General features: G+C 70.9%; 48 protein-coding genes and 1 pseudogene (2 of these 49 running past the window's edge). 25 read left to right on the top strand and 24 right to left on the bottom strand.

What is annotated here, in order from left to right:
• Together lpdA and N8I87_RS02715 are read right to left on the bottom strand one after the other, a co-directional pair.
• A protein-coding gene (gene lpdA, locus N8I87_RS02720; protein ID WP_263205100.1) for a dihydrolipoyl dehydrogenase crosses the window boundary here: on the bottom strand, nt 1-719 show its 5' portion. It extends 679 nt beyond the left edge of the window; the window shows 719 of its 1398 coding nt (coding positions 1-719); the start codon lies at nt 717-719; the stop codon falls past the left edge of the window.
• Between the two features lie 151 nt (nt 720-870).
• Nucleotides 871-2100, bottom strand: a complete 1230-nt coding sequence (locus N8I87_RS02715) for a hypothetical protein (RefSeq protein WP_411577185.1) — start codon at nt 2098-2100, stop codon at nt 871-873.
• 186 nt (nt 2101-2286) lie between these two features.
• Here N8I87_RS02715 and N8I87_RS02710 point away from each other — a divergent pair, with 186 nt between their 5' ends.
• A complete protein-coding gene (locus N8I87_RS02710; RefSeq protein ID WP_263205099.1) occupies nt 2287-3228 on the top strand; it encodes an SMI1/KNR4 family protein in 942 nt (313 codons plus the stop codon).
• A gap of 269 nt (nt 3229-3497) precedes the next feature.
• Nucleotides 3498-3839: a hypothetical protein gene (locus tag N8I87_RS02705; RefSeq protein ID WP_263205097.1), complete on the top strand. Its 342-nt coding sequence runs from the start codon at nt 3498-3500 to the stop codon at nt 3837-3839.
• A 13-nt stretch (nt 3840-3852) separates the two neighbouring features.
• Here N8I87_RS02705 and N8I87_RS02700 read toward each other — a convergent pair whose 3' ends face one another.
• Complete coding sequence (locus tag N8I87_RS02700; protein WP_263205096.1) at nt 3853-5271, bottom strand: FAD-binding oxidoreductase; 1419 nt, start codon at nt 5269-5271, stop codon at nt 3853-3855.
• Nucleotides 5272-5377: 106 nt separating this feature from the next.
• On the bottom strand, nt 5378-8605 hold the full coding sequence (locus N8I87_RS02695; protein WP_263205095.1) for an ATP-binding protein: 3228 nt from the start codon (nt 8603-8605) through the stop codon (nt 5378-5380).
• Between the two features lie 220 nt (nt 8606-8825).
• Between N8I87_RS02695 and N8I87_RS02690 the strand changes: the two genes are divergently transcribed.
• Both N8I87_RS02690 and N8I87_RS02685 read left to right on the top strand, forming a co-directional pair.
• Complete coding sequence (locus N8I87_RS02690) at nt 8826-9380, top strand: DoxX family protein (protein WP_411577184.1); 555 nt, start codon at nt 8826-8828, stop codon at nt 9378-9380.
• 93 nt (nt 9381-9473) lie between these two features.
• Nucleotides 9474-10202 carry a class I SAM-dependent DNA methyltransferase gene (locus N8I87_RS02685; RefSeq protein ID WP_411577183.1) on the top strand — a complete coding sequence of 243 codons (729 nt, stop codon included), beginning with the start codon at nt 9474-9476 and terminating at the stop codon, nt 10200-10202.
• Here N8I87_RS02685 and N8I87_RS02680 read toward each other — a convergent pair.
• A complete protein-coding gene (locus N8I87_RS02680; protein ID WP_317633443.1) occupies nt 10156-10587 on the bottom strand; it encodes an SDR family oxidoreductase in 432 nt (143 codons plus the stop codon). The two genes, N8I87_RS02685 and N8I87_RS02680, sit on opposite strands and share 47 nt — an antisense overlap.
• Here N8I87_RS02680 and N8I87_RS02675 point away from each other — a divergent pair.
• Entirely contained in the window at nt 10574-10897 is a 324-nt protein-coding gene (locus N8I87_RS02675; protein WP_317633442.1) for an FAD-dependent oxidoreductase, read from the top strand. The genes N8I87_RS02680 and N8I87_RS02675 overlap by 14 nt on opposite strands.
• Nucleotides 10898-10951: 54 nt before the next feature.
• Here the strand turns inward: N8I87_RS02675 and N8I87_RS02670 are convergent, their stop codons facing one another.
• On the bottom strand, nt 10952-11908 hold the full coding sequence (locus N8I87_RS02670; protein ID WP_263205093.1) for a hypothetical protein: 957 nt from the start codon (nt 11906-11908) through the stop codon (nt 10952-10954).
• Between the two features lie 183 nt (nt 11909-12091).
• Entirely contained in the window at nt 12092-12871 is a 780-nt protein-coding gene (locus N8I87_RS02665) for an SDR family NAD(P)-dependent oxidoreductase (protein ID WP_263205092.1), read from the bottom strand.
• 348 nt (nt 12872-13219) lie between these two features.
• Between N8I87_RS02665 and N8I87_RS02660 the strand changes: the two genes are divergently transcribed.
• The 5 genes from N8I87_RS02660 to N8I87_RS02640 all read left to right on the top strand — a co-directional run bounded on the left by N8I87_RS02660 (nt 13220) and on the right by N8I87_RS02640 (nt 20126).
• Complete coding sequence (locus N8I87_RS02660; protein ID WP_263205091.1) at nt 13220-13396, top strand: hypothetical protein; 177 nt, start codon at nt 13220-13222, stop codon at nt 13394-13396.
• A gap of 264 nt (nt 13397-13660) precedes the next feature.
• Nucleotides 13661-16690 carry a SpoIIE family protein phosphatase gene (locus tag N8I87_RS02655; protein ID WP_263205090.1) on the top strand — a complete coding sequence of 1010 codons (3030 nt, stop codon included), beginning with the start codon at nt 13661-13663 and terminating at the stop codon, nt 16688-16690.
• A 27-nt stretch (nt 16691-16717) separates the two neighbouring features.
• The gene (locus N8I87_RS02650; RefSeq protein ID WP_263205089.1) at nt 16718-17623 is read left to right on the top strand and encodes a LysR family transcriptional regulator; all 906 of its coding nucleotides are present in this window, start codon (nt 16718-16720) and stop codon (nt 17621-17623) included.
• A gap of 140 nt (nt 17624-17763) precedes the next feature.
• Nucleotides 17764-18945 (top strand): CaiB/BaiF CoA transferase family protein, encoded by a 1182-nt coding sequence (locus N8I87_RS02645; RefSeq protein ID WP_263205088.1) that lies wholly within the window; start codon nt 17764-17766, stop codon nt 18943-18945.
• Between the two features lie 2 nt (nt 18946-18947).
• A complete protein-coding gene (locus tag N8I87_RS02640; RefSeq protein ID WP_263205087.1) occupies nt 18948-20126 on the top strand; it encodes an acyl-CoA dehydrogenase family protein in 1179 nt (392 codons plus the stop codon).
• A 38-nt stretch (nt 20127-20164) separates the two neighbouring features.
• Here the strand turns inward: N8I87_RS02640 and N8I87_RS02635 are convergent, their stop codons facing one another.
• Both N8I87_RS02635 and N8I87_RS02630 read right to left on the bottom strand, forming a co-directional pair.
• Nucleotides 20165-21928 (bottom strand): MOSC and FAD-binding oxidoreductase domain-containing protein, encoded by a 1764-nt coding sequence (locus tag N8I87_RS02635; RefSeq protein ID WP_263205086.1) that lies wholly within the window; start codon nt 21926-21928, stop codon nt 20165-20167.
• A gap of 107 nt (nt 21929-22035) precedes the next feature.
• Nucleotides 22036-22560 (bottom strand): CGNR zinc finger domain-containing protein, encoded by a 525-nt coding sequence (locus tag N8I87_RS02630; protein ID WP_263205085.1) that lies wholly within the window; start codon nt 22558-22560, stop codon nt 22036-22038.
• 128 nt (nt 22561-22688) lie between these two features.
• Between N8I87_RS02630 and N8I87_RS02625 the strand changes: the two genes are divergently transcribed.
• A complete protein-coding gene (locus N8I87_RS02625; protein WP_263205084.1) occupies nt 22689-23603 on the top strand; it encodes an alpha/beta fold hydrolase in 915 nt (304 codons plus the stop codon).
• A 116-nt stretch (nt 23604-23719) separates the two neighbouring features.
• Here N8I87_RS02625 and N8I87_RS43955 read toward each other — a convergent pair whose 3' ends face one another.
• Nucleotides 23720-24067 (bottom strand): hypothetical protein, encoded by a 348-nt coding sequence (locus N8I87_RS43955; RefSeq protein WP_317633441.1) that lies wholly within the window; start codon nt 24065-24067, stop codon nt 23720-23722.
• A 238-nt stretch (nt 24068-24305) separates the two neighbouring features.
• Here N8I87_RS43955 and N8I87_RS02615 point away from each other — a divergent pair, with 238 nt between their 5' ends.
• On the top strand, nt 24306-24791 hold the full coding sequence (locus tag N8I87_RS02615; RefSeq protein WP_263205083.1) for a cupredoxin domain-containing protein: 486 nt from the start codon (nt 24306-24308) through the stop codon (nt 24789-24791).
• A gap of 27 nt (nt 24792-24818) precedes the next feature.
• Here the strand turns inward: N8I87_RS02615 and N8I87_RS02610 are convergent, their stop codons facing one another.
• On the bottom strand, nt 24819-25886 hold the full coding sequence (locus tag N8I87_RS02610; RefSeq protein WP_263205082.1) for a PP2C family protein-serine/threonine phosphatase: 1068 nt from the start codon (nt 25884-25886) through the stop codon (nt 24819-24821).
• 303 nt (nt 25887-26189) lie between these two features.
• On the opposite strand from N8I87_RS02610, the gene N8I87_RS02605 reads away from it, so the two are divergent.
• A complete protein-coding gene (locus tag N8I87_RS02605) occupies nt 26190-28574 on the top strand; it encodes an excinuclease ABC subunit UvrA (RefSeq protein ID WP_263205080.1) in 2385 nt (794 codons plus the stop codon).
• Nucleotides 28575-28627: 53 nt separating this feature from the next.
• On the opposite strand, the gene N8I87_RS02600 is transcribed toward N8I87_RS02605, so the two are convergent.
• The 3 genes from N8I87_RS02600 to N8I87_RS02590 all read right to left on the bottom strand — a co-directional run bounded on the left by N8I87_RS02600 (nt 28628) and on the right by N8I87_RS02590 (nt 30594).
• The gene (locus tag N8I87_RS02600) at nt 28628-28978 is read right to left on the bottom strand and encodes a cupin domain-containing protein (protein ID WP_263205079.1); all 351 of its coding nucleotides are present in this window, start codon (nt 28976-28978) and stop codon (nt 28628-28630) included.
• A 14-nt stretch (nt 28979-28992) separates the two neighbouring features.
• Complete coding sequence (locus tag N8I87_RS02595) at nt 28993-29874, bottom strand: class I SAM-dependent methyltransferase (RefSeq protein ID WP_263205078.1); 882 nt, start codon at nt 29872-29874, stop codon at nt 28993-28995.
• A gap of 114 nt (nt 29875-29988) precedes the next feature.
• Complete coding sequence (locus N8I87_RS02590) at nt 29989-30594, bottom strand: vitamin K epoxide reductase family protein (protein WP_263205077.1); 606 nt, start codon at nt 30592-30594, stop codon at nt 29989-29991.
• Nucleotides 30595-31383: 789 nt separating this feature from the next.
• Here N8I87_RS02590 and N8I87_RS02585 point away from each other — a divergent pair.
• The gene (locus tag N8I87_RS02585) at nt 31384-32124 is read left to right on the top strand and encodes a DUF2249 domain-containing protein (protein WP_263205076.1); all 741 of its coding nucleotides are present in this window, start codon (nt 31384-31386) and stop codon (nt 32122-32124) included.
• 51 nt (nt 32125-32175) lie between these two features.
• Here the strand turns inward: N8I87_RS02585 and N8I87_RS02580 are convergent, their stop codons facing one another.
• The 3 genes from N8I87_RS02580 to epsC all read right to left on the bottom strand — a co-directional run bounded on the left by N8I87_RS02580 (nt 32176) and on the right by epsC (nt 34304).
• Nucleotides 32176-32709 carry a hypothetical protein gene (locus N8I87_RS02580; protein ID WP_263205075.1) on the bottom strand — a complete coding sequence of 178 codons (534 nt, stop codon included), beginning with the start codon at nt 32707-32709 and terminating at the stop codon, nt 32176-32178.
• A gap of 61 nt (nt 32710-32770) precedes the next feature.
• Nucleotides 32771-33697 carry a cysteine synthase A gene (gene cysK / locus N8I87_RS02575; protein WP_263205074.1) on the bottom strand — a complete coding sequence of 309 codons (927 nt, stop codon included), beginning with the start codon at nt 33695-33697 and terminating at the stop codon, nt 32771-32773.
• A complete protein-coding gene (gene epsC, locus N8I87_RS02570) occupies nt 33624-34304 on the bottom strand; it encodes a serine O-acetyltransferase EpsC (protein WP_263205073.1) in 681 nt (226 codons plus the stop codon). Before epsC ends, cysK begins: the two co-directional genes overlap by 74 nt.
• Nucleotides 34305-35066: 762 nt before the next feature.
• Between epsC and N8I87_RS02565 the strand changes: the two genes are divergently transcribed.
• The 4 genes from N8I87_RS02565 to N8I87_RS02550 all read left to right on the top strand — a co-directional run bounded on the left by N8I87_RS02565 (nt 35067) and on the right by N8I87_RS02550 (nt 38945).
• A complete protein-coding gene (locus tag N8I87_RS02565) occupies nt 35067-35945 on the top strand; it encodes a DUF2249 domain-containing protein (RefSeq protein ID WP_263205072.1) in 879 nt (292 codons plus the stop codon).
• A 151-nt stretch (nt 35946-36096) separates the two neighbouring features.
• Nucleotides 36097-36405: a FeoA family protein gene (locus N8I87_RS02560; protein ID WP_263205071.1), complete on the top strand. Its 309-nt coding sequence runs from the start codon at nt 36097-36099 to the stop codon at nt 36403-36405.
• Nucleotides 36375-38351: a ferrous iron transporter B gene (gene feoB, locus N8I87_RS02555; protein WP_263205070.1), complete on the top strand. Its 1977-nt coding sequence runs from the start codon at nt 36375-36377 to the stop codon at nt 38349-38351. Before N8I87_RS02560 ends, feoB begins: the two co-directional genes overlap by 31 nt.
• A gap of 6 nt (nt 38352-38357) precedes the next feature.
• Entirely contained in the window at nt 38358-38945 is a 588-nt protein-coding gene (locus N8I87_RS02550) for a NifU family protein (protein ID WP_263205069.1), read from the top strand.
• Nucleotides 38946-39060: 115 nt separating this feature from the next.
• Here N8I87_RS02550 and N8I87_RS02545 read toward each other — a convergent pair whose 3' ends face one another.
• The 6 genes and pseudogenes from N8I87_RS02545 to N8I87_RS02520 all read right to left on the bottom strand — a co-directional run bounded on the left by N8I87_RS02545 (nt 39061) and on the right by N8I87_RS02520 (nt 47418).
• The gene (locus N8I87_RS02545) at nt 39061-40335 is read right to left on the bottom strand and encodes a molybdopterin molybdotransferase MoeA (RefSeq protein WP_263205068.1); all 1275 of its coding nucleotides are present in this window, start codon (nt 40333-40335) and stop codon (nt 39061-39063) included.
• 5 nt (nt 40336-40340) lie between these two features.
• Nucleotides 40341-40607 (bottom strand): annotated as a pseudogene (locus N8I87_RS02540) (DUF6457 domain-containing protein); the annotation flags it as partial.
• A gap of 41 nt (nt 40608-40648) precedes the next feature.
• On the bottom strand, nt 40649-41407 hold the full coding sequence (gene narI / locus N8I87_RS02535) for a respiratory nitrate reductase subunit gamma (RefSeq protein ID WP_263205066.1): 759 nt from the start codon (nt 41405-41407) through the stop codon (nt 40649-40651).
• Nucleotides 41404-42180 carry a nitrate reductase molybdenum cofactor assembly chaperone gene (narJ, locus tag N8I87_RS02530; protein WP_263205065.1) on the bottom strand — a complete coding sequence of 259 codons (777 nt, stop codon included), beginning with the start codon at nt 42178-42180 and terminating at the stop codon, nt 41404-41406. The genes narI and narJ overlap by 4 nt, the downstream gene beginning before the upstream one ends.
• Nucleotides 42177-43721, bottom strand: coding sequence for a nitrate reductase subunit beta (gene narH, locus N8I87_RS02525; protein WP_263205064.1), 1545 nt, complete (start codon nt 43719-43721; stop codon nt 42177-42179). Before narH ends, narJ begins: the two co-directional genes overlap by 4 nt.
• A gap of 1 nt (nt 43722) precedes the next feature.
• Nucleotides 43723-47418, bottom strand: coding sequence for a nitrate reductase subunit alpha (locus tag N8I87_RS02520; protein ID WP_263205063.1), 3696 nt, complete (start codon nt 47416-47418; stop codon nt 43723-43725).
• Between the two features lie 392 nt (nt 47419-47810).
• Here N8I87_RS02520 and N8I87_RS02515 point away from each other — a divergent pair, with 392 nt between their 5' ends.
• The 5 genes from N8I87_RS02515 to N8I87_RS02495 all read left to right on the top strand — a co-directional run bounded on the left by N8I87_RS02515 (nt 47811) and on the right by N8I87_RS02495 (nt 54282).
• The gene (locus N8I87_RS02515; protein ID WP_263205062.1) at nt 47811-49019 is read left to right on the top strand and encodes a TIGR04053 family radical SAM/SPASM domain-containing protein; all 1209 of its coding nucleotides are present in this window, start codon (nt 47811-47813) and stop codon (nt 49017-49019) included.
• The gene (locus N8I87_RS02510; RefSeq protein WP_263205061.1) at nt 49016-51703 is read left to right on the top strand and encodes a multicopper oxidase domain-containing protein; all 2688 of its coding nucleotides are present in this window, start codon (nt 49016-49018) and stop codon (nt 51701-51703) included. Before N8I87_RS02515 ends, N8I87_RS02510 begins: the two co-directional genes overlap by 4 nt.
• Nucleotides 51703-52149 (top strand): hypothetical protein, encoded by a 447-nt coding sequence (locus tag N8I87_RS02505; RefSeq protein WP_263205060.1) that lies wholly within the window; start codon nt 51703-51705, stop codon nt 52147-52149. Before N8I87_RS02510 ends, N8I87_RS02505 begins: the two co-directional genes overlap by 1 nt.
• Before the next feature lie 326 nt (nt 52150-52475).
• On the top strand, nt 52476-53708 hold the full coding sequence (locus N8I87_RS02500) for an MFS transporter (RefSeq protein WP_263205059.1): 1233 nt from the start codon (nt 52476-52478) through the stop codon (nt 53706-53708).
• Between the two features lie 100 nt (nt 53709-53808).
• Nucleotides 53809-54282 carry a hemerythrin domain-containing protein gene (locus N8I87_RS02495; RefSeq protein WP_263205057.1) on the top strand — a complete coding sequence of 158 codons (474 nt, stop codon included), beginning with the start codon at nt 53809-53811 and terminating at the stop codon, nt 54280-54282.
• 105 nt (nt 54283-54387) lie between these two features.
• Here N8I87_RS02495 and N8I87_RS02490 read toward each other — a convergent pair whose 3' ends face one another.
• A complete protein-coding gene (locus tag N8I87_RS02490) occupies nt 54388-54834 on the bottom strand; it encodes a pyridoxamine 5'-phosphate oxidase family protein (protein WP_263205056.1) in 447 nt (148 codons plus the stop codon).
• Nucleotides 54835-55163: 329 nt separating this feature from the next.
• Between N8I87_RS02490 and N8I87_RS02485 the strand changes: the two genes are divergently transcribed.
• A complete protein-coding gene (locus N8I87_RS02485) occupies nt 55164-56888 on the top strand; it encodes a sensor histidine kinase (RefSeq protein WP_263205055.1) in 1725 nt (574 codons plus the stop codon).
• A gap of 289 nt (nt 56889-57177) precedes the next feature.
• Nucleotides 57178-57217, top strand: the start of a protein-coding gene (locus N8I87_RS02480) for an Acg family FMN-binding oxidoreductase (protein WP_263205054.1). 944 nt of this gene lie beyond the right edge of the window; the window shows 40 of its 984 coding nt (coding positions 1-40); the start codon lies at nt 57178-57180; its stop codon lies beyond the right edge, outside the window.

Genomic DNA, 57217 nt, shown 5'->3' with positions numbered 1-57217 from the left:
ATGGACTGGACGCGCGCGGAGGTCAGTATGTTGATCCCGAGTCGTCTGAAGCGCTTGGTGAGCTCCGCCGAGACCTCCTCGTCCTCCAGGGGTGCGATGCGGTCCAGGAACTCGACCAACGTCACCTCGACGCCGTAGCACCGCAACAGATAGGCGAACTCGACTCCGATGGCGCCCGCGCCCGCGATGATCAGGCTTGTGGGGAGGTGGTCGGCGAGGATCTGTTCCTCGTAGGTCACGACCCGCTTGCCGAGCCTGGTGCCGGGAAGCAGCTTCACGGTCGCACCGGTGGCGATGACGCAGGACCGGAAGGACAGTGTTTCCTCGCGGTCGCTCATCCGCACCTGCAGAGTGTGGGGGTCGAGGAAGGTGCCCTGGCCCTCGAACTGCGTGATCTTGTTCTTGCGCATCAGATAGGAGACGCCCTTCGAGCGCCCCTCGGCAACCACACGGCTTCGCTCGTACGCGGTCCGGTAGTCCAGCGTGACATCCCCGCTGATCTCGACCCCGAACTTCTCCGCGTCATGCAGGAACAACTGCGCGACCTCGGCATTGCGCAGCAGGGCCTTGGCCGGGATGCACCCGATGTTGAGGCAGACACCGCCCCAGAACCGGCCCTCCACGATGGCCGTACGAAGTCCCAACTGGGCGCAGCGGATGGCCGCCACATATCCGCCCGGGCCGGCGCCCAGGACCACGACGTCGAAGTCCGTGCTCATCGCTCCACCTCACCGAGGTCGGTGGTGTTCACGGCCGCATGACATCCCGGGCACCCAGGTAGTTTACCGCCGGCTCGTGCCGCGCGGCTTGTTGTCGACCTCGCCGTGCAGCGGCTGTTCTCCGAGCGGGAGTTCGAGGAGAACCAGGACCTCACCGTGCGTGCCCGGGGAGGCAGTCATGGGTGACCGCCGCTGGGATCGTCGGCGGATCCTGTGACCGCCTGCCGCCCCGCTTGCCCCGGGGTCTGCGCTGGGGCCACCACAGGACGTACGCGGCGGAGCCCACCGCGAAGGCGAGACGGATGAGGCCGCGGGTGGGGGCGGAGGGGATCAGCAGGGCGCTGCCGTACAGCGAGATGAGGGCGATCCAGCTGACCCAGGGGACCAGCCGGCGTTGGCCGATCGAGTCCCAGATCAGGGTGCCCAGGAGGACCGAGGCGTTGTAGTACGTGTACACGCTGGGGTCCAGGACGATGCGGGCGTCGGCGGCGAGCAGGACGACCGCCGGCCAGCGGTCCCGGCGCACGGCCAGCGCGCCCAGGGTCAGGCCGAGGGCCATCTGGGCGGGACGGTCCCACCAGGGGGTGGCGGTGTCGTACACACCGAACCAGCGCAGGGACGACGCGGGCTGGTTGGGGATGGTGAAGCGGGCCGCGGCCAGGGTCTCCATGTGGCTGAGGTAGAAGGGGAGCCAGGCCACGGCCACCAGGCCGAGGGCCCATGCGGTGGCGCGCAGCCGCGTGGGGCGCGGCAGCGCCAGAAGGAGGGGCAGGAAGCCGACCGCCCAGGGCTTGGAGTCGACCGCCAGCGCCAGGAACACGCCCACGGCGGTGGCCTTGCCGCGGACCAGCGCGCGCACGGCGAGCGCGGTGAAGAACAGCGCGAGGACGTCGTCGAGGTGGGCGAATCGCACCGAGACCTCCACCCACATGGGGATGAAGGCCGCGCCGGCGATCAGCACGCGCTGCTGGAGGCGCTTGTGGTTGAGTCCGGTGCCGCGGTAGTGGTCGGCGGCGGCTCGCCCGACCATCACCAGCAGGTACAGGCCGAGGCCCGACATGAAGGCGTCGGCGAGTTTCTCGCCCATGTCGGCGGGGAACGGTGCGAACAGCCCGGCGACCAGGAAGCTGACCGGGCCGATCTGCAGTTCGGGGTGGTTGGCGTAGAGCGCGAGGCCGCCGCCGGGCACCTGGTTGAACAGCAGTTGCTGGCCGGTTCTCAGATAGTGCCAGGACACGCCTCCATGGCGTTCGGCCACGACGAACCACACGGCCGTCCAGACGGTCAGCAGCACGTTGTGCCACCGCACCGGATAGCGCCCGATCCGGCCGATCCGCGCCCCGTCCCTGGGCACGGCCTCCGCCGTCTCCCGGTTCCGCACGATCCGTCCTTCCTGTCCACCCGCCTTCGGCGTCGGGACGGCCGAGGACGCGGGCGCTGCGCAGCGTCACTTCTGCAGAGGGGCTCCGTATGCGGCGGGTTCCGGAAGACGCCGTTTCTTTAGGTGCTCGTGGGCAGCCGAGGGCTCGGGCTTCGGTGTCGGTGCTGTGTGCTTCACTGCCTGGCCATGGACGAACAGGAGTTGCTCGCGGCCGTTCACCTGCTGGTGGCGCGGGGCGGACAGGACCTGGTGTGCGACCAGGTCGGTCATGCGACGGGGCACATGTGCCTGACGGCGGACGAGGACATCGACCCGGCCGCCTTCGGCGAGATACTCAGCGGCCGTTACGCGCGGTCACGCACCTTGGCAGCGGACGGACATGTGGATCCCACGTCGAGCGAACGAGCCGGAGCATCCCTACTGGCCCCCTTCGGGGACCGACTCGTCTCGATGCGCGTGTGGACATACGCCGACCGCTGGATCGGCTGCGGGACGGTCCGGGCCGGCGTGGATGTGCGGCCTGTCGTGCTGGTCGCCGGGCGGGTCATCGCGCTGCCGGACGGGCTGCCGGAGCTGCCGGAGGATGCTTCCTGGGTGGACCGTGTCGTGGCCGTCACCGGATGGTCTCCGGAACGGATCGACCCGGTCGACTGGTCCACGGCCGAGACACGGCTGGGAACCGTGCTGCCAGGAGACTACAAAGAGTTGGTGGAGCGGTTCGGGGGCGGTGCCTTCGACGGCTACCTCAGTCTCCTGCTGCCCGGCGGGGTCCCGGGGGGCCTCGACATCGCCGAGTTCAACGAGTTCTGGGCTCGGGCCGCCGACTCCGACGGATACGGCCCGTGGGATCCGTACCGCGTGTATCCGGCCTCCGGTGGATTGCTGCAGTGGGCGAGAACCGAGCAGAGGACGTCGTTCTACTGGGTCACCGAGGGCGCCGACCCCGACTGCTGGCCCATCCTGGTCGCCGATGACGCCCACTGCGAGTGGGACCGCTTCGACGGCTCCACCGCCGAGTTCGTCCACCGCCTGCTCACCGACCCGTCGCACCCCTGCTCGACCGCTCGCTACTTCGACAGCCACTGGTTCATGACCTACGAGAGGCCGGACCGGGGAAGCGGTGAATGACCTTGTCTGACAGCCACCTTGGTTCTTCTGACGCCGTGTTCTTCTGATCCGCGAGATGCTGCGCGACATGCTGGACGATACGATGGGAGCCGTATCGGACCTCACAAAATGCCTCGGGAAGCGAACGGCATGCGTCGTCCATGTGGGGTGATACGCGCACGGCGTGATGGAGCGAGGATTCCGCCCTCGGTGTTCTCTGCGACCGCTGCCGCGGGTGACGGAGCCGTCACGTCCCACCGGTCGCGTCGACAGCACCCAAAGCAGGTTGAATGATGAACCGGACTCGTCTCGCAGCACTCGCCTTCCTCGTCGCCCCCGCGCTCGCGGTGGGCCCCGCGGCCGCCGTACACGCCTCCACCGGTGTCGCGCCCGGCGCCACGTCCCGCGCGGCATGTCATGTGGAAAAGGAGTCGAACGGCAAGTATCACGTCTGGGGCGTGGGATTCCCCGGTGGCACCAAGGTTACCTACTCGGGTTCCTCCTCGGGCACCGTCTCCACGAGCAAGATGGGGCGGTTCGACCTCGGCGGCCTCAGTGGGAGCAAGTGGGTCGTCAAGACTCCCAACGGGAAGACCACGGTCACCTGTACCATGATGATGATGGGACAGTGACGGGGCGTGACATTCAGCTCCGACTGCCCACCGAGGGGCGGATGTTCTGGTTCAGGCGGAACAGGTTCGTGGGATCGTAGGTGTCCTTGACCCGCACGAGCCGTTCGTGGACCGCGTCCGGATACGAGGCGCGCACCTTGTCCTCGGCGCCGTCGCCGGTGAAGTTGACGTACATCGTTCCGCGTCCGTGGCGTGCGATCTCCTCGCGGGTATTGCGGGCCCATGTGACATGCGAGTCGAAGTCCGTCGCGTCGGGGGAACGTGCGACCACGTTGCACAGCATGCTCGGGTCCCGCTGGCTGAACGCCGTGGACTCGGCGGGCACCCGGGCGAAAGCACCGCCCAGTTGGTGCAGATGCACTTCGCTGGCGGGCGTGGGCGTCGTCAGATGGCGGCGCAGTACGGCGTCGAGCGCGGCGTCGGAGGGCTCGATGAACGCCGACGTGAAGTAGTTGTGGGCACCTGCCGTCCACAGCGGGTCGAGCAGTGTCTGCATGGCCGTGTACGGCATGGGGCCCATGACGTCGGCGATGGGTGTCCCCAGCCTCCGCAGCGGAGCGACGGCCGCCTCACCGGCCGCGGGGTCGCCCGCGTACATCCCGGCCAGCACCGCGATGCGGGTGCCGTGGACCTCCGGGGGCAGGAAGGGCAGCGGGGGTGCCGTGGTCAGGTTGATCAGCGTCGTCAGGTCGTCGGGCATGCTTGCGGTCAGCTCGCGCCAGCCCGTGACGACCTGCCGGGCCTGATCGAGGGGATAGAAGATCAGGCCTGCCAGGACCTGGGGTCCGACCGGGTGCAGTCGGTACTCGAGCGAGGTCACGACGCCGAAGTTGCCGCCGCCGCCCCGCAGGGCCCAGAAGAGCTCGGGGTGCTCCCGCTCGTCCGCGCGCACCACGCTGCCGTCCGCGGTGACGACCTCGGCCGCCGTCAGATTGTCGGAGGTCAGTCCGTGGCGGCGCAGGAGCCAGCCCACGCCGCCGCCGAGCGTGAAGCCGGAGATACCGGTCGTGGAGATCAGGCCGCCGGTGACGGCCAGGCCGAAGGCCTGCGTCTCATGGTCGAGGTCGCCCCAGGTCAGGCCTGCCTGGGCGAGCACCCGGCGGCGTACGGGATCGACGATGGCGCCCTTCATCGGCGACACGTCGATGACGATGCCGTCCTCGCAGGTCGAGAACCCGGCGATGCTGTGGGAGCCGCCGCGCACGGCGACCAGCAGGTCCTGGCTGCGGGCGAATTCGACGGCGCGCATCACGTCCGCGGTCCCCGCGCAGCGCACGATCAGTGCCGGGTGTTTGTCGTGGGCCGCGTTCCAGACGGCGCGGGCCCGGTCGTAGTCGTCGTCGCCGGGGCGGACGACGCTGCCGCGCAGGCATGCTTCCAGTTCGGCGACGGTGGCGTCCCCCAGGACGCCCTTTGCCGTGTCGATCGACATGGTCGGCTCCTTGGTACGAGTGCGAGTGGTTGTGCGTGTGAGTAGGTGTGAGCGTGAGTGCTTGAACCTGTACTCAGGACCGTAGGCAGCGGCTCTTAGCATCCACTCAGCAGCCGCTTTGCCCGGTGGGCGCCGGTGACAGCGTGCGCCGCTGGATGGCCGGGCCTCGGGTGTCGCCGAGGCGTGTGAACAGGTCGGCGGCCCGGACGGCGGCCGTCTCGGCGGCGTCGTGGTCGCCCGTCTGCCGAAGGAGTTGCGCCAGCATGAGGTGGACCCAGGCGCTGGCGGAGGTCGAACCGGCGACGTGTTCCAGGTCCTGGGCGCGGGTCAGCAGGGTGCGGGCCCGTGTCGTGTCACCGGCGCTCCGGGCCACGTGCGCGAGATGGAGCAGGCTGTTGGTGGTGCCGGGGATGTCGTCGGTCTCCTCGAAGCCCGCGAGGACATGCGCGATGGTCGCCCGCGCGCCTTCGGTGTCCCCGTCGGCGAGCTGGAGCAGCCCGAGGCAGCCGAGGGTGATGCCTTCCTCCCGGCGGTCGCCGAGCCGGCGTCTGATCGCGAGTGCCGCGTCGAGGAACTTCCTTGCCGCGTCGTAATCGCCCCGGCTTCGGTGGATGTTGCCCAGAGCGTTGAGGGCCAGGGATTCCCCGTGCGGGTCGGCGAGCGTACGGAAGCAGTCGGCACTGCGCTCGGCGGCAGCGATGGACGCGCCGGTGTCGCCCTCCAGCCGGTTCGCCCAGGCGAGATTCGCCAGGAGGTAGCCGCGGGCCCGGGACGGGCCGACCACGCGGCCGGCCAGGACCGTTTCCTCGAAGAGCACCGTGACCTGTCCCGCCGCGTCGTCCGTGACCGCGTATCCGGGGGTCATGACCGGGAAGAACCGACCGGCCCTCGCTTCGACGTCGTCCAGCAGCCGCAGACCCTCCCCGCAGGCCTCGCGGGCCACCGTGCCCGCACCACGGCAGACGGCCCAGACGCCCTCCAGATGCGCGGCGACGGCGAGGACGGAGGGGGCGCCCGCCTCGCGGGCGAGCGTGCCGGCCCGGTCGAGGGCAATGCGGGCGCCGTCCCACGCGCCGCACATCCAGAGCAGGATCGCCTGCTGGCAGTGAGCGCGTGCGAGCGCCGCCGGGTCCGGCCACCGCTGCTGGATCTCGACGATCTGCTCGGCGATGTCCTCCAGGCAGGAGGCGTCCCCGAGGCGGATCGCCAGCACGGCCCGCCCCATCAGGGCCCGGGCCCGCTGCGGGGTGGGCTCCGGCGCGGCGGCCAGGGTGTCCTCCAGCCAACGGCGGCCCTCGGCGAGGCGCCCGCGCTCTGGCCAGAACATGCGCAGGGCGACGGCCATGCGCAGCGCGCTGTCCGGTTCGTGGCGCAGGAAGGAGCGCAGGGCGGCGCGGAGATTGTCGTAGTCGGCCTCCAGCTCCAGCGCCGTGGCCCCCGTGACTCCGGTGGGCGGCTCGCGGTCCTGCGCCTCGGCGAGTGCCAGGTAGAAGCGCCGGTGCCGGGCCTCGGTCGCCATCAGTTCCCCGGCGGCCCGCAGGCGCCCTGTGGCGTACTGCCGGATCGTCTCCAGCAGCCGGTAGCGGACCTCGTCCTGCCGGGGCTCCACCCACACCAGGGACTTGTCGGCCAGCCTGCCGAGGAGGTCCAGCACCGGCATGTCGTGGGCGCCGTCGGCGCACACCTCCTCCGCCGCGGCCAGGGAGAACCCGCCCGCGAAGACCGCCAGCCGGCGGAACAGGCACTGTTCCTCGTCGTCGAGCAGCCGGTGGCTCCACTCCAGGGTGGCCAGCAGGGTCTCCTGCCGGGTCGCGCCGCGCCTGCTGCCCCGGCCGAGCAGGGCCAGGGCGTCGTCGAGCCGTTCCGCGATCTGGCGTGGGGCCAGCACATGCACCCGAGCCGCCGCGAGCTCCAGGGCCAGGGGCATCCCGTCGAGCCGGAAACAGATCTGCGCGACGGCCTCCGCGTTCTGCGGGGTCAGCCGGAATCCGGGGACCGCGTCGGCAGCCCGCTCCACGAACAGCCGTACCGACGCGAAACGGCCCAGTTCCTCCACGGGCGGCACCTGGTGCGGATCCGGCAGCCCCAGCGAGGGCACCCTGAAGGTACGTTCCCCGTAGCTGCGCAGCGGCTCACGACTGGTCGCGAGTACGAAGACGCCCGGACAGTGGGCCATGATCTCCGAGGCCAGCGTCGCGCATGCGTCGATCAGGTGCTCGCAGTTGTCCAGCACCAGCAGCATCTCCCGGCCGCCCAGCTGTGCGAGCAGCGCGTCGCGGCCCACGCCGGACGGCGGAAGTTGCAGGCCCAGGGCCGCGGCGACCGCCTCGGGGACGAGATGCGTCTCCGTCAGCCCGGCGAGGTCCACGAACCAGGCACCGTCCCGGAAGCCGGCGCCCCGGCGGGCCGCCACAGCGAGGGCGAGCCGGGTCTTGCCGCAGCCCCCGGCCCCCGTGAGGGTGAGCAGCCGGCTCCGTCCGAGCAACTGCTCCACCTCGGCCATCTCGCGCTCCCGGCCGATGAGGGCGGTCGCCGGAGCCGGCAGATGGAGCCGTGGAGGCTCCGGCGGCCGGTGTTCCCGGGCCTCGACGGAGTCGGCCAGCAGCCCACGGAAAAGGCCGCGCGTCTGCGGGTCGGGATCGGCGCCCGTGTCATGCTGGAGCGCGTCCCGCAGACACTCGTAGTCGGCCAGTGCCTCCCGGCGGCGCCCGGCATCGGCCAGGACCCGCATCAGTGCCCGGTGGCCGGGCTCGTGCAGAGGCTCCTCGGCGACCAGGGCCCGCAGTACGTCGATCGCCTCGGCCGTGCGGTGATCGCGCTCGAGCGCCTCGCCCAGTCCCAGCCTGAGGGCGGTCCGCCGGGCCTCCAGTGCCTCGGCCGCCTCGCCCGCCCAGGGCTCGTAACGGTCCTCGGGCAGCAGCCCGGGCTCGGCCAGGGCGAGCGCGGCACGATAGTCCGCGGCGGCGCCGCCGGACGAGGCCCGCCGGGCCGCCTCGTCGCATTCGTCGAGGTCGATCCGTACACCGCCGTCGGGGGCCAGGACCACCATGTCGTCGCGGAGCACGACGACATCGCCCGGCGCCCCCGCGGAGGCCAGCGCGCGCCGCACGGCGTACAGCACCTGGTGCAGATTGTTCGACGCGGCCGTCCCGTCGAGATCCGGCCACAGCAGGTCGTAGAGCCGCTCCCGGTGCATCCGGTGGCCCGGTGACAGACACAGCAGCTTCAGCAGGCTCCGGGCCTTGCGCAGCCGCCACGCCCCGGCGGCGACCGGGCGGCCCCCGACCGCCACAGCGAAGCCGCCGAGGAGCCGGATGCGTACCTCATCGGCCATGGCTGCCCTCACGAGCAGGCTACCGCCGGACCGGATCCGGGACTCGTGGAACGGCATGCCCCCACACCCGCCCAGATGCATGATCATGGCCGGTGCGGAAGGATCGGCAGGGGTGGTCCGCGCCCCGCGGTGCCGCGCGGGGCTCACCGCCGACCGGTGCCTCGGCGTCCGTCCGAGCTGGGGGTAACGCCCTTTCCGGCGTTGTTACCGGAGCATCGCCATGCATGTGAAGCACATCTTGCGTCGTCCTTCGAGCCCCACGGAGGACGAAGACGTGACCGCCGCAGCGACGTCGTCCGCTGCCGACTGGGGCCTTTTGCTCATCAGAATGACTATTGGACTGCTGATGGCCGCGCACGGCGCGCAGAAACTGTTCGGGATCTTCGGAGGACATGGTCTTACGGCCGTCGGTCAGGCGTTCGCCGGCCTCGGCTACCGCCCGGGAAAGTTCTTCGCCCTGATGGCCGGCCTGTCCGAACTCCTCGGTGGCCTCGGCCTGGCGCTCGGACTGCTCACTCCACTGGCGTCCGCGGCGCTGATAGGCGTGATGATCAACGCCATGGTGACCGTCACCGGCGCCCACGGTCTGTGGGAGACGGACGGCGGCGTGGAGTACAACGTCTGCATCACCGTGGTCGCCCTGGCCGTCGCGGCCATCGGACCGGGCCGGCTCGCCGTCGACCGGTTCCTGCCGTGGGGCACGGGCGGTTGGGGCGAGGCCGCGTTCGCCCTCGGCCTGGGAGGTGTTGCCGCTGCCATCACGTTGAGCCTGTGAGGCCGGTGCGCCGGGCGACTTGGGCGGTGGAGACGTCATTCGTACACGTAATTCGTTGGCGGTGCACCCGTCGGCGTGTCAGCGTGTTGCGTCATGGAACAGGACGTGTGGACCGAGCAAGTGGCCCGGACGTACGACACTTCGTCGGCGTACATGTTCTTGCCGGAGGTGCTGGGGCCGACGGTCGAATTCCTCGCCCGGCGTGCCGAGGGCGGTCCGGCGCTGGAGTTCGCGATCGGGACGGGCCGGGTCGCGCTGCCGCTGCGGGAGCGGGGCGTGTCCGTCACCGGGATCGAGCTGTCCGAGCCCATGGTGCGGGAGTTGCGCCGCAAGCCCGGCGGGGACGGCATCCCGGTGACGCCGGGGGACATGGCCGACGTGCGGGTGCCGGGCGAGTTCAGCCTCGTCTACCTCGTCTACAACACCATCGGGAATCTGCTCACGCAGGACGAACAGGTCGCCTGCTTCCGCAACGCCGCTCGCCATCTGCGCCCCGGTGGCCGCTTCGTGATCGAGGTGGGTGTGCCGGATCTGCAGCGGCTGCCGCCGGGGGAGACCGCCCGGCCGTTCCACGTCGGTGAGCACCATGTCGGCTTCGACACCTACGACTTGGTGAACCAGCGCCTGGTCTCCCACCACTATCGGATCAGCGACGGCCGGGCCGAGATCTTTCACTCCCACCACCGGTTCGTCTGGCCCTCCGAGCTGGACCTGATGGCCCGGCTCGCGGGACTCGAACTGACCGAGCGGTTCGCGGACTGGACGGCGGCGCCGTTCACGGCGGACAGCAGAGCACATGTCTCTGTGTGGCAGAAGCCGTAGCCGAACGGCGTCCGTCGCCATGTGTGCCGAGGGGAGCTCGCCGAGGGAGCAGCTGCTGTCCGCCGTCGATGCCGTACGTCGCGCCGGTGAGCGCGCCGTTGCACATGATGTGTACGCCCAGGGCGGCGACGTCCGCCGGCCCGACGACCCGACGGATGGGCAACGTGGCGCGCAACTCCGCGCGCCGGGCCTCGAGTTCATCGCCCAGGAGTGAGGCCGACAGGGGCGTGTCGACGAAGCCGGCGGCGATGAGGTTGACCCTGGTCGGCGCCGGCTCCAGCGTCAGGTTGGCGATGAGGGCGGGCAGAGCGGCGGTGGCGGCGGACACGACGGCCCTGCCGACACCGGGGCGCCGGCCTCCGGTGCCGCCGATGAACAGCGGCAACAACAACCGTCTCGACTGGCGCCGCGTGGTCGCCGTGGCGATGGCGAGCCGGCACTGTCTGGGCCGCTGGTTCGACGACCCCGACGACCTGGTGAGCCTGATTCGCGATCCGTGGGTCGGCGGTCGGCCCTTCCTCCCGGACGGCCTCCCGCTCATCGACCGTCTCCCGGGCCACGACAACACCTTCGCGGCCACCGGCCACGGGATGCTCGGCGTCACCCTGGGACCCGCCACCGGGCTCGCCTCGCCGAGTACATCCGCACGGGCCGACGCCCCGAGATCCTCACACCGTTCCGCTTCGACCGGCTGAGGCTGATGCCGATGCCGCGGAGACCTGGCGTCGAGACGGGCCGACAGGTTTTGGTCACATGCCCGCCGTGGACCTGTTCCGGGCCTTCTCGAACTCGGAGACGGGGTCGCCGCCGACGCGCCAGGGCCAGGCGGCGACCGCGCCGCTGATCGCCTCGAAGACCGGACGGGCCTGGACGCGCCGCTCGGCGGCCATCAGCGCGTACGCGAGCAGGTTCAGGTCGGCAACGGCGGCGGCGTGCTGGAAGAACCCCGGCTGGGCCCACGTCCGGGCCGCACGGTCGAGGGACTCGGCGGCCGGTGCGTGGTCCCAGTGCTTGCGTGCCATCAGCGCCTCCACCCCGCCCAGGGTGAGGACGGACTGGTACTGCATGACCAGGGCGGTGAGTTCCGTCGCCGCGCAGGGCGCGTTCTCGGGTGTGCGGGCGCGGACGGCGTCGACGAAGTCCAGCACCTGGATGCGCGACCCCATTTCCTCGGGTCCCAGGTAGGCCAGCATGTTCAGGTACGCCTCGCGATTCCAGCGGTCACGCGTCAGCACCTCGTTCCACAGACCGAACACCTCTGACTGATTGAGGCGCTGCAGCCGTGCCAGCCCCAGGAGGACCACCCAGGGGGTGGGGTCCGCCGGGGCGAGTTCCGCGGCCCGCAGACAGCAGTCGGCGACGGCGGTGGCGTCCTCCAGGTTCCCCTGCGAGCGTCCGCGTATGAGCTGCGCCCATGCGTGCAGCACCAGCGCGCTCACATTGCGCGGCTCACGCGTGGCCCAGGCCCGGGGCACATGTGATTCCGACAGGCGGTACGCCAGGACGGACATCCGGTGCGTGCGGCGGTCCCAGTCCTCCGCGCCTGTGTCCAGGAGGCGGGAGATCTGGGCGGTGCAGAGATCCGTCGTCGCGATCGTGCCCGTGCTCATGGTCGCCTGGAGGGACTTGAGCAGCTTGCTGAGGGCAGCGTCATCGAGCTCGGGGGCGAGGCGTGCCCTTCTGCGACGACTTGAGAGGAATGCCATGCACGGAGGCTAGATGGGAGGAGCGGTTCCGCAAGGTGTGCACCGAGATCGTTATCCGTTTCACGTGTCAGCGCGTATTACTCGCTCGTACGGCGAGACGGGTGTCCGTGCCATGCATCAGCCCGCGCTCGCACAGCTCGCGCAACGTCCGGCCGTTGTGTTCACGCAGACGCCCGGTCGGGCTCAGTGAACGGAGAATCCGCCGTCGACGAAGACCGCCTGCCCGGTGACGTAGGAGGAGGCGCGGCTCGCCAGGAACACCGCCGCGCCCGCGAAGTCCTCGGCCAGGCCGTTGCGCCCGATCATCGTGCGTGCGGCGAGCGCCGTGACCCTCTCGGGGTCGGACGACAGCCGTGCGTTGAGCGGAGTCATGACGAAGCCCGGTACCAGCGTGTTGCAGGTGACGCCGTACGGCGACCACGCCTCGGCCTGCGAGCGGGCGAGCGACTCGAGTGCGCCCTTGGAGACGCCGTAGGCTCCGCTCTGGACGAACGCCCGATGGGCCTGCTGGGAGGTGATGTGGATGATGCGTCCGAAGCCACGCTCGGCCATGCCGGGCCCGAACCGCTGTCCCAGCAGGTACGGCGCCTCCAGGTTCACCGCCATGGTGGTGTTCCACACCTCTTCGCCCAGTTCTCCCATGGGAGGGCGCAGATTGACCCCGGCGGAATTGACGAGGATGTCGGGCTCCCCGAACACCCCGGCTGCCTCCTCGGCCGCCGCACGCACACCGTCTCGCGTGCTCAGGTCGGCGCCCACCCAGCCCGCTCGGCATCCGTGGGCCGCCAACTCGCCCACTGTCGCGGCCAGTTCCGCCTCCTTGCGGGCCACGACCACGACGCTCGCGCCCGCACGCGCGAGGGCTCGCGCGATGGCTCGGCCGATGCCGGAGCTGCCGCCGGTCACCACGGCGATCCGGTCGTCCAGCGAGAACAGTTCGGAGAGGTACGCCTGCGACGTCATGCCCGCACCCTACGGTCCTCCGGGTCGTGTGCGTGGCCCGTGGTGTGGCCGCAGCCGTCCGGCGAGGTCCGGTCTGCGGGCAGGTCAAGGACCCTCGCCCGTCCAGGTCGCGGTCATGTCCTCGGCGACGTCCCGAAAGAGAGTCAGAAAGACGTCCGACGGTGCGTCGATGGCTGAGCGTCGTCACCGGTGTCGTACTGCTGATTCTCGGTACGGCGGTGGCCGGCGGCGTCTGACGGACGCCCGGAGTTGCCGACGGTGCCGATGCACGGATGCGTCATGGGCCGACCTGGCGCTGCCGCGGTCCGGGGAGGACCATGGAACATGAGCGACCGAGGGAGGCCCGCCATGAAGACCGGAGCCTCGGATTACGACGCCTGGCTGTACTCCCACACCCCCTCCCAGGCCGAAGGGGAGCGCGAGGAGCCGACAGAGCGGGCGGCCATGGAGCAGCACCCGGACGTCCCCAGGACCGAGCCGTCCCAGGCGGAGGGTGAGCGGACGGACGACATGCCTATGGCGTGACCGCTGTCGGGCCGCCGCGGCACCCCCAGGATCGGCAGTCGCAGTCCACCCCCACCACGACTACGTCGACGACGCTGCACAGCGACGAAGAGTGAGCTGACGCTACATACGGTGACCGGATGAACGGTTCCGTATGCAAATGAAATCGCCTAGGTTATTCCGATTAGGATGGATTGGACGGATGTAGATCGTTGCGGGTCCACATCCGATTGCATGCGTCCCGGCGGGTACCCAGGCGGTGAGCGGAGGCGAGGGTCGGCAGTGGTGAGTACCAGAGGCGGCGATGCGGACCACGGCGGCCCGTCCATACCCCACGTCCCCCAGTTGCTGCACCAGCCGCAGGGCCTGGGCACCCTTCAGAGCGATCGGCCCGTGGAGCGGCATCGCATGCGGATGCTGCTGCTGGACGCCGTGGACGAGGACCGGCGCGATGTCGACGTACTGCTGACCGCGCTCCAGCAGGCGGTGGCCGAGGTGCACGGCCTGGGCGGGATGGTGCATCTGCCGGGCGGCGGCATGAGCGGCATCCTCTACCTGGTCGCCGACAGCGGCCTGCCGGAGACGATGACCCGGCCCTGGGTGATCATCCCGGTACGGGGCACGGCGCCGCCCAGCAGGGCCGCCCGCAACGACACCACCAGCTGGCAGCCCGACCTGGCCCCGCCCGACCCGGTGCCGGGCCGGGATCCCGCCGCCCTGTGGCCTTCCGGGCTCCCCGCCGGCATCGGACACCTGGCCGTTCCCATTCAGAGCGGCGGCTGGCGGCGCGGCGCGCTCTCCGTCCTCTTCGCCCCGGGCGCCGAGCCCGGCGCGGCGGAGCGTGAGTTCCTGACCGAGGTGGCGGCTTGGATGTCCGGGAGGCTCAGGGCGTCCGGAATCCTCAATCCGTCGCCCACCCTGCTGCGCGCGCTGGAGAACGGGCCAGGACCACGGGAGGCCGCCGCCCCGTGGGACGCGGAACGGATGCCCTCCATCACGTACACCTGGGACCTGCGCACCGGCGCACTGACCGCCGACCTGCCCGTCGAGGAGGTGCTGGCCGGCATCGATCCGGAGGTGATGAACGGCGGCATCGAGGCATGGGCGGAGCTGATCCACCCGGACGACCTGCCAGGAGTGGTGGCCGGCTTCGACACGGGCATCCAGATGCGCGGCGGCTTCCAGAACGAGTACCGGATCCGGCGCCAGGACGGCACCTACCTCTGGATCGAGGCCTGTGCCCGGACGATCACGGACGAGGAGGGGGCGCCGGTCAAGGTGATCGGCACCCTGAGGGACAGCAGTGAAACGCATGCCGCCGCCGAATCGGTGGGGCGGGCGCTGCGGCACATGAGCGACGGCTTCGTCTCCCTGGACACGGACTGGCGCATCGGATTCCTCAACCAGGCCGCCGAACAACTCCTCGGCGCCGCGGGAGACGTGGCCGGATCCCTGCTCTGGGACATTCCCGTCGTAAGCGCCGTGCCGGGGCTGGAACAACGGTGCCGGGCCACAGTGGCCGAGGGCCAGCCGGCCGGATTCGACGTACCGGGGTCGGACGGCAGGTCCTGGTACCACCTGCGGCTGGTACCGGTGCCCGAAGGCCTCACCCTCTACATCACCGACACCACCGAGCGGCATCTGCGGGAGGCCGAACGGGCCGCCGCGGAGCGGGCCGGCGCGGAGCGCGCGGCCCTGGTGCAGCGGATCACACGGGAGCTGGCCGAGGCTGTCACGGCCCAGGACGTGATGGCGGCGGTGGCCGACGGCGTGATGACCCCCCTCGGGGCGACCGGACTCGTCATGGTCGGCGTGGTCGGCGACCGGCTGACGGTGGTCGGCTCCCGGGGACATTCGGAGCGCTTCACCCGACTGCTGGACGGGCAGTGGGCAGTGCGGGAAACGAATCCGGTGGGGGACGCCCTGCGTACCCGTGCCCCCCTCTACATCTCGTCCCCCGAGGAGTTCCTGAGGCGTTACCCGGAGACCGACATCCTGATCAGGGAGGGCGGCACGCAGGCGTGGGCCTTTCTGCCGCTGGCGGTGTCGGGGCGCGGGATCGGCGCGGCGGTGATCTGCTTCGGCCGGCCTCGGGTGCTGGACGACGACGAACGAACGCTGCTGACCGCGCTCAGCGGACTGATCGCGCAGGCCCTGGAGCGTGCCGGGCTCTACGACGAGGCGACGACCCGGGCCCGTACCCTCCAGCGCAGCCTGCTGCCGCAGGAACTGCCCGAGCTGCCCGAGGTGACGGCGGCGGCGCGCTACCAGCCGGCCAAGCACGGAGCCGACGTCGGCGGTGACTGGTACGACGTGATCCCGCTCTCCGCGGCCCGGGTCGCGTTCGTGATCGGCGACGTCATGGGCCACGGCATGGCCGAGGCCGCCACCATGGGCGGGCTCCGCACGGCCGTCCGCACCCTCTCCGAGCTGGAGCTGCCACCCGACGAAATCCTCGGCCACCTCAACGACATCGTCGGCGAACAGGGCACCGATGCCTTCGTGACCTGCCTGTACGGCATCTACGACCCAGTGACCCGGCTTCTGTCGTACGCCAGCGCCGGTCAGCCGCCCCCGGCGGTGGCCCACCCCGACGGCACGGTCACCTTCCTGCCCATGACCCCGGACCCGCCACTGGGGGTGGCCGCCCCGCCCTTCGAGACCCACGAGACCCTGCTGCCCGCCGACAGCCTGCTCGCCCTCTACAGCGACGGCCTGGTCGAGAGCAAGGACAGGGACGTCACCACCGGCATGAACCGCCTGGCCGAGCTGCTCTTCGAGTCCGTGAACGCCATGGAGGCCCTGCCGGCGGACGCGTCCGACCTGGACGCCCTCTGCGCCACCCTCACCTCCGCCCTCCTGCCCGCCCACGGCGAGCTGATAGACGACGCCGCCCTGCTGCTGGTGCGCACCCACCCGCTGGACGCGGAGAACGTCGCCGAGTGGCCGTTGCCCGAGGACCCGGTGGCGGCGGGCCAGGCCCGCGACCTGGCGCGCGCCCAGCTCGACGACTGGGACCTGACCGACGAGGACCTGGTCATGACCACCGAACTCCTGGTCAGCGAGCTGGTCGGAAACGTCGTCCGGCACGCCTGCGGCCCCATCCGGCTGCGTATGCTCCGCAGCCGCGCACTGATCTGCGAGGTATCCGACGCCAGCCTGACCACACCGCACATCCGCCACACCTCCGCCACCGACGAGGGCGGCCGCGGCCTGCAGCTCATCTCCGCACTCTGTCAGCGCTGGGGCACCCGCCACACCCGCACCGGCAAATCCATCTGGACCGAACAACCCCTCCCCACCGCCTCGGTTTGATCTCCGGCGCCTGGCATTGTCTGTGGGGTGGAGCTACGTCACCTTTCCGGATTCGTCGCCGTCGCCGAGGAACTGCACTTCGGGCGGGCCGCCGAGCGGCTGCACATCGCCCAGTCGCCGCTGAGCCAGCAGATCCGGCTGCTCGAACGGGATCTCGGAGTGAAGCTCTTCGATCGCACCACCCGTTCCGTACGGCTCACCGCCGCCGGGCAGGCGCTGCTGGAGCCGGCCAGACATCTGCTGGCCGAGGCGTCAGCGGTCCGCCGCACGGTGCAGGCCGCCCACCTGGGCGAGGTCGGCCGGGTCACGATCGGATTCGCGGGCGCCAGCAGCTATTCGGCGCTGCCCCTGCTCACCCGGGCCGTCACCTCCGAGCTGCCCGGCATCGAGCTGGTCCTGGAGGGCCAGGCGTACACCGGTGAGGCCCTCGGCCGGATCGCGGACGGCTCGCTGGACGTGGGCTTCGTGGCCCTGCCGGCGCGCCGTGGGATCAGCACCCGAGTGGTCAAGATGGAGCGGCTGATGCTCGCCCTGCCGGACAGTCATCCGCTCGCGCGGCGCGCGGAGGTCACGTTCGCCGACCTGGCGCACGAGCCCTTCGTGACCTTCCCCGTCTCGCGCGGGTCCGCGGTGCGCGAAGCCACGGTGCAGGCCTGTCACGAGGCCGGGTTCGCGCCACGGATCGTCCAGGAGGCTCCCGACTCGTACAACCTGCTGGCCCTCGTGGGCGCGGACGTGGGTCTCGCGGTCATGGTCGAGTCGGCGCGCGCCATCCGGCTGGAGCATGTGGTGTTCCGGCCGCTGGCCGGGGACGACGTGCCGGTGCTGCCGATCGCCCTCGGGTGGCGGACGGGCAATCCCTCGGCCGCGCTCAAGGCGGTGCTTCAGGTCGCGGAGCGGGTGCTGCCCACACCGCGCGATTATGATGGATGACATCTCAGCGGTGAGGCTTTTTGGTCTTGGACATGTCCTAATTCCGGGGTGCACAGTGGCCTGGATCAAGAACGATCCGCCGTTACGAGAGGATGCTCGTGCCCCCAAGGAGGTCGCAGCTGCCTGCGCCGCTGGCCGGCATGCGCGTGGTCGATCTGTCGAAGATCCTCGCCGGACCGTACGTCACGATGTCCCTCGCCGACCTCGGCGCCGACGTCATCAAGGTCGAACACCCCGACGGCGGTGACCCGACCCGCGGTTGGGGCCCGCCCTTCCAGGGCCCCGACGCCACGTACTTCCTGGCAGCCAACCGCAACAAGCGCTCCGTCACCCTCGACCTCAAGTCCCCCGAAGGCCAGGAGGCCGCGCACCGGCTGATCGCCACCGCGGACGTCGTCGTCGAGAACTTCCGCCCCGGCAGCTCGCTGGCCCGCGGCTTCGACTACCGCGAACTCAGCGCACGCCACCCACGCCTGGTCGTGCTGCACATCTCCGCCTTCGGCGAGAGCGGACCACTGCGCGACGAACCCGGCTACGACATGGTGGCGCAGGCCGCAGCCGGCCTGATGTCCCTGACCGGCGAGCCCGACGGACCGCCCGTGCGCGCCGGATACGCGATGGGCGACCTCGGCGCCGCGCTCTTCGGGACCATCGGTGTCACCTCGGCGCTCGTGGAGCGCGAACGGACGGGACGCGGACAGTACGTCACGACCTCGCTGTACGAGTCGCTGCTCGCCCTGCACGTCAACTGGGCCACCGGATACTTCGCCACCGGTGAGCGGCCTACCCGCCTCGGCTCCGGGCATCCGAGCCTCGTGCCGTACCAGGCGTATCCCGCCTCCGACGGGCACTTCGTGATCGCGATCGGCAACGACGCCCAGTTCCGCAAGCTGGCCGAGGTCCTCGGCCACCGCGAATGGGCCGACGACCCGCGGTTCGCCACCAACCGCGACCGTGTCGACCACCGCGGCACCCTCAACACCGAGCTCGACGCGGTCCTGACCGGCGCCACCGTCGCCCACTGGTGCGGCCTGCTCAAGGACGCCGGCGTGCCCGTCACCCCCATCCGCGCCCTCGACGAGGTCTACGACTGCCCGCAGACCGAGGCGCTCGGCATCGTCCGGACGACGGACCACCCCGACGCCGGCCCGCTCCGACAGGTCGCCTTCCCGGTGAACTTCCGCGGCGAGCGCCCGCCCGTACGGTCCGCACCACCCACGCTGGGCCGGCACAGCCACGACGTACTGGCCGAACTCGGCTACGACGAGGCCCAGATCTCCCGACTGCTCGACCACGCTCCGCACCGGACCCAAAAGGACTGACCATGCCCTTCCCACCCCTGGACCCCGCCGACCCGCTCGGTCTGGAAGCCCTCCTCGGCGACGAGGAGCGGGCCGTACGCGACACCGTCCGCCAGTACTGCGCCGACCGCATCGAACCGCACATCGCCGACTGGTTCGAGCGCGGCGAACTGCCCGACCTGCCGGAACTGGCCCGGGGGTTCGGCAAGCTCGGACTGCTCGGCATGCATCTGGAGGGATACGGCTGCGCGGGCATGTCCGCCCTCGCGTACGGCATCGCCTGCCGCGAACTGGAGGCCTGCGACTCGGGGCTGCGGTCGTTCGTCTCCGTACAGGGGTCCCTCGCGATGTTCGCCATCCACCGCTTCGGGAGCGAGGAACAGAAGCGGGAGTGGCTGCCGCGGATGGCGGCGGGCGAGGCCATCGGCTGCTTCGGTCTGACCGAGCCCGACCACGGCTCGGACCCGTCGTCCCTGCGCACCCGGGCCCGCCGCGACGGCGGCGACTGGATCCTCGACGGCCGCAAGATGTGGATCACCAACGGGTCGGTGGCCGAGGTCGCGATCGTATGGGCGCGCACCGACGACGGCATCCGCGGCTTCGTCGTCCCCACCGCCACGCCCGGCTTCTCCGCCCCCGAGATCAAGCACAAGATGTCACTGCGGGCGAGCGTCACCAGTGAACTGGTGCTGGACGGTGTGCGGTTGCCCGCGAGCGCGCTGCTGCCCGAGGCGCGTGGCGTGTCCGCGCCGCTGACCTGTCTGAACGAGGCGCGCTACGGCATCGTGTGGGGCGTCACGGGCGCGGCACGCTCGGCGTGGCAGGCGGCAGCTCACTACGCCGCTCAGCGCGAGCAGTTCGGAAAGCCGCTCGCCGCCTTCCAGCTCACCCAGCAGAAGCTCGTGGACATGGCCCTGGAACTGCACAAGGCCACGCTCACGGCCCTGCACCTGGCGCATCTCAAGGACGGGCCGGGAGTCCAGCCCGCGCAGATCAGCTTCGGCAAGCTCAACAACGCACGCGAGGCCATCGAGATCTGCCGCACCGCCCGCACGATCCTCGGAGCCAACGGCATCTCGCTGGAGTACCCGGTGATCCGGCACATGAACAACCTGGAGTCCGTCCTCACCTACGAGGGCACCACCGAGATGCACACACTCGCCCTCGGCCAGGCCCTGACGGGACATCCGGCCTTCCGCTGACGGCCCGTCGGCCGGTGCCGCCGCCGGCCGGGCAGGTCCTAGAGGTCGAGGACGACTTCGGTGGCCGGCTCGCCGCAGCAGACGAGGACGGTGCCGGCCTCGGGGAGTTCCAGGGGTGGGGTGGTGTAGGTGACGTCGCCCGACAGGAGGCGGGTGACACAGGTGTGGCAGACACCGGTGCGGCAGGACCAGCGGGTGGGGATGTCACAGGCTTCGGCCAGCTCGAGGAGCGAGGCGTGAGCCGGTGACCACGGCGTCGTGATGCCGCTGCGGGCGAAGGTGACGACGGGTCCGGTGCCCGGTGGACCGGGGGGCCGGTGCGGCCGCACGGCGGCCGTGGGCGCAACGCCGGGATTGATGGCGGGCAGGGCGCTGAACTGTTCCGTATGGATCCGCTCGGGGCCCAGGCCGTGAGCGCGCAGAAAGCCCCCCAGGTCGTCCATGAAGGCGGGCGGTCCGCACAGGTAGGCATCGGCATCGGCGGGAAGGCCCAGGGCCGCGAGTGACCGGGCGCTCGGCCGCCCCCGGGTGATGTGGGGCTCGTCGAGACCGGCGGCCGCTTCGGCGCTGTAGTAGATGTGCTCATGGGCGTGGGGGAGTCGGGCCAGCAGCGCGTGGGTCTCCTCCGCGAAGGCGTGGTGGGCGCGGTCGTGCGCGGTGTGGATCCACCAGAGGGGGCGTGGGTCCCGGGTGGCGGCGAGCCGGTGGAGCATGGCCAGTACGGGAGTGGCACCGATCCCCGCGGAGACGAGGACGACCGGACGGGTGCCGTCCTCCAGTACGAACGTTCCGCGGGGGCTGGCGATGTCCACGAGGTCCCCGGGGCGGAGCGTGGCATGGATGTACGCGCTGACCTGCCCGTGCGGCTCGTGCTTGACGCTGATGCGATAGCTGTCGGCCGTGGGCGCCGACGACAGGGAGTAGCTGCGCACGGTGGGGACGTCATCGCCGATGGCGAGGCGGACGGAGAGGTACTGACCCGGGCGGGCCTCGGGCAGCGGTGTGCCGTCGGCGGTGTCGAGGTAGATCGACGACACGGTCGGGGTCTCGGGGACGATGCGGGCGACACGCATGGGCTTGAATCCCGGCCAGCCCGGCTCTTCTTTCGGCTGCTGGGTGCCGGCGCGTTCGGCCGGCCGTCCCGGTTCCTGGGCGGGCGGCTGCGCGGCGGCGAGTTCACGGAAGGACTGCTGCCAACCGGGGCTGAGGGCCGGGATGTTCAGGGCTCTGCGCAGCTTGGCGGGGTCGCGGTCGGGGAGGTAGAGCAGCGCGTCGGTGTCGGCGACGCTGAGTCGTTCCGGGCCCTTGCGGGTCAGGGTGATCTCGTCGCCGGCCTGGACGCGTCCCTCGGCCAGGACGCGCAGATAGAAGCCGGGGCGGTGGTGGGCGACCAGCAGGGCGGCCATGGTGGGTTCGCCCAGGCGCAGGCCGACGCGGTAGCAGGTCACGCGCGGCTGGGTGACTTCGAATTCGGCTTCGCCGATGCGGTACCGGTCGCCGATGCACACCTCGTCGTCGGGCAGGCCGTCGACGGTGAAGTTCTCTCCGAACATCCCGAAGGCCAGGTCGTCGCGCCCGAGTTGCTTCTGCCAGTACTGGTAGGACTGCGCCTGGTAGACGAGCACGGCACGGATCTCGCCGCCGTGTCCGGCCAGGTCTCCCTGACCGTCTCCGTCGATGTTCAGCCGCCGCGCCATCCGGGGGCCGTCCACGGGTGACTTCCAGGCTCCGGTGCGGACGGTCCTTCCCTGCCACGTGACGTCCTTGGGCGTTCCTACGTTGACGGACAGCAGCGTCGCCATCGCGGACCTCCTGTGCGGTGTCCGGCCGGGTCAGCCCCCCATGGCGCGGTGAACCGTGCACTCGGGCCGATCCTAGTTCGTGTGCCGGTGGCGCCGCGATTCCGTGATCACGAGTCGTCGGCGGCCGCAGCGTCGCGGGTGCGCCGGTAGTGGCGCCTGGCCTTCATCCTGTTGCCGCAGACGGCCATGGAGCACCAGCGGGCCTGGTTCGCCTTGCCGCGGTCGAGGAGGAACCGTCGGCACTCCGCGTTGGCGCACGGCCGCAGCCGGCCGGGCATGGTCTGCTGCAGCGCGCTCCATGCCATGACGGCCTCCACCGCCAGCCGGCGCTCGGCAGGGGCGTCCAGCTCCCAGGCCACCCCGTCAGGGCCGACGTGAGGGCGGGAGACTACGCCGTCCAGCAACCCGGCCAGCGACGCGGCCGGCCGGCTGCCGCGCACCACACCCTGTAGGGCGTCGCGCGCGTCGAGCAGGTGTCGGCGCTCCTCCGCGCTGCCGTCGCCGCCGTGGGCCCGCTGCCAGTTCCCGGCCGCGTCCGGGTCCGCGAGCCGGTCCAGGACCGCCCCGTCGACGACCGGCGTGCTGTTGAGGAGCTCCAGCAGCGCGTCCTGCGGCTCTCGACCGACCGACATCGCCGCCTCCTCTCCGGATTGCCTCGGCGTCCGACTGAAGTGTAACCGATGAAAGTGTCTTGACAGGTTAGGTGGAGAGTGCTCGACTGGAGATATAACCGGTAAAGCCAGGAAGAGGGGTTAGAGAGATGGCTCGCGCAGTTCACCACCGCACCGCCACCGTCAACGGTCTCGAGGTCTTCTACCGGGAGGCCGGTGATCCGAACGCACCCGCCGTGGTCCTGCTCCACGGCTTCCCGACCAGCTCGCACATGTTCCGCCACCTGATCCCGGCGCTCGCCGACCGCTACCACGTGATCGCCCCCGATCACATCGGGTTCGGCCAGTCCGCCATGCCCGCCCTGCGGGACTTCCCGTACACCTTCGACGCCCTCACCGAGGTCACCTCCGGCCTGCTCGAGCACCTGGGCGTCGACCGGTTCGCGATGTACGTGCAGGACTACGGCGCCCCCATCGGCTGGCGGCTCGCGCTCCAGGCCCCGGACCGAGTCACCGCGATCATCACGCAGAACGGCAACGCCTACGAGGAGGGCTTCGTGAAGCCGTTCTGGGACGAGGTCTTCGCCTACACCACGTCCCCGGGGCCGGACACCGAAGCGCCCATGCGCGGTGCCCTGACCCTTGAGGTCACCCGCTGGCAGTACCTGAACGGCGTCGCCGATCCGAGTCTGGTCTCCCCCGACAACTGGGTCCACGACCAGGCGCTGCTGGACCGGCCCGGCAACGACGAGATCCAGCTCAGGCTCTTCCGTGACTACCCCACCAACGTGGACCTCTACCCCCAGGTCCACCAGTACTTCCGTGACTCCCGCGTTCCGCTGCTGGCGGTCTGGGGAGCCAACGACGCGATCTTCGGCCCCGACGGCGCCAGGGCGTTCGGCCAGGACCTGCCCGATGCCGAGATCCACCTGATCGACTCAGGACACTTCGCCCTGGAGAGCCACCTGGAGATCATCACCGAGCACATCCGCGACTTCCTCGCCCGCGTTCTCGTCCGGGCAGCCCCCAGCGGGGCGCGTCCCCGTTCGGACGTACGGGCATGACGGACAGGTCGGGCCGGTCGCCCCTGGCCGTGATCAGCGCCGACTCGCCCTTGCGCAGGGTGACTTGAAGAGTGGCGGCGCCTACGTCGGCGTACCGCAGCGGACGGCCGTGCCCGTCACGTACGTCGACGCGTCCCGCGATCCCATGCCGTACGACGCAGGGCGCGCCGGCCTCGCTGGACAGCCGCACCCAGCGGGTGGCGCCGCCCTGTCGGACCGCGCACGGCGTAGATCCCGGAGCCGAGGAAGCCGTTGCCGAGGAACGGGCCCTCGTGCCAGGTGGCCGACATCCGCTGCCAGCCCAGGTCGGCGTCGTCGAGAACGGTGCGCCAGGGGTCGGAGGGGTTCGCCGCGGGCGCGGCGCGCTCCGCGGCCGTCGCCCGCGCGGGCAGGCCCGTGGACAGCAGGGTGCCGCCCAGGGCGGATCCGGTGGCGAGGACGGTTCGTCTGGACGGGCGGGGCACGTTGCCTCCAAGTGGCTCAGCGATTCATCGGAGCTATCCCGTGTCACACCGAGAGAGAGGTCGTACTCGCGTCAATATGGCCGAGATAGATCCGATGTGTGAGACCTGGAGTGGCTGCGTGCCGCAAGCGGAATGCCCTTGCCCCGCCACCGCGCAATCCATCACGGGCGCTGCCCCGTATCTGTCCATGAGGGATGTCGGGATACGGGCCGTACGGAATACGGGAGGAGGGCCGACCGTGGCTGGAAGGTCGAAGTCGAACCGGAGCGGAGTGATGGCGGGGGCGTGCGCGGTGGCGCTGGCCGCCGCGCTCGCGGCGTGTGGGAACTCGGGGTCGGGCAGTGCGGGAGCGGGGGCCACGTCCAGCCCGGCGCAGAGCGCCAAGGCTGGATCCACGACGGTGACGGTGCAGTTGACCGAGTACCACCTGGCCCTGTCGTCGAAGACGTTCAAGGCCGGTGACTACACGTTTGTCGCCAAGAACGCCGGACACATCGTGCACTCCCTGGAGATCGAGGGCCAGGGCAGCGAGATGCGGCTGCCGCACGGCCTTCAGCCGGGCCAGTCGGCCCAGCTGAAGATCATGCTGAAGAAGGGCTCCTATGAGCTGTACTGCCCGGTGGACGGGCACAAGGACATGGGCATGAAGACGGAGATCACCGTCGGTGGCGGCAGCGGGGGTGGCGGTGGCGGTGGGAGTTCCACCCCGGGCAGCGGCTACTGAGCACCGCCACGGCTTGATCGGCTTCCGCTACACCTGCGGCGGGTGGTGGTGCGTCCCAGGGCAGCCGGAGCGTACGGCGAGGGCCGCGATGTCGTCCTCGAGCCTTCCGCCGCTGTAGCGGACCAGGTCCTCGTGCAGCCGGCGCAGCAGGTCGCGGGGCGGCGTCGGGCCGAGCCCGCGCATCCAGTCCGCCAGTGGGAAGAACTTCCCGGTGCGGTCGCGGGCCTCCGACACGCCGTCGGTGTAGAGCAGCATCTGGTCGCCCGAGGTGAAGGCGACGGTTTCGACGCTGTAATGGTCGCCGAGAAGATTGGCCAGGTTGAGGGGCGGCGAGGGGGTGGTGGGCTCAATGACGCGGATCTCCCCGCGCCGCACCAGTAGTGGTGGTGGGTGCCCGCAGTTGAGAATTCTGACCTGGCCGCCGTCGTAAGGGATCTCGGCGAGCAGAGCGGTGGCGAAGTGCTCCGACTGCTCCGCGGAGCGGGTCGCGACGCTGTAGCGGGTCATGCTGATTTCCAGGCGATGGATGATCGCCTTCAGGTCGGGCTGGTCGTACGCGTTCTCGCGGAAGCAGTTGATCACCGCCGAGGCCGCCCCCACCGCCTGGAGCCCCTTGCCGCGTACGTCACCGATGAGCAGCCGGACCCCGTACATGGTGTCGGCCGCCTCGTAGAAGTCGCCGCCGATCCGGGCGTGCTCCGCGGCCGCCAGGTACAGCGACTCGATCTCGACGTCCTGGATGCGGGACGGCAGGGGGCGCAGCAGCACCTTCTGGGCGGCGTCGGCGACGAGGCGCACCTGGAAGAGCATCTCCTCCCGCTGGAGACGGAGATGGCTCGCATACGCGGCCGCCAGGGTCACGGCAATGATCGCGGCAGCCGTGTACTGCGTTCCGAGGTCGGAGTAGAACATGCTGAGCACGATCATGGCCACCAGGCAGAACACTCCCAGGAGGACCGTGGGCAGGACGGTCCACATCGCGGCGGCGAGGGCGGGTGCCGCCGGAAGCAGGCGGCTGAACGCGATCTGCCTCGGGGTGGCGAAGGCAAGGCCGGTGATGAGGGCGGTGAGCAGCAACGGTGACAGCAGTACCATTTCGCGTCGGCCACCGTAGGGAGGGCGGCGGTGCCGCGGCCGTCCTGACCTGATCACAAAACGTATCTTATCGGGGCGAAGGGAACACCGCGCCGCGATGGGGTGGACCTGCGCCCTCCTGTGCGGCCGAGCAGGTGACCGGGCCGATCAGGAATGAAGAAGCGCGAGCCATGGCTCCGCGGCTAGCGTGACATGCCGGCACAGGGGAACAGGACCGACCGCTCGTGGCTGGTCGCGTCGAGCAGGGGGACGCCGACGGAGACCGTGAACGCGGCCCGCGCAACAGATGGAGAGACGAAAAGCATGGACAAGACGACGGACACGCGGTCGCCTGCGCTGCACGTTGCCGACAGCCACGATCTGATCCGCGTGCACGGCGCACGCGAGAACAACCTCAAGGACGTCAGCATCGAGATCCCGAAGCGCAGGCTGACCGTGTTCACCGGCGTCTCCGGCTCGGGCAAGAGCTCACTGGTGTTCGACACCATCGCCGCGGAGTCGCAGCGGCTGATCAACGAGACGTACAGCGCCTTCGTCCAGGGCTTCATGCCCACGCTGGCCCGGCCCGAGGTGGACGTCCTCGACGGGCTCACGACCGCGATCATCGTCGACCAGCAGCGGATGGGCACCGACCCCCGGTCCACCGTCGGCACCGCCACCGACGCCAACGCCATGCTGCGCATCCTCTTCAGCAGGCTGGCGAAGCCGCACATCGGCTCGCCCAAGGCCTACTCCTTCAATGTCGCCTCGATCAGCGGAGCGGGGGCGGTCACGGTCGAACGCGGCGGGAAGACCGTGAAGGAGCGGCGCAGCTTCAGTATCACCGGCGGTATGTGTCCGCGCTGCGAGGGTCGGGGCACGGTCACCGACATCGACCTGACCCAGCTGTACGACGACAGCAAGTCGCTGAGCGAGGGCGCGCTCACCGTCCCCGGCTACAGCATGGACGGCTGGTACGGCCGCATCTTCAAGGGCAGTGGCTTCTTCGACCCGGACAAGCCGATCCGCAAGTACACCAAGAAGGAGTTGCACGACCTCCTCCACAAGGAGCCGACCAAGATCAAGGTCGAGGGCATCAACCTGACGTACGAAGGTCTGATCCCGAAGATCCAGAAGTCGATGCTGTCGAAGGACGTCGACGCGCTGCAGCCGCACATCCGCGCGTTCGTCGAGCGGGCGATGACGTTCACCGTCTGCCCGGACTGCGACGGCACCCGGCTCGGTGAGGCGGCCCGGTCGTCGAAGATCGACGGCATAAGCATCGCCGACGCGTGCGCGATGCAGATCAGCGACCTTGCCGCATGGGTCCGCGGGCTCGACGAGCCGTCGGTCGGGCCGCTGCTGTCGGCGCTGGGGGAGACCCTCGACTCGTTCGTGGAGATCGGTCTCGGCTACCTCTCGCTGGACCGGCCCTCGGGCACGCTGTCCGGTGGCGAGGCCCAGCGCACCAAGATGATCCGCCACCTCGGCTCCTCGCTCACCGACACCACCTATGTCTTCGACGAGCCCACGATCGGCCTGCACCCGCATGACATCCAGCGGATGAACACCCTGCTGCTGCGGCTGCGCGACAAGGGCAACACGGTGCTCGTCGTGGAGCACAAGCCCGAGATGATCGCGATCGCCGACCATGTCGTCGACCTCGGCCCCGGCGCCGGTACGGCGGGCGGCACCGTGTGTTTCGAGGGCACGATCGAGGGGCTGCGGGCCGCCGGCACCATCACCGGCCGTCATCTCGACGACCGGGCCGCCGTCAAGGGGGCGGTGCGCAAGCCGACCGGCACGCTGGAGATCCGCGGCGCAGCGACGAACAACCTGCGTGACGTCGATGTGGACATCCCGCTCGGCGTGCTGACCGTCATCACCGGCGTCGCCGGCTCCGGCAAGAGCTCGCTGGTGCACGGCTCCATCCCCGCCGACGAGGGTGTGGTGTCGGTCGACCAGGCCGCCATTCGCGGCTCACGGCGCAGCAATCCGGCGACCTACACCGGGCTGCTCGACCCGATCCGCAAGGCGTTCGCCAAGGCCAACGGGGTGAAGCCGGCGCTGTTCAGCGCCAACTCCGAGGGCGCCTGCCCCACCTGCAACGGCGCCGGCGTCATCTACACCGACCTGGCGATGATGGCCGGTGTCGCCACCACCTGCGAGGAGTGCGAGGGGAAGCGGTTCGAGGCATCGGTACTGGAGTACCACCTCGGCGGCCGCGACATCAGCGAGGTGCTCGCGATGTCGGTGAGCGAGGCAGAGGAGTTCTTCGGCGCCGGGGAGGCACGCACCCCCGCCGCGCACAAGATCCTCGAACGGCTCGCCGACGTCGGCCTGGGCTACCTCACCCTCGGCCAGCCGCTCACCACGCTGTCCGGCGGCGAGCGGCAGCGGCTCAAGCTGGCCACCCACATGGCCGACAAGGGCGGCGTCTACATCCTCGACGAGCCGACCACCGGCCTCCACCTCGCCGACGTCGAGCAGTTGCTCGGTCTGCTCGACCGGCTCGTCGACGCCGGCAAGTCCGTCATCGTCATCGAGCACCACCAGGCGGTCATGGCGCACGCCGACTGGATCATCGACCTCGGTCCGGGTGCCGGCCACGACGGCGGCAAGATCGTCTTCGAGGGCACTCCCGCCGATCTCATCGCCGCCCGCTCCACCCTGACGGGTGAGCACCTCGCGGCCTACGTCGGCAGCTGACCGAGGCAGGGGGTTCCCCTGCACACCGGTGGTCGGTTCCGCCCGCTGACGGGTCAGAGTGCGGCGGAACCGTCCGGGTTCGTGGGATCCGGGGTGGGGAGCATGGTCAGCAGCATGACGGAGGGCTCGGTGGCTCGTACGGTGTGCGGAAGCCGGGCCGGCACATGGATCCAACTGCCGGGCGTGGCCTCGGTCTTCTCATCACCGAGGAAGAGTTCGAGCCGTCCCTGGATGACCTGGATGACGACGGGCAGGGACGAGGTGTGCTCCGTGAGTTCCTGGTCGGCGGCGAACGCGAAGCCGACCACACGCAGCCGGTCGTCGCGGAACAGGACGCGGCTGAGGGTGCCGTCCTCGGGCACGGCCAGCCCGTCGACGAGGTCGGTGATCACGGTGGCGGGCATGGGGGCCTCCCTGTTCAGTGGGCGTCGTGTTCAGTGGGCGTCGTGGGCTGCTCAGTGGGCATCGTGGGCCGGGCGATCAGGCTGATGGCGCCCAGATGGGCCCGGTGGCGGCGGAGCACACGGCGCATCTCCTGGACTCGGCGACGGCCCGCGGGGTCCCGCAGAGTGCGGCGGGCGATGCCCAGGGCAGAGACCAGTCCCTCGTCGGCGACCATACGGCGGGGTTCGAGCAGCGCCATGGGCGTCGTCTTCCGGGCGGTGACCGTGAGGCCTTCGTCGGTGAGGAGTTCCTGCCAGGCGGCCGACGTCAGGGGGCGGGGGCCGACGTGGATGGAGTCGGCGAGGTCCCTGGCGATCCGGTCGGCCAGGGCCGGGTCGATACCGTCCGGCAGCAGGCACATTTCGTGGATGGCACAGCGGCCGCCCGCGTCGGTGAGCAGCCGGCGTGCCTCCCGTACGATGCGCCGCTTGGCGGGCAGGGGCTGCATCGTCAGCATCGCCTCGGCGTACACGACGGTCGCCGAGCCGTCCGGCAGACCGGTGTCGGAGGCGTCCGCCCGTACGGCGCGGATGTGGGTACTGCCGGGGACGGTGAGGGTGCTCAGCGCGGCCACCGCGGCGGGATCGCGGTCGACGGCCGTGTAGGCGGCCGGTGAGCGCCGCAGCGTCAGTGCCGCTGTGGCGCCCAGACCGCCCGCGAGTTCCACCACCCGGTCGTCGGGTCCGATGCCCAGGGAGTCGAGCATCCATCGGGTGAGCTCCACGCCGCCCGGGCGCAGAACCCGCTTGCCGAGGCGGGCCAGCAGCCAGTGGCCCGGCATGCGGGAGGTGTCCAGTCCCGCACCGGGCGCGGTCGGATCCTTCTGGAGCGGCTGGTCATGGTCCGTGGTCACCATTGGTGCCTCGCTCTCCACCTGCGCTTTCCCGAGAGTCGATAGGGCGACGCTAACTCCGGGCGGTGGGATGCGTGTGGGCCGAACGTCCCGAATCGGGCGGACCGAACGGCCCAGTCACAGCAGGCTGCTCCAGTACGACCAGAAGCGGGTGAGGACCAGCATGATGATCACGCCGTACCAGGCCACCAACAGGAGCCAGTGGCTCTCCAGCACCAGATTCAGCACGCCACGGCCACGCGCCGGCACCGGGATGATGCCGTGCCTGAGGTTGTGCAGCGTGACGTACCAGAACAGCGCGATGGTGATGATCCAGATGACGCCGCAGTAGGGGCACAGCCGGTTCAGCTCGTACAGCGACTGGAAGATCAGCCAGTGAGCGAACGCGATGCCGACGAGCGCTCCCGCGTTCAGGGCGAGCCACAGCACACGGTGCAGGCGCGCTCCGGCGAGCACCGCGATGCCGAGCGCGGCGACGGCGGCGAAGGCGCCCAGGCCGAGCAGCATGTTGGGGAAGCCGAAGAGGTTGCCCTGCCAGCTCGCCATGGTGTTGCTGCAGCCGACGACCGGACTGATGTTGCAGGTCGGCTGGTAGCTGGGGTCCTTGAGAACGAGCCAGTCGTCGATGGCCAGGCGCAGCGAGGCGAGCCACCCGACGACTCCGGTCAGCGCCATCAGCCAGCCGATGCGCCTGTCGGCCCCGGCGATGTGCGGCGGCGTCATGCGGCGCGGGTGCGCGGCAGGGGCGCGGGGGCTGCGGGGCGACGCACCGGGCGGCCCCTGTCGGGGGTCCGTTCCTGGGCGCGGGCCTTCGAACGGGTGAGCAGCATGAGGGCGGCCGGCGCCGGTCGGCCCTCGGTCACGCGCGACCGTCCCCGTCGAGCGTTGTGATCGATCTCCATGGCCGGGAACGTTAGGCGCTGTCGGCGACCCGGGACTGGGGCCGAACGTCCCGGGTCGGGCGGTCCTTTTGGCCCGATTCCCACGCGCGCCCGCAAGACCGCGTATCGTGCGGCACGGCCGCCTGTGCCGCTTGGGCCGGACGGCCCTTTGTGCGGGGCCGTCCGGCCCTGCCCGGCGTCCAGAATGTGGACCGGTGGGCGGCGTTCACGGGGTCGCACGGCCCATGCCAGGACGCCCGCGACGCGAAAAGCTGGTCGCCGACCGGTCGGGAGGCGACACAAACCGTTGCGTTCCGGCTGCTCGGCCCCCGTCTTCTCGTGTGCGGGGCCGCGGCAGGCGCGTGGCGCCTTCGGACCGGTCGCCGTCCGGCCACCGTTCTGCAGCTGTCGGACGGTGTTCCGCCACGCCCCCGGTGACGGCGCTCACCATGCCCAGGCCGCCCGGTGCGCCGACCGCTCCGGGGACGTGGCGGAACCTGCTGTCCGGACCAGAAACGGCCGTATCTTCCGGCCTTGAACCGCTGGAGACACCTGAATGAGTGCCCTCACCTTCGCGTCGGCCCCGGAGGATGCCGAGGCTCTCAACAGCGCTGAGGCTGACTATGCCCGTATGGCAGGGGAACTGGCCGGACGCGTGACGCTGTTGCTCACCGCCGCCGGCCGTGACGAGAGTGCCGCCGAACGCTTCCGCGAGGGGCTCGTGGCCTTCTGCGAGCGTGAGCTCCTGCCGCATACGGCTGCCGAGGAGGCCACGTTGTATCCCGTGGCCCGCCGGCTGCCCGACACGCGCCTGCTCGTCGAGGGGCTCATCGGTGAACACCGCTGCCTGGCCGCGCTGGTCGACGCCGTGCGCGGTGCGCCGACAACGGCCGGTGCCGCAGCGGAGGGCCGCGCTCTTCAGGTGGTCTTCGAGGAACACGTGGCGAAGCAGAACGGCCTTGTGCTGCCCCTGCTCGCCGCGGCACCCGGGGTCCGCCTGGCCAGGCTGCTGGAGAGACTGCACCACCGGATCGCTCATACGCGGATGAGCAGTGCCGCCTCTGACGCGGACGACGCGGTGAAGGCAGCAGAGGTGAAGACCGGGGAGACCGGTGGCTGCGGGTGTGCCTGTGGCGCCGAGGAAGCCGCCGAACCCGTACTCGACGTCCGCGACATCCCGCACGCACTGCGCCACGCCACCGTGTTCGGCGCTCTCGAGGCCGTCCCGGCAGGTCAGGCCATGGTGCTGGTCGCGCCGCACGACCCGATTCCCCTGCTGGCGCAGATCGAGCAGCGCAACCCCGGGCTCTTCGCGGTGGAGTATCTGCAGCGCGGCCCCGACGCCTGGTGGTTGCGGCTCAGCCACCACTGAGACGTGCTGACCGCGTTGCCGGGTGCGGCATGCCGCACCCGGCCGTTCGTCTCAGCGGGAGTGGAGGCTGTTCCTCACCGCGGGGAGGGCCGCGGTGACCCCGGCACGGGAGCCCTCCCGGGCAGAGACGACGAGGGCCGCTCCCACCCCGGTCAGCAGCGCGCCGAGACCGGTGACCAGGGACGTTATTTGCCAGGCCTGGTAGGCGGACATCAGTGAGGCGCGCAACGTCTCGCCCATGAACGCGGTCTGACGCAGCTTGGCCAGCTTCTCGTCGTCCCTGGCGGCGTTCAGCTCCGCGCTGATCTCGGAGTAGGTGCGGCCGTTCGTCGCGATGGCCAGGTTGCCCTTGATCATGTCGGCGAAGGCCCGCGCCTCGGGTCCGGTCTCGACGGGCCGGCCGGCGAACGCCGCCAGGTGAGCGGGCAGTCCTTGCTCGGGGAAAGCGATCTTCTGGGCCGTGAGTTCGTTGCGTATCTCGTTCCTGCCGCTGCGGCTGCGCCAGAGCATCACGGGTCCGGCGGCCAGCATGGCCGCGCCCATCGCCTTGAGCAGAGCGTCGGCTCCGCGGTTCGTATATGTCATCGGTGTTCTTCCTTGCATGTGGCGGGGGGCCGGATGGTCGAGAGCTCCGTCGTGGAGTCCGCTACTGGTCCTCGAAGAGCGGAGTGCTCAGATAGCGCTCGCCCGTGTCGGGCAGGACGACGACGATCAGGGCGTCCTTGTGCCGCGGCCGGCGTGCCAGGGTCGAGGCGGCGTGCAGCGCCGCACCCCCTGAGACGCCCGCGAGGATGCCCTCGGTGCGGGCGAGCCGGCGTGCCTGTGCACGGGCCTCGGACACGGAGACCGTGCACACCGCGTCGTAGAGGGAGGTGTCGAGCACCTCGGGAACGAAGCCGGCGCCGAGGCCCTGGATGCCGTGGGGGCCGGGCGAGCCGCCGGACAGGACGGGCGACTCCGCCGGTTCCACGGCCACGACGGTGACCGCCGGGTTCTTCGCCTTCAGCACCTGACCGACTCCGGTGACGGTGCCGCCGGTGCCGACTCCGGCGACCAGCATGTCGATCTGTCCGTCGGTGTCCTGCCAGATCTCCTCGGCGGTGGTGCGCCGGTGGACATCCGGATTGGCCGGGTTGGCGAACTGCTGGGGCATGAACCAGTCGTTGGCCTCGCGGAGTTCGGCGGCGCGGGCGATGGCTCCGGTCATGCCTTCGGACGCCGGGGTGAGGACGAGCTCGGCACCGTACGCGCGCAGCAGGGCCCGGCGTTCGACGCTCATGCTCTCGGGCATGGTGAAGGTGACGGGGTAGCCCTTGGCGGCGGCCACCATGGCCAGACCGATGCCGGTGTTGCCGCTCGTCGGCTCCACGATGCCCTGTCCGGGCCGCAGGGTGCCGGTGGCTTCGGCGTCCTCGATCATCGCCAGGGCGATGCGGTCCTTGACGCTGCCGCCCGGGTTGGCGGACTCCAGTTTGGCGACCAGGCGTGCCGGGAGGTCCTCACCGTACCGGGACAGCTCCACCAGGGGTGTCCGGCCGATGAATGCCGTGATCGAGGGGTGTATCGCTGCCATGGCTGTCCTCTTCGGGTCTTTCTGTCGATGCGGGGGCAAGGAGAGGGGAAGCGGCCGGGGTCTGGCCGAACGGGTCCGCGACGGGGTGGGTGCGGGTGGTGATGTCCGCGTGACCGGCGCGCACGCTGGAGTGGGCGGGGACATCGCTCAGGACGAGGGCATGGGCACCGACCACCGTGTCGTCACCGACATGGACGGGGCCGAGTACGGTCGCGCCGACGCCGAGCACCACGCGGTCACCGACGGTGGGGTGTCGCTTGGTGGCCTTACGGTCGCGCCACCAGCCGGTGCCGCCGAGGGTGACGCGGTGGTAGAGCATCACGTCGTCTCCCACCACCGCCGTCTCACCGATCACCACGCCCATGCCGTGGTCGATGAAGAAGCGCCGGCCGATGACGGCCCCGGGGTGGATCTCTATGCCGGTCATGGCGCGGGAGAACTGGGACAGCGCCCGCGGCAGCAGCGGCAGCCGCATGCGATGCAGCCGGTGTGCCAGCCGGTGGAACCAGATGGCCCAGAGCCCCGGGTACAGCAGGACCTCGACCACGTTGATGCCGTGCAGCGCAGGGTCCTTGCGGCAGGCCGTGCGGAGATCTTCGACGATCATGCGATGTCTCTCTCTGGGCTCCGGAGGCGCCGGTTCCGCCGCACCGCTGTCCAAGGACGGCTGGTGTCGGCGGCCGGGGAGGCGGGCCGGAGCAAGCGACGGGGGGTGCTTCTCACCCACCGGCTCAGGCGGACGGTGATCTGCGGCGCCGGCTGACGCACAGACGGCGGACGCAGCATGCCGACGGCCGGCTCGGGACGGGGCGGTACGGGCGGGAGGAGACCCTTTTCGGGCTGGTCGGGCGACATCGTGCGGCGTCTCGTCCCGTGGCGAGCCGAAGGGGCCGCCGGCAGCGGGCGTTCGAGGGCTGCGCGTTGTTGCCGTTCTCCATGGGATCGAACGGTAGAGCAGCCCGGGCTGGCGCGACCCGGCCGAATTGCCCATGTCGTGCGGCCGATCGGCCCATGTCGGACAGGGTCATAGGGGACCACTGGTCCAGCGTGCTGGACCCGCCCGGCCCAGGCACCGTGGGCCGCGGCCAGGAATGCTCATCAGCGACCGGAAGGGAAGGCGCCACGGAAACCGCGCCGGACGGCGGCCATTCTTGCGCGTGGGCCGCGGTCGGGGGCGGTGTTCTTCCCGTCCGGTCGACGTCCGGCCGCCTGAAAGGCCACCCAGGCGGCCGGACCCATGTGCCGCGCCCGACCGGAAGCCCCGTGCTCACCCGGACCTCGACCAGCGTCCGGGGCACGTGCCCGCTTCCGGCGCTCTCACCGGCCTCGGTCGCACCCGACCGGTCACGTTCCGCTGGAGATACCGAAGATGAACACCGTCACCCTCGCGTCAACCCCCGAGGAAGCCGCCGCCGCTACCGCGGCCGAGGCGTACCACACCCGCTTGACCGGTGAACTCGCCGGACGCCTCGAGATGCTTCTCCAGGCCATCGAACGCGATCCCGGTGACGTCGAGCACATCCGCAGCGGCCTCGTCGAGTACTGCGAACGCGTGCTCCTGCCGTACATCGCCGCCGAGGAGACGGTTCTCTACCCCGCCGCCCACCAGGTTGCCGAGGCCCGGCTGCTCATCGAGAGCCTGATCTCCGAACGCCGGGGCATCATGGCGCTCGTCGACGCGTTGCGCGAGGCACCCACGGCGGAAGTCGCCCTGGCCGAGGCCCGCGCACTGGAGGTCCTCTGCGGCCAGCACTTCGCCAAGGACAACGACCTCGTGCTGCCCCTGCTCGCCGGCCGGCCGGGCATCTCCCTGGCCGTCCTGGTCACGGCCCTGCACGAGCTGTACGGGCCGGAACCGGACACCGACGACGGCGAGTTCGCGCGGGAGGCGGCCGAGGAGCGGACCGGTGGCGGCGGAGGCTGCGGCTGCGGGGGCGGAGGCTGCGGTGGTGGGGGCGGTGGCGGAGGCTGCGGCTGCGGTGGTGGCGGAGGAGGCTGCGACTGCGGTGGTGGCGGCGAGCCGGACGTTCCCGAACTGGACGTCCGTGCCGTACCGCACGCGCTTCGGCACGCCACGGTCTTCGGCGCGCTCGACGCCGTCCGGGTCGGCGGAGGGATCGTCCTGGTCGCACACCATGACCCGCTGCCGCTGCTGGAGCAGATCGAAGAGCGCTCGCCCGGCAGGTTCGCCGTGGAGTACACGGAACGGGGTCCGGAGATCTGGCGGCTGGTCTTCACCCGCCGCTGAGGGTGCCGGCCCGGCCCGCCCAATGGGGCCGAACGGCCCAGCCGGTACGGGAGGAAAGGCCCCGTAGATCCAGCCATCCATGAGGTTAGCCTCGCCTTACTGAATATGGCACTTGGCGGGCTCGTCCCGGCATGGCGTGGTGGAGGCACGAATGCGCAGCGCTGGCATGGACTTCGAAGGGGAGGCCGGCCCGTCGCCGACGGTGCTCCCCGACGGGCGGATACTCCCCCTGGCCGATCTGCCGCCCGGTGCCAGGGCCACCGTCGTCGACGTGCTTGCCGTCCGGTCGACCGTCGTGGCCCGGCGGCTGGGCGACCTCGGATTCACCCCAGGAGCGGCGGTGGAGGTCGTGCGCCGGGCCCCGCTGCGTGACCCGGTCGTCTACCGGGTCAAGGACTACGAGGTGTGCCTGCGCCGCACCGAGGCCGCGTGCGTGCGCACGGTCGGAGCGGAGCGGTGACCGCGGGCTGTCATGGCGTCGGCGAGACGGACGCAACCCTGACCGCGGACCCTCGGATCGCCCTGGTCGGCAGCCCAAACTCGGGCAAGACCAGCATCTTCAACGGCCTGACCGGCCTGAAGGCCAAGACCGGCAACTACCCCGGAGTGACCGTCTCCCGGTTCATCGGCACCTGCCGCACCGGGGGAAGCAGTTGTGTGGTCGAGGACCTGCCCGGCACCTACAGCCTGGACCCGGTCAGCCCGGACGAACAGATCGCGGTCGACGTCCTCGACGGACGGCAGGACCAGGCGGCCCGCCCGGACGCACTGCTCGTCATGGTGGACGCCACCACCCTGCGCCGGTCCCTGGGACTGGTCGCACAGGTCCTGGCGCGCGGCCTGCCCACCTGTGTGGTGGTCACGTTCATGGACGAGTTGACGAGCCGTCAGGGACACCTGGATCTCGACGGGTTCGCCCAGGCCCTCGGTGTCCCGGTGGTGGCGGTGATCGGCCACCGCGGGCACGGCATGGGGCAGCTGCGCGCGCAGCTCGCCTCCTGGCAGACCTGGACGTCCCCGCCGCTCGCCCCGCCCACGGAGCCGGCGGAGCGGGACGCATGGGCCGAGTCGGTGCTCGCCTTCGCCGGCTACCGGGCCCCCGAAGTGCACAAGATCACCCGGCGCGTCGACGCGGTGCTGCTGCATCCGCTCTGGGGCACCATCGTGTTCTTCGCGGTGATGATGCTGTTCTTCCAGACCGTCTTCACCTTTGCCGCCCCCCTCCAGGGCTACGTCGAGTCCCTGTTCGGATGGCTCTCCGGCCTGGTCGCCGACCATGTCGGCAACCGCTGGCTGTCCGGGCTGCTCGGCGACGCCCTCATCGGCGGTGTCGGCGGCGTGCTGGTCTTCGTCCCCCAGATCATGCTGCTGTTCCTGCTCCTCGCCCTGCTGGAGGGCGTCGGCTACATGTCGCGGGCCGCCTTCCTCATGGACCGGGTGATGGCCCGCGCCGGGCTGGAAGGCCGCGCCTTCGTGGCGCTGCTGTCGTCGTTCGCCTGCGCGATCCCCGGCATCATGGCCACCCGCACCCTGCCCTCGGCCAAGGACCGCCTGGCCACCATGATGGCCGCTCCGCTGATCACCTGCTCGGCGCGGCTGCCCGTCTACATCCTGCTCATCAGCCTGCTCGTCGACCCGGCGGACCACATCGGCCCGTTCGGCGCGCAGGGGGTGATCATGTTCGGCCTGTATCTGCTCGGTGCGGTCTCGGCGATGCTGGCCGCCTGGGCGTTCAAGAAGATCGGGGACCTCCGCGGCCCGCTCGTGCCGTTCTACATGGAGATGCCGCCCTACCGGCTGCCCGCGCCGCGCTCGGTGCTCATCGCGATGGGCACCTCCGCCCAGGCCTTCCTGCGCAAGTGCTCGACCATCATCGTGGCCACCAGCATCGGGCTGTGGCTGCTGCTGAACCTGCCGCTGCACTCGGTGGCGCAGATGCGCGCCGACGGCGTCGACACCGCCAACCCGACCGCCGTCACCGCGTACACCGTCGACCACAGCTACGCCGCCGACCTCGGCCGTCTGGTCGCCCCCATCTACGACCCACTCGGCTTCGACTGGCGCATCAACGTCGGTGTGATGTCTGCCCAGGCGGCCCGCGAGACCTTCGTCGCCACCCTCGGACAGGTCGCCGCCGCCGAGGACCCCGAACACCCGAAGCAGGCGCTGCGGGACATGACCTACCCCGACGGGCCGCACGCCGGGCAACGTGTGTTCACCGCGCCGACGATCGCCGCACTGCTGGTCTACTTCGTCTACGCGCTTCAGTGCATGGCCACCGTCGCGGTCATACGACGGGAGACCGGCACCTGGAAATGGCCGGCCATCGCCTTCACCTATCTGACCGGGCTGGCCTGGCTGATGGCGTATCTGGCGGCCACGGTCACCGGCGCGCTGGGCGGGTGAGGCACGATGATCCCGCTTCACCCCCAGCAGGTCCCGGGCCGTCCTGACCAGTTGCGCTGGATCATGCCGGCCGGGACGCTGCCCTGCACCGGCCCGCTGACCGCGACTCCCGCCCCGTTGGCCGCGCTCGTCGAGGACGGCACCCTCGCCTCCGTCACGGCGGAGCCGGCGGCGCTCGTCACCGCCCTCGGCCCCGGCCGCTCCTGGTCCCGCGAGGGCGCCCGGGTCCGCACCGCGATCCATTCCGCCCTCGACGACTGCGCCGGCTGGAGCGCGGCGGACACAGGAGAGGCGTCGGCCGACGACGCGCTGCTGGACCGCGCGGCACACGACCTCCTCGGCGGGGCGGTCGGGCAGTTCGCCCGCTCCCACGGCGGCGCCATCGAACTGGTCGGCGTCCAGGACGGCGTCGTCACCGTGCGCCTCGCCGGCGCCTGCCACGGCTGCCCGGCCTCCTGGATCACCCTGCACCACCGCCTGGAACAGCAACTGCGCAACCGCTGCCCGAGCCTCGTGGCCGTCAGGAACGCGAGCTCCTCGAAGTCCGTGGCCGGCCTGACGAAACGACTCCCGGGCGTACGACGCGCGGGATGAACTCCGCACAGGCGACAAGGACCGCTCGGCAAATGAGCCGAGCGGTCCTTGGTTTGTTCCGACGCTGTGTTCTGACGCTTAGTTCCGCCAGTCTGTGTTCCTGCGGTCGGTGTTCCTACACTCCGGGCGCTCCCCAGCCCAGGGGCAGCACAGTGGTCTGCGTACCGGCGCGGCCTCCTCCCGGCGGGATGACCGCCATGGCGGAGGCGCCGGCCAGCCCGCGCAGCATCGCCGGGCCATGGAAGCGCAGCGGTACGGCCCGTGCCCTGCCGTCCAGGGCCACGGGCACCAGGCGGGTGTCGGCGGGATGGCCGGGCACATCGGAGGCCAGCGCGGTCGTCACCGACGCCTGAGAGACCCGGCCGCCCAGTGTGCGCAGCAGCGGTTCGACGAGGGTCAGCACGCCGGAGACGGCCGCCAGGGGATTGCCCGGCAACCCCACCAGATGCCCGCCGGACGGCAGTTCGGCCAGCAGCATGGGATGACCGGGCCGCACGGCGACACCGTCGACCAGCAGCTCGGCACCGATCCTGTGGAGAACGGGATGGACGAAGTCGGCGGGACCTGCGGCCGTCCCTCCCGTCGTGATGACGAGGTCCGCGCTCGTCCCGGTGACCGCCTCCAGCAAGGCGTCCGCGTCGTCCACGATGCGCCGTACGGCGCTCACCTCCGCCCCCAGCATGCTCAGCCACGGCGGCAGCAGCGGACCCAGCGCATCCCGGACCCTGCCCTTGGAGGGCAGCCCGTGCTCCAGCAACTCGTCGCCGAGCACGAGGAGTTCCACACGGGGACGTCGGGTGACGGACAACTCGTCGTAACCGGCGGCGGCCGCCAGCCCGAGCACCGCCGGGGTCACCGGCACCCAGGCACCGAGCAGGGCCTCGCCCGCCCGGCACTCCTGGGCCCGCGGCCGGAAGTCCCGGCCGGGTTCGGGTGCCCCGTGCGGGGCGTGCAGGACAGAGCCGTCGACATGTCCGTGTTCCCGGCGCAGGACCGCGGTCGCCCCGGGCGGCAGGGCGGCGCCGGTCGCGATCCCTACGGCCCGGCCGTCCGGGAGCCGGCCGCCGGGCGCCTGTCCGGCGAGCAGGAGCCCGGACAGCTGCCAGGGCCCGGGACCGGCAACGGCCCAGCCGTCCATCGCCGAGGTGTCGAAGGACGGCAGGTCGGTCAGTGCGGACACCGGTTCGGCCAGCACATGGCCCAGCGCCTCGGCGAGGGACAGGCGAACGGCGGGCAGCGCGACTGCCGCGCTGCCCGCCGTGTCATGTGCTTCGAACCAGTCCGTACGCCCGTGACCATGCGTGGACGCGATGCCGGGGGAGTGGGGAACGCCGGGGCGTTCCTCCTGCCGCGGCCCGCCGTCGAGAGTGAGGGATACGAGACCGTTCATGATGTTCAGCCGCCGGCGCCCGTTCCGTGGTCGGTCTCAGCGGTCCATCGCGCGGCGAGTTCCGCCGCGCGACGGGCGGCCTCGGCCACGGCCTGGGGGCCGCCGCCCTCCAGGCCTGCCGCGTAGCCCACCAGGAAGGTGGTCAGCGGCGCGGCGGGCCGGGCGACGCCGTGCGCGGTGTCCCGCGCGAGATCGAGCAGGACGGCTCTGTCGACCTCCAGGTCGATGCCCAGCCCTTCCTTCACCGCGTCGATCCATCGGTCCATCGAGTGTGCTCCGTTCTCAGTACTGGCGTGGCCCCGTGAGGCCCGGCTCAGGCCACTCGCCGGGCGCTCTGCCGGGTCCTGGACGTCGCCACGGGGGTGTTCGTCCGGCGGCGGTAGACCAGGTACGGGCGGGCCAGATAGCCGATCGGCACGCTCCACACATGGACGAGGCGGGTGAACGGCCAGGCCGCGAAGAGCAGGCAGGCGCTCAGGGCGTGCAGCTGGAACAGCAGCGGGGCGCCGGACATCGCATCGGGCTGGGGCTGCAGGATGAAGATGCCGCGGAACCAGACGGAGATGGTCTCCCGGTAGTCGTAGCCCGGCCCGAAGACGTTGTGCGCGGCGGTGGCCGTGATGCCGAGCACCACCACGGCGGACAGCAGCGGGAAGAGGAACTTGTCGCTGCGGTCGGTGCCGAGGCGGATCCGGCGGGTCAGCAGCCGTCGGGCGCACAGCATGCCGAGTCCGGAGACCATGGCGACGCCCGCCACCGAGCCACCCCATATGGCCGTGGTGTGGTACTGGTGCTCGCTGATGCCCGCGGCCTCGGTCCAGGAGGCGGGGATCACCAGGCCCATCACATGGCCGCCGATGACCATGAACGTGCCCAGGTGGAACAGCGGGCTGCCCCAGCGCAGCCAGCGGTGCTCGAGGAGCTGGCTGGTGCGGGAGGTCCAGCCGAACTGGTCCTGCCGGTAGCGCCAGACGTGCCCGACGGCGAACACGGCCAGGCAGATGTAGGGGAACGCGACCCACAGCAGCAGGTCGGCGCCGCTGGTGGTGGCGAGGGAGGCGGCGGTGCTCATCGGTGGCCTTCCGGGGAGGACAGGGGCGGCATGAGGGTCGGCGGGGCCTGCTCGGGCGGGACGAAGGTGCCGGGCGGGGCGAACTCCCCGCTCCCGTACGGGTCGATGCCGACGTCCTCGTTGGGCGGTCCCTGGGCGGCGAGCTCGGCCACCGCCTTCAGGTCGGCTTCGGTCGCCGGCGGCAGGAGGCTGAGCAGTGCCGCCAGGACATGCCGGTACGGGGAGTCCGTGTCGGTCAGCGCCCGCAGGATCAGGTCCAGGCCGCGCCGGTGCTGGCGCAGCGGGGCCTCGCCGGGGCCCGGCCCGCAGAGCGCGGCGAACTCCAGGGCGACCGGGAGGTGGTCGGGCAGTTCCCCGCCGTCGGAGTCCCAGCCGGCGGCCCGATAGCGCTGGGCCAGGGTGAGCAGGGCCATGCCACGCCGACGGGTGTCGCCGTGCATGTAGTAGGTGAGGTAGAGGCTGCTCTTGCGGCGCAGGTCGAACGTCTCGACGTAGTGACGTTCCAGCTCGTCGGGTTCCTGTGCGGTGAACCAGGCCATGAAGTCGGCCAGTTCGGTGGCGGCCGGTGAGGGCTCCAGCGCATCCACCGTGGCGGCGACGACCGGCCGGGCGGCGATGAGTTCGGCGTCCGGGTACTGCAGCAGCAGGGACATCAGCCGCAGCAGCAGGGCACGGTCCTCCGCCTCACGGGGCGTGAGCGGCGCCCGGCGGCGGGCCGCCGCGCGGATACGGGTGCGCACGATCCCGGGGACGGAGGTGGGCAGCGGGCTCACGCGTGGCCTCCGGCGGGAGCGTCGGGGTTGCGGCGGCGCAGCGTCGGGATGCCGAGCATGACGCGGCGGCCGTCCGCGGGCTGGGGATCGCCGGAGGACTCCACCGGGCAGCGGTTCTCCATCGCGGACAGTGCCGCGGCGTCCTCCTTGTGCGCGGCGGGGATGACGTACCGGTCCTTGTACTTGGCGATCGCGAGCAGCCGGTGCATGTCCTCCGCCTCGCGGACGGTCAGGCCCACGGCCTTCAGCGCGCGCTCGTCGCCGGCCTCGCCGAGGATGCGCTCGCGCATGAACGAGCGCAGCGCGGTGAGCTTCATCAGCACACCCGCGACGACGTCGGTGTCCCCGGCGGAGAACAGCTCCGCCAGGTACTCCAGCGGGATGCGCAGCCGGGTGACGGCGGCGAAGACATGGTCCGGGTCGTCCTGGTTGCCGCCCGCCGCGTCCACGGCGTCCAGCACCGGGGACAGCGGAGGCACGTACCAGACCATCGGCAGCGTGCGGTACTCCGGGTGCAGCGGCAGCGCCACCTTGTACTTCGAGATCAGCGCGTACACCGGGGAGCGGCGGGCGGCGTCCAGCCAGTCCTCGTGGATGCCGGACGCGCGGGCCGCGGCTATCACTTCGGGGTCGGACGGGTCGAGGAAGACGTTGCGCTGGGCGTCCAGCAGGTCCTTCTCGTCCGGGGTGGCCGCGGCCTCGCCGACGCGGTCGGCGTCGTACAGCACCAGTCCGAGGTAGCGCAGTCGTCCCACGCAGGTCTCGGAGCAGACGGTGGGCTGCCCGGCCTCGATGCGCGGGAAGCAGAAGGTGCACTTCTCGGCCTTGCCGGTGGCGTGGTTGACGTACACCTTCTTGTACGGGCACGCGGTCACGCACATGCGCCAGCCGCGGCAGCGGTCCTGGTCGACCAGGACGATGCCGTCCTCCTCGCGCTTGTACATCGCGCCCGAGGGGCAGGCGGAGACACAGGCCGGGTTGAGGCAGTGCTCGCACAGCCGGGGCAGGTGGAAGAGGAAGGTCTGCTCGAACTCGAACTTGACCTTGTCCGCCCATTCCCCGGTGAGGTTGGGGTCGGCGCCGGCGTTCTCGGGCGCGCCGCCCAGGCTGTCCTCCCAGTTGGCGCCCCAGGTGATGGAGGTGGGCTTGCCGGTGAGGACGGAGCGGGGGCGGGCGACGGGCATGTCGTCGCCCGCGGGGGCGCTGACGAGGTTGTCGTAGTCGTAGGTGACCGGCTCGTAGTAGTCCTCGATGGACGGCAGGTCGGGGTTGGAGAACAGCGACAGCAGACGCTTGACCCGGCCGCCGGAGCGCAGCACCAGTCGGCCGCGCTTGTCGAGCATCCAGCCGCCCTTCCACTGCTCCTGGTCCTCGTAGCGGCGGGGGTAGCCGACGCCGGGCTTGGTCTCGACGTTGTTGAACCAGGCGTACTCGACGCCGGTCCGGTTGGTCCAGGTCTGCTTGCAGGTGACCGAGCAGGTGTGGCAGCCGATGCACTTGTCGAGGTTCATCACCATCGCCACTTGGGCCATGACGCGCATGTCAGTACTCCACATCCTGCGAGCGACGGCGGATGACCGTGACCTCGTCGCGCTGGTTTCCGGTCGGGCCGTAGTAGTTGAAGGCGTAGGTGAACTGCGCGTAGCCGCCCGCGAGATGGGTGGGCTTGAGCAGCAGCCTGGTCAGCGAGTTGTGGATACCGCCGCGCTTCTTGCTGACCTCGGTCTTCGGCACGTTCACGTTGCGGTCCTGGGCGTGGTACATGTACACCGTGCCCTCGGGCATGCGGTGGGTGACCACGGCACGGCAGGCGACCACACCGTTGCGGTTGTACGCCTCGATCCAGTCGTTGTCCTTGACGCCGATCTTCTCGGCGTCCTGCGTGGACATCCAGATCACCGGACCACCGCGGGACAGGGCCAGCATGTGGGCGTTGTCCTGGTAGTTCGAGTGGATGGACCACTTGGAGTGCGGGGTCAGATAGCGGACCGTGACCTCGGCCCGGCCGTCACGCAGGTGTTCGTCGCCGTAGTGCCGGGGCGTGTTCAACGGCGGCCGGTAGACCGGCAGCTGCTCGCCGAGCTCGGCCATCCAGTCGTGCTGGACGAAGAAGTGCTGGCGTCCGGTGAGGGTGTGCCAGGGCTTCTTGTGCTCGACGTTGATGACGAACGGAGAGTAGCGGCGCCCGCCGGTCTCCGAGCCCGACCACTCGTACGACGTCATCACGGAGCGCGGCTGGGTGCGGGTGTCGGCGAAGGTGATCCGCTCCGCCTCACGCTCGGCGGCGAGTTCCACCAGGCCCTCGCTGCCGGTCTGCCGCTCCAGCTCCCGGAAGCCTTCCGTGGCGAGCCGTCCGTTGGTCGTGCCGGACAGGGCGAGGATCGCCTCGCACATGTCGGAGGCGGTGGCCAGGGAGGGGCGGCCGGCGGCGACACCGTCGCGGACGGTGCCGTTGCGGTGGCGCAGGTCCTCGATCTCCTGGTCCGGGTGGACGGTGACGCCCTTGGTGGTGGTGCCCAGGGTGTCCAGGAGCGGGCCGACGGCACGCATCTTCTGGCCGACCGCGGTGAAGTCCCGCTCGATGACGACCAGCTTCGGCATGGTGCGTCCCGGAACCGGATCGCACTCACCCGTCTTCCAGTCCTTTACGACGCCGCCGGGCTGGGCGAGCTCGTCGGGTGTGTCGTGCTGCAGCGGCACGGCGAGGACGTCGGTGCGGGTGCCGAGGTGGTCGACGGCCAGTTCGCTGAACTTGTCGGCGATCGTGAGGAACGTGTCGTAGTCGGTGCGGGCCTGCCAGGGCGGGGCGATGGCCGGCGTGAAGGCGTGCACGAAGGGGTGCATGTCCGTGCTGGACAGGTCGTCCTTCTCGTACCAGGTGGCGGCCGGGAGCACGACGTCGGAGAGCAGGCTGGTCGAGGTCATCCGGAAGTCCATGGTGACCAGCAGGTCGAGCTTGCCCTCGGGCGCCTCGTCGTGCCACACCACCTCCTTCGGACGGGCCTCGGGCGGAGTCTCCTCGGAGCGGACCGCCGCGTCCGTGCCCAGCAGGTGGCGCAGGAAGTACTCGTTGCCCTTGCCGGACGAGCCGAGCAGGTTCGCCCGCCACACGGTCAGGACACGGGGGAAGTTGGCCGGGTCGTCCGGGTCCTCGGCGGCGAACCGCAGCCGCCCGGACTTCAGCTCGTCGACGATGTGCTCGCGGACGTCATGTCCCTGCGCCTCCGCCTCGTCCGCCAGATCCAGCGGGTTGCGGTTGAAGCCGGGGTGACCGGGCGTCCAGCCCAGCCGTATCGCCTGCGTGAGACAGTCGGCGAAGCTCTTGTCCTTGAACCGGCCCTCACCGAGCGGCGAGGCGAGCTCGTCCGGCCCGAAGGCCTCGTAGCGCCACTGGTCGGTGTTCAGGTAGAAGTACGAGGTGCCCGCCATGTGCCGGGTGGGCCGCTGCCAGTCGAAGGCGAACGACAGGTGCTGCTGTCCGGTGACCGGGCGGACCTTCTCCTGGCCGACGTAGTGCGCCCAGCCGCCGCCGTTGACACCCTGGCAGCCGGTCATCGTCGTCAGGGCCAAAAAGGCCCGGTAGATCGTGTCGGAGTGGAACCAGTGGTTGGTTCCCGCACCGAGAGCGATCATGGAGCGGCCGTTGGTGCGCTCGGCGTTGCGGGCGAACTCCCGGGCGATCCGGGCCGCCTGCTCGGCCGGCACCGAGGTGATCGTCTCCTGCCAGGCCGGGGTGTGGGGCTCGCTCGCGTCGTCGTACGAGGTGGGCCAGGTACCCGGCAGGCCGGGCCGCTCGACTCCGTACTGGGCGAGCATCAGGTCGAACACCGTGGTGACGAGACGGCCGCCGATCCGGCGGGCCGGCACGCCGCGCACCATGACCGAGCCGCCCTCGGTGGCGCCCTCGTCGAAGCGGGGCAGGGCCACCGCGACCGATTCGTCGGCCCGCTCCAGCAGGCTCAGCTCGGGCACGGTGTCACCCAGGTCGAGGTTCCAGCGGCCCTTGCCCTCCTCGCCCCAGCGGAAGCCGAGCGAGCCGTTCGGGACGACCGGCTCGCCGGTCGCGCTGTCCACCAGGACGGTCTTGGAATCCGCGTGCTCGCTCGTCTCCCCGAGGTCGGCAGCCGTGAGGAACCCGTCCGGGACGAAACCGGCCTCGCGCTCGCGCAGCGTGACCAGGAAGGGGGCGTCGGTGAACTTGCGCAGGTAGTCCTGGAAGTAGGGCACCTGGCGGTCGACGAGGAACTCACGCAGGATGACGTGGCCCATGGCCATCGCCAGCGCCCCGTCCGTGCCCGGATGCGGGGCCACCCACTCGTCGGCGAACTTCACGTTGTCCGCGTAGTCGGGGCTGACCGCGACCACCTTCGTGCCGTTGTAGCGGGTCTCGGTCAGGAAGTGCGCGTCGGGCGTGCGAGTGACCGGGATGTTGGAGCCCCACATGATCAGATAGCCGGCGTTCCACCAGTCCGCGGACTCCGGCACGTCGGTCTGGTCACCGAAGATCTGCGGGGAGGCGACCGGCAGGTCCGCGTACCAGTCGTAGAACGACAGCAGCGTGCCGCCCATCAGGGACATGAACCGGGTGCCCGCCGCGAACGACGCCATGGACATGGCCGGGATCGGCGAGAAGCCCGCCACCCGGTCCGGGCCGTACTGCTTGACGGTGTGCACATGGGCGGCGGCGACCAGCTCGGAAACCTCGTCCCAGTCGGCGCGCACCAGGCCGCCCTTGCCGCGGGCCCGTTTGTACGCGCGCGCCTTCGCCGGGTCGCCGGTGATCTCCGCCCAGGCCGCCACCGGGTCGCCGAGCCGGCGCCGGGCCTCCCGCCACATCTTCAGCAGCGTGCCGCGCACATACGGGTAGCGGACCCGGCTGGGGGAGTACGTGTACCAGGAGAACGACGCTCCGCGCGGGCAGCCGCGCGGCTCGTACTCAGGACAGTCGGTGCCGATCGACGGGTAGTCGGTGGCCTGGTGTTCCCATGTGATGATGCCGTCCTTGACGTACACCATCCACGAACACGAACCGGTGCAGTTCACGCCGTGCGTGGAGCGCACCACCTTGTCGTGTGCCCAGCGGTCCCGGTAGAAGCTCTCCCACTGGGGGTCGCCCTCACCGAACACCGCGCGACCGTCCGCCGACACCTCACGGCGCGTAAGCAGCCGCCGGGCCGCCAGCGGCCATTTTTCTCCGGCACGCTGCTTGGCGGAGCGGGTGATCTTGTCGTTCTCCATGGTTGCGAACGCTAGGCGGTAGGGGGTGTCCCGCACGTGGGCCGAATGGCCCTCCCCCAGGGACTGACAGACCCGAGAAACCCGCTCTGGCCAGGGACCGAAGGCCCGCGCGGCAGGGACCGCCGGCCCAGGCGCCCGTAGGGGGCGTCCGGACATGATTGCGTCGACCGAACCGGAGGTTTTCTCGTGTACGACCGCATCGGGCGCCGGCCCGGACAGTCCCCCCAGGCAGTTCCGCGGCAGGCGGGGCGTACCCAATGGTCCGGTCACCGGCCGGCCGCCCACCGCGACTGCCACCGCGGCCGGGCGGCCGGAACCGATCCTTGTACGAGCGGCAGCCCATGGCCGGGCAGAGTCGGCCGTCGGGCGAACGCACACCCGGGGGTGGCACGATGAGCGCCCCCCGCGTGCTGCGCCATCAGCGCCAGGACCCGTCGGACCGGCCGTTCATCGTGATCTGGGAGACCACCCGGGCCTGCCCGCTGGCCTGCCTGCACTGCCGTGCCGAGGCCGTACCCAACCGCGACCCGCTCGAGCTGGACACCGAGGCCGCACAGGACCTGATGCGGCAGGTGGCCGCCTTCGGGCAGCCCGCGCCGCTGTTCGTCATCACCGGCGGAGACCCCTTCCAGCGGCCCGACCTGCTGGAGCTGATCCGCTACGGACGGCAGATCGGACTGCCGGTCGCCGTCTCGCCCTCCGGCACCCCGACCCTCACCGCGGACCGGCTGCGGGCCGTCCACGAGGCGGGCGCGACGGGGCTCTCCTTGAGCCTGGACGGCTCCACGGCCGAACTGCACGACGGCTTCCGCGGTGTGGACGGCGTCTACGGCTGGACGCTGAGCGCCTGGGACACCGCCCGCGCCCTGGGCATGAAGGTGCAGATCAACACCACGGTCGCCCGGCACAACCTGCACGACCTGCCCGACATCGTCCGGCTGGTCCACCAGCACGGAGCGATGCTGTGGAGTGCCTTCTTCCTGGTGCCCACCGGCCGCGGCAAGACGCTGGGCGCGCTCACCGCCGCCGAGACCGAGGACATCCTCAACTTCGTGTACGACGTCGGGCTGACCGTGCCCGCCAAGACCACCGAGGCCCACCACTTCCGCCGGGTCGCCCTGCAGCGCCGGATCCTCGAGGACGCCGGGGACGACCATGTCGCCGTCCTCGGACTCGGGGACCTCTACGAGCAGCTGCGCAAGCGGGTCGCCGAACTCGGGCTCGACGCGCCCGAGCGGCGCACCCGAAGGCCACCGCTGGACGTCAACGCCGGCCGCGGTTTCGTCTTCGTGTCGCACCACGGCACCGTTCATCCCAGCGGCTTCCTGCCCAAGAGCGCGGGCAGCGTGCGGGAGACGCCGCTGACCGAGATCTACCGCAACTCCGAGCTCTTCACCGGTCTGCGGGACCCCGACCGGCTCGGCGGCCGCTGCGGCAGCTGCGAGTTCCGCCGGGTGTGCGGCGGATCCCGTTCCCGTGCCTTCGCGGTCACCGGCGACCCCTACGCCGAGGAGCCCTGGTGCGAGTACCGCCCCGGTTCCTTCCCCTACCAGCGGGAGCTGGCCGAACTCCTGCGTGACACCCCCGACGGAACAGAATGATCACCATCGGGCGCGGCCCCGCGCAGATGGGCGGCCCGAGCGGGACCGCCAAGTACCCGAGCAGATTCCGGGAGTCCGGCCTGCGGGTGCGCCATCTGCGCGCCCATGTGCTCGTCGTCGCCTGGTTCGCGCTGGCCCTGCTGGCGGCCGCCGCCCAGCAGTCGCTTCCGGTGGCCCGCTGGCTGGCGGTGCACCTGTTCCTGCTGGGCGGCGCGACCACCGCCATCCTCATCTGGAGCGAGCACTTCGCCGTCGCGCTGCTGCACGCCCAGATTCCCGACGAGCGCTGGAGCGACGCCCGCCTGGCGGGAGCCAACGTGGCCGTCACCGGGATCCTCGTGGGCGTATGGGCGGACCTGCCGGTCCTGACCGGCATCGCCGGCCTGCTGCTGGTCGCCGTCGCCACCGCACACCTGGTGGTGCTGATACGGATGGGCCGAGGCGCCCTCGGCGGCCGGCTCAAGCCGGTCGTCGGCTACTACCGCATCGCGACCGCGGCCCTGATCGCCGGGGCCGTGCTGGGCGGTCTGCTGGCCACCGGCCACGCGGGCGCCGACCATTACGCCGGGCTCCGCCTGGCTCATATCCATGTCACGCTGCTCGGCTGGATCGGACTTCCCATCCTGGGGACCCTGTTCATGCTGTGGCCCACCGTGCTGGGCGTACGGATGAAGGAGCTCACCACGCGGGTGTCGCGGTGGGTGCTGTGGCTCACCGGCAGCGGGCTGTCGCTGGCCGCCGTCGCACTGGCCCTGCAGTGGCAGTGGCCGGCCGTGGCCGGACTCGCCGCGTACGCGTCCGGGGCCGCCGTGGCAGCGGGGCTGCTCGCCCGGACCGTACGAGGCAATCGGCCCGTATCCGTGGCGGCGGCCTGGATGCTCGCGGCCGCCACCTGCTGGCTGCTGATCTCCGTGACGGTCGATCTGGTGATGCTGGCCGCCCGGTCGGTCACGGAGGTCCAGACGGTGCTGGAGGACCTGGTCCCGGTGCTGCTCGTCGGCTTCGTCGCACAGGTCCTGTTCGGCGCCCTGACCTATCTGCTGCCCGTGGTGCTCAGCCGCGGCCACGAGGACCGGGCGGCCGTGCGGGCGGTGCTGGAGCGGGGATGGCTGCCGCGGCTCGTGGCGCTGAACGCCGGCGTGGCACTGCTGGCGCTGCCGCTGCCCGGACCCTGCGCCTTCGTGGGCATGGGCCTGGTCGGCGTGTCGGCGGCCGCGTTCCTGGTCCTGGTCGCGCTCGTGCTGGCCCACAGCCATCGCACCGGGCAGGACCCGGCGCCGGCGGGTGCCGGACCGGAGCGGACGACACCGACCGCCACCCGGCGGCCCGCCCTGCTGGGCACCGCGGCCGGAGTGGTCATCACCGTGCTGGCGGTGCTGGTCGCCAACGGCGGCCAGGACACCGGCGGTTCGACCGACACGGTGGGCGGCGGCTCCACAGCCGGGACCCGTACCGTCAATGTCACGATCATGGGAATGAGCCTGAGCCCGAAGCGGATCGAGGTCACCAAGGGCACCTCCCTGCGGCTGAAGGTCACCAACAAGGACGCCCAGCGCCACGACCTCAAGGCCGAGAACGGCCCCGCGACCCCGCTGCTCTCCCATGGCCAGACCCGTACCCTCGACATCGGGAAGGTCACCGCCGACCTGAAGGCGTGGTGCACCCTGCCCGGCCACCGTGCCGCCGGCATGGAGATGGACATCGTCGTGAAGGACGGCACGGGCACCGACGGGAGCACCGGGTCGTCGGATTCCTCCATGGACATGGGCATGGACCACAGCGGCCACTCCATGGACTCCACCAGCAGCGGCGGACTCGATCTCTCCAAGGACTTCTCGAAGGGCTGGACGCCCCGCTCGGCCGAGCTGCCCGCGGCGGGCACCGCGACGGTGCACAAGATCGAACTGCATGCCGCCCACCGGACCATCGAGGTCGCGCCCGGCGTCAAGCAGCGGATGTGGACCTTCGGAGGCACCGCCCCCGGCCCCACCCTGCACGGCAGGATCGGCGACATCTTCGAGATCACGCTCGTCAACGACGACACGGGCATGGGGCACGGCATCGACTTCCACGCCGGGGCCCTGTCCCCCGACAAGCCCATGCGGACCATCAACCCGGGCGAGCGGCTGGTCTACCGGTTCCGTGCCGAACGGGCAGGCGCCTGGTTGTACCACTGCAGCACCATGCCCATGCTCCAGCACATGGGCAACGGCATGTACGGTGCCGTGATCATCGACCCGCCCGGACTGCCCAAGGTCGACCACGAGTACGCCCTGGTCTCCTCCGAGATCTACCTCGGTACGCCCGGCAGCACGGCCCAGCTCGACAAGATGCGCAACAACACCCCGGACGCCTGGGTGTTCAACGGCATCGCCGCCCAGTACGACAAGGCGATGCTGAAGATGAAGGCCGGGGAGCGGGCCCGCTTCTGGGTGGTGGCCGCAGGACCCAGCGACGGCATCGCCTTCCACATCGTCGGCACCATCTTCGACACCGTCTACAAGGAAGGCGCCTACCTGCTGACGCCGAAACAGCCCGGCGGATCCCAGGCGCTCGATCTGTCCGCGGCCCAGGGCGGCTTCGTGGAGACCACGTTCGCGGAAGCCGGTCACTACGCCTTCGTCGACCACGACATGCGCCACGCCGAAGCCGGTGCGCACGGCATGATCGAGGTGACCCGGTGATGGGATCCGTCAACCTGTGGAGCCTGGTGCGCTTCACCCACGTCATCGGCGCGGTGGTGTGGGTGGGCGGACAGCTGGCCCTGTCCGTGGTGGTGCTGCCGCTGGGCCGCCGGCTGCTCGACAGCGAGGCGTTCGCCCGGTTCTCCGCGGCGGCCGGCCGCCGCTTCGGAATGCTCACCGGAGCGATCTTCCTGCCGCTGCAACTGGGCACGGGCTGGGCCATCGCCTGGCACAAGGGCGTCACCTGGGCCTCTCTCGGCGAGCCCGGCTACGGGCGCACCCTCGCGACCAAACTGGGCCTGTTCGTCGTGGTGATGCTCGCGGCGGCCGCACACGGCTGGGCCCATGCCAAGGGCCGCGCCGAACTGGCCAAGGCCCTCGCCGTCGTCTCCCTCGTCGGCTCGCTCGGGGTCGTCCTGCTGGCCACCGCTCTGCCCGCCACCTGACCCGACGCGACAAGCCGGAGTACGCCACCGTGGCGTACTCCGGCTTCTCGCGTCCGTCGGCTTTCCGCGTCCCCCGGCTGCTCGCATCACCACGGTGAGCGGACACTGCTGCGGCCCCGTGCCGACGTCCCGGTCGGAGGTCCTAACGGGCCCCACAACGGCCCTGATCCCGTGGTCCGCTCGGCGGGCCCGTTAGGGACTGATGGCCCACCCCACGGAGGGGGTCCGTCACCGAGTCTGATTGCGGGCGGTACGCGCGGAACGCGGCCACCCGATCCGGCCGGATCGACCGGGCCGGACCCTGTGATCAAGAGGAGCAGGCAGAAATGCTGCAGGCATCGCAGAACAAGGACAGCGGGACGGCGTCCGTTCCGCGCCAGGCGTGGCTGATGCTGGCGTTGGCCACAGTCGGTTTCGCCGTCAACTTCTGGGCATGGGCGCTGCTGAGCCCGCTGGGCCCGCGGTTCAAGGACTCCCTCGGCCTCTCCTCGTTCCAGCAGTCGCTGTTGGTCGCTGTGCCGGTGGTGGTCGGATCGCTGGGCCGGATCCCGGTGGGCGCGCTCACCGACCGGTTCGGCGGCAGGGTGATGTTCCCGCTCGTGTCGGCCGCCACCATCGTGCCGGTGCTGTACCTCGGTCTCGCCGGCCATGACTCGCTGACGACGCTGCTGGTGGGCGGGTTCTTCCTCGGCATCGGTGGAACCGCCTTCGCCGTGGGTGTGCCCCTGGTCAGCGCCTGGTTCCCACCGGAGCGGCGGGGCGGTGCGATCGGCATCTTCGGCGCGGGCATGGGCGGTACCGCGATCAGCGCCCTGACGACCGTGAAGCTGGTGAACGCGCACGGCATGGCCAACCCCTTCCTGATCACCGCGGGCGTGCTGGCGGCCTACGCGGTGCTCTCCGCGCTGCTGCTGCGGGACGCGCCCGGTCGCATCGTGCCGACCCAGCCGCTGGCCACCCGTCTGAAGGCGACCTTCAAGCTGAGCATCACCTGGCAGGCCTCGGCCCTGTACGCGGTGGCCTTCGGCGGCTACGTCGCCTTCTCCGTCTACCTGCCGACCTACCTCAAGACCGGCTACGGACTGGAGCAGGCCGACGCCGCCAACCGGATGGCCGGGTTCGTGCTGCTGGCGGTCGCGATGCGGCCGGTGGGTGGCTGGCTGTCGGACCGCATCGGCGCGGTGCGGGTGCTGTCGGGGGCCCTGGGTCTGGTGCTCGTCGCCGCCTTCGTGCAGGCCATGGAGCCGTCGCTGGCCTTCGTGGGCACGGTCGCCTTCCTGACCCTGGCCGCCGCGCTCGGTGCCGGCAGCGGCGCGGTGTTCGCGCTGGTGGGGCTCCTGGCTCCGTCGAACATGGTCGGCTCGGTCACCGGCGTCGTGGGCGCCGCGGGCGGACTGGGCGGCTTCCTGCCGCCGCTGCTGATGGGCTCGCTCTACGGCGCCTACGGCTCGTACGGCATAGGCTTGAGCCTCCTCGGAATCGTCGCCGCCGCCGCCCTGGCCTTCACCGCGACGGGCGTGCGCCAGGCCGTCTCGCGCCGCCTGGCCACCGCGCAGTAGGCACGAGGCTCCAGCCCCGTAGAACCCTGCAGAACCCCGTAGGACCCTGCAGAACCCCATAAAAACCCATCGAACAAGGCGAAAAAGAAGGAACCACACGATGTGCGAGTACTGCGGATGCCAGTCACTGGCAGCCATCGACGAACTGACCCGTGAGCACGAGACCGTCGTCAACATGATCGGCGAAGTGCACGACGCCCGGCGTGAGGGCGACCTGACGCGCATGGCGGAGCGGGCCCGGGACATCGCCGCAGTACTCGCCCCGCACACAGCCGTCGAGGAAGGCGCGCTCTTCCCCGCGATGGCCGAGGAGTTTCCCGGCCAGATCGCCGTTCTGGAAGCCGAGCACCGCCGTATCGAGGCGGTGCTGGAGGAGGCGGCGGAAGAGGTGCCGGCCGATCCCGGCTGGCCGGACCGGCTGATGGAGGTGCTCGCCCTGTTGCGCGAGCACATCCTCAAGGAACAGGACGGTGTCTTCCCGGCCGCGCTGGCCGTCCTGGACACCGAGCAGTGGGAGATGGTGGACGCGGTACGGCTCCGCGTCGGCGGTCTCACACAGGCACCGAATCGCTGACGGCTGACGCCGGACACGACGACGCCCGGGCCGCGGCATCAGCCGCGGCCCGGGCGTCGTTCATGTGCGCTCGCGTTGTTCACATCACTCGGTCGAGCGGGTCACTCATGCCTCGGTGACCCGGATGCCGGACACCAGGTCCGGCCGGATGCGCACGGCCTGGTCCAGGGTCTGCCGCACCCACGGGCGCAGCATCTCCCGGTAGCGCGCCAGGTCCCGTTCGTCGGTGACCAGTTCGGCGAAACCGGTGACCACCACGCTCCAGCCCAGGTGTGTGTCCGGGTCGATGACGTCGGCCTCATAGGCGACGACGACGCCCTGGCTGCCGTGGTGGCGGGTGTGCCAGGTCAGCGCCGCGCCCTCATGGGTGCGGATGACTATCTGACCGTCGTCGATGATGTGATTGACCGGGCGTATGGTCGGCAGCGCGCTCCGGGTGAAGACGATCCTGCCCATGGGCACGCTGCCCAGCAGCCGTAGGGCCTCGGCACTGTCGAGTTCTGCGCTCCGGCGCGGTTCCACAAGGGCCGGCTCGGCATTCTTGATAGGCATGGCGTGTGTCCGTAAGGAGGGGGTCGGCACGTACTCATGTGCGTCCGGTGTCCGCGGTCGCGTCCGGTGTCCGCTGCGCGTCCGTGCGCCGATCGTCCGGTGTCCGCGTTCAGGGACCTCGATCAGACCAGTGAAACGGCCGACGCACGCGTCCAGCCAGGGCCGTTCGGCCCTGCGCGGGCCGCGTCCGGCCCTGCTTCGCGGGCCTCTGCCCGTGCGCGCGGACAGGTAAGCCGATCCTTCGTGCCACCACCCGTCCCCGGCCCGATACCGTGGCAGATGTTCAGAAGGATCGGTGCCGGCACCGTGACCAGGGACGGAGGACAACGGTGGGAAGCTCCGACGATGCTCGCGAGGCGCGCCTGCGGCTGCCGCAGCTGCGGCTGGACGAGCTCCTGGAGGAGTTGCAGGCCCGCCTGGACGCCGCCCGCGGCACCCGGGACCGGGTGCACAGCCTGCTGGAGGCGGTCCTCTCGGTCGGCCGGGAGCTGGACCTGGAGCAGGCGCTGCGCAGCATCGTGGAGGCCGCGGCGGTCCTCGTCGACGCGGAGTACGCGGCGCTGGGCGTGATCGGGCCGGACGGAAAGCTGCTGTCGGACTTCCTCACGGTCGGTGTCAGCGACGAGCAGATCGCCCGCATCGGTCCCTTCCCGCAGGGCCACGGGATTCTGGGCGAGCTGATCCGGCACCCCGAACCGCTGCGGCTGGTCGATCTCGCCGAGCACCCGGCGTCGTACGGCTTCCCGCCCCACCACCCGCCGATGAACACCTTCCTCGGCGTCCCCATCCGGGTACGCGGCCAGGTCTTCGGCAACCTGTACCTCACCGAGAAACGGGGCGGCGCGCACTTCGACGAGGAGGACGAGTCGGTCCTGTCCACCCTGGCCGTGGCGGCCGGCGTGGCGATCGACAACGCCCGCCTGTACGAGGAGTCACGGCTGCGCGAGCGCTGGCTGCGCGCGAGCACCGAGATCACCCACGGACTGATGTCCGGCATCGAGAGAGGCGAGGTCCTCAGACTGATCGCCGAGCGGGCGGGGGAGATCACCTCGGCGTCCCTCGCCGTGCTCGCCGTACCGATGGCGGACACCGACGCGCTCACCGTGGAACTGGCGATCGGGGAGGAGGCGGAGGCCCACCGCGGTCTGGTGCTGCCCGTGGACGACAGCCTGATCGGCCGGGCCTTCTCCAGCGGCGCCCCCATCACCAGCGCCGACGTCTGCCGCGACGAACGCGTCTCGTCGGGTCCCCCGCGGTTCTACGGACTCGGCCCCGCCGTTGCCGTCCCCATAGGCTCCGGCGAGGGCGTACGCGGCGTCGTCCTGCTCGTCCGTGCCGCGGGCAGACCCCCGTTCTCCGAGGAGGAGACGGAGCCGTTGCAGGGCTTCGCCGCGCAGGCCGCCGTCGCCATGGAGCTGGCCGAGCGGCGCAAGGACTCCGAGCAGATCGCCGTGCTCGAGGAACGTGACCGGATCGCCCGGGACCTGCACGATCTGGCGATCCAGCGGCTGTTCGCCACCGGCATGACGCTGCAGAGCGCGGGGCGGTTCATCGAGCACGCGGAGGCGTCCGGCCGGGTGCTGCGGGCGGTGGACGACCTGGACGAGACGATCAAGATCATCAGGTCGACGATCTTCGGTCTGCGGGCGCAGGACAGCGCCACCGGCCCAGGCCTGCGGGCCCGGACGGTACGCGCGGTGGGCGAGGCCGCGCCGCTGCTCGGGTTCGCCCCCAGCCTGCGGATGGAAGGCCTGCTGGACACCGATGTGGCCCGGGAGACCGCCGACCAGGTCATGGCGGTGCTCTCCGAGGCACTGACAAATGTCGCGCGCCATGCGCACGCCTCCAAGACCGAGGTGGCGCTGGAGACCGACGGCAGGCAGATCCGGCTGACGGTCTCCGACAACGGCGTGGGCATCCCTCCCCGCGGCCGCCGCAGCGGCCTGCGCAACATGAAGGAACGGGCCCGGCAACTGGGCGGGGACATGGAGCTGACCGACCGGACCGGCGGCGGTACGACACTGGTGTGGCACGCGCCGGTGGGGGAGCCCTAGGGGAGCCCCAGGGGGTCGTTCGGATCATCCCGGGGTCGCGGGTCCCGGCACGGGTCGTCCTTGGCCGGCCACGGCGTCGCATGCCCTGGCACAGGACCGCCCTTGGACGGCCGCAGCTCGTGTGGACGGGCCGAGGCCTTTCGGCGGATACGGGGACCGGCTGCCCCCGCGCGTGAGAACCTGGCCGGGGACCGGAACGAGGACCGTGCCCGACCCTGAACGCGCCCGTCCCGGGTGCCCGCCGAACCGGGCAGCCGAGGGGGCGGCGGGTGAGGAGGCTGCGAGGGCCATGCGACCGCTCGACGTGCACACGGTGTCCACACTGGTCG

The sequence above is a fragment of the Streptomyces sp. HUAS 15-9 genome (assembly GCF_025642155.1).
In the GTDB taxonomy this organism is placed as follows: domain Bacteria; phylum Actinomycetota; class Actinomycetes; order Streptomycetales; family Streptomycetaceae; genus Streptomyces.
Note: the sequence above shows the minus strand (reverse complement) of the source record. Positions and strands in the feature narration are given on the sequence as shown.

Coding starts and splice junctions, on each gene's coding strand:
- N8I87_RS02580 (WP_263205075.1), bottom strand. CDS start 32,709: ATGACATATACGAACCGCGGAGCCGACGCTCTGCTCAAGGCGATGGGC.
- N8I87_RS02510 (WP_263205061.1), top strand. CDS start 49,016: ATGATCACCATCGGGCGCGGCCCCGCGCAGATGGGCGGCCCGAGCGGG.
- N8I87_RS02675 (WP_317633442.1), top strand. CDS start 10,574: ATGAACAGCGGCAACAACAACCGTCTCGACTGGCGCCGCGTGGTCGCC.
- N8I87_RS02610 (WP_263205082.1), bottom strand. CDS start 25,886: ATGGTACTGCTGTCACCGTTGCTGCTCACCGCCCTCATCACCGGCCTT.
- N8I87_RS02635 (WP_263205086.1), bottom strand. CDS start 21,928: ATGGCGACGCTGCTGTCCGTCAACGTAGGAACGCCCAAGGACGTCACG.
- N8I87_RS02595 (WP_263205078.1), bottom strand. CDS start 29,874: ATGGTGACCACGGACCATGACCAGCCGCTCCAGAAGGATCCGACCGCG.
- narI (WP_263205066.1), bottom strand. CDS start 41,407: ATGAGCACCGCCGCCTCCCTCGCCACCACCAGCGGCGCCGACCTGCTG.
- N8I87_RS02585 (WP_263205076.1), top strand. CDS start 31,384: ATGGCAGGGGAACTGGCCGGACGCGTGACGCTGTTGCTCACCGCCGCC.
- N8I87_RS02705 (WP_263205097.1), top strand. CDS start 3,498: ATGATGAACCGGACTCGTCTCGCAGCACTCGCCTTCCTCGTCGCCCCC.
- N8I87_RS02710 (WP_263205099.1), top strand. CDS start 2,287: ATGGACGAACAGGAGTTGCTCGCGGCCGTTCACCTGCTGGTGGCGCGG.
- N8I87_RS02670 (WP_263205093.1), bottom strand. CDS start 11,908: ATGGCATTCCTCTCAAGTCGTCGCAGAAGGGCACGCCTCGCCCCCGAG.
- N8I87_RS02695 (WP_263205095.1), bottom strand. CDS start 8,605: ATGGCCGATGAGGTACGCATCCGGCTCCTCGGCGGCTTCGCTGTGGCG.
- N8I87_RS02690 (WP_411577184.1), top strand. CDS start 8,826: ATGCATGTGAAGCACATCTTGCGTCGTCCTTCGAGCCCCACGGAGGAC.
- epsC (WP_263205073.1), bottom strand. CDS start 34,304: ATGATCGTCGAAGATCTCCGCACGGCCTGCCGCAAGGACCCTGCGCTG.
- N8I87_RS02545 (WP_263205068.1), bottom strand. CDS start 40,335: ATGAACGGTCTCGTATCCCTCACTCTCGACGGCGGGCCGCGGCAGGAG.
- N8I87_RS02520 (WP_263205063.1), bottom strand. CDS start 47,418: ATGGAGAACGACAAGATCACCCGCTCCGCCAAGCAGCGTGCCGGAGAA.
- N8I87_RS02590 (WP_263205077.1), bottom strand. CDS start 30,594: ATGACGCCGCCGCACATCGCCGGGGCCGACAGGCGCATCGGCTGGCTG.
- N8I87_RS02645 (WP_263205088.1), top strand. CDS start 17,764: ATGCGCGTGGTCGATCTGTCGAAGATCCTCGCCGGACCGTACGTCACG.
- N8I87_RS02605 (WP_263205080.1), top strand. CDS start 26,190: ATGGACAAGACGACGGACACGCGGTCGCCTGCGCTGCACGTTGCCGAC.
- N8I87_RS02665 (WP_263205092.1), bottom strand. CDS start 12,871: ATGACGTCGCAGGCGTACCTCTCCGAACTGTTCTCGCTGGACGACCGG.
- N8I87_RS02600 (WP_263205079.1), bottom strand. CDS start 28,978: ATGCCCGCCACCGTGATCACCGACCTCGTCGACGGGCTGGCCGTGCCC.
- N8I87_RS02515 (WP_263205062.1), top strand. CDS start 47,811: ATGAGCGCCCCCCGCGTGCTGCGCCATCAGCGCCAGGACCCGTCGGAC.
- cysK (WP_263205074.1), bottom strand. CDS start 33,697: ATGGCAGCGATACACCCCTCGATCACGGCATTCATCGGCCGGACACCC.
- narH (WP_263205064.1), bottom strand. CDS start 43,721: ATGCGCGTCATGGCCCAAGTGGCGATGGTGATGAACCTCGACAAGTGC.
- N8I87_RS02560 (WP_263205071.1), top strand. CDS start 36,097: ATGCGCAGCGCTGGCATGGACTTCGAAGGGGAGGCCGGCCCGTCGCCG.
- N8I87_RS02630 (WP_263205085.1), bottom strand. CDS start 22,560: ATGTCGGTCGGTCGAGAGCCGCAGGACGCGCTGCTGGAGCTCCTCAAC.
- N8I87_RS02685 (WP_411577183.1), top strand. CDS start 9,474: ATGGAACAGGACGTGTGGACCGAGCAAGTGGCCCGGACGTACGACACT.
- N8I87_RS02495 (WP_263205057.1), top strand. CDS start 53,809: ATGTGCGAGTACTGCGGATGCCAGTCACTGGCAGCCATCGACGAACTG.
- N8I87_RS02565 (WP_263205072.1), top strand. CDS start 35,067: ATGAACACCGTCACCCTCGCGTCAACCCCCGAGGAAGCCGCCGCCGCT.
- N8I87_RS02660 (WP_263205091.1), top strand. CDS start 13,220: ATGAAGACCGGAGCCTCGGATTACGACGCCTGGCTGTACTCCCACACC.
- N8I87_RS02550 (WP_263205069.1), top strand. CDS start 38,358: ATGATCCCGCTTCACCCCCAGCAGGTCCCGGGCCGTCCTGACCAGTTG.
- N8I87_RS02500 (WP_263205059.1), top strand. CDS start 52,476: ATGCTGCAGGCATCGCAGAACAAGGACAGCGGGACGGCGTCCGTTCCG.
- N8I87_RS02625 (WP_263205084.1), top strand. CDS start 22,689: ATGGCTCGCGCAGTTCACCACCGCACCGCCACCGTCAACGGTCTCGAG.
- N8I87_RS02640 (WP_263205087.1), top strand. CDS start 18,948: ATGCCCTTCCCACCCCTGGACCCCGCCGACCCGCTCGGTCTGGAAGCC.
- N8I87_RS02505 (WP_263205060.1), top strand. CDS start 51,703: ATGGGATCCGTCAACCTGTGGAGCCTGGTGCGCTTCACCCACGTCATC.
- N8I87_RS02700 (WP_263205096.1), bottom strand. CDS start 5,271: ATGTCGATCGACACGGCAAAGGGCGTCCTGGGGGACGCCACCGTCGCC.
- N8I87_RS02490 (WP_263205056.1), bottom strand. CDS start 54,834: ATGCCTATCAAGAATGCCGAGCCGGCCCTTGTGGAACCGCGCCGGAGC.